The organism is Facklamia hominis CCUG 36813 (genome assembly GCF_000301035.1).
In the GTDB taxonomy this organism is placed as follows: domain Bacteria; phylum Bacillota; class Bacilli; order Lactobacillales; family Aerococcaceae; genus Facklamia; species Facklamia hominis.
Genome location: NZ_JH932292.1, coordinates 1 through 57,671, shown reverse-complemented (window position 1 = coordinate 57,671; position 57,671 = coordinate 1). Strand labels below are relative to the sequence as shown.

Genomic DNA, 57,671 nt, shown 5'->3' with positions numbered 1-57,671 from the left:
TAACACTGCTGTTCAAGGTGGCTTTAATTTATTATTCGGAATTGGATATAAACTCCAACCAGCTATCGATGAAGCTGCTGGACAACATCCTGAAACGAACTTTGTAATTGTCGACTCCATTGTCGAAAAAGACAACGTTGCTTCAATTACTTTTAAAGATAACGAAGCCGCATTCCTAGCAGGTGTCGCTGCTGCTATGACCACAAAAACTAAACATGTTGGCTTTATAGGTGGTGTTGAATCCGAAGTTATTGACCGTTTTGAGGCTGGTTTTGTAGCCGGTGTGAAAGCTGTAGATCCAGAAATTGAAATCTCAGTTGAATATGCTGGTCACTTTGCCGATGCTCCTAAAGGTAAACAGCTAGCTGCTGCTATGTATTCGGACAACGTGGATATTATTTATCACGCTTCAGGTGGTACTGGACAAGGTGTCTTCTCCGAAGCAAAAGACCGTGTATCAAACGATCCTTCTCTTGAATTATATGTGATTGGGGTCGACCTAGATCAAGATGCTGAAGGATTAGTAGAAATTGATGGTGAAGAACGTCACTTAACATTAGCCTCTACCCTTAAACAGGTTGGTGAATCAGTTAAGAAATTTACGGAAGAAACAGCTGCTAATGGATTTAAAGCAGGAACTCAAACTCTTGGATTAGCAGACGGAGGTGTTGACTTAACCACTGATCAATTGAGTGATGAAGTCAAGAAAGCCGTTGAAGAATATCGCCAAAAAATTATTGATGGTGAAATCGAAGTGCCAGAAAAACCTGAATAAGCCATCTTCTATTCCAGCAGACACTGTCTGCTGGCTTTTTTTATGGAATCATGTAATATTTATTTGGTCTTATCTAGCTTTTACTTTATAATAAAGCTAATTATCTTAGGAGGAATTTGTCTATGAAAAGAGCCAGTGGCATTTTATTACCCATCTTCTCACTTCCATCCAACTATGGCATTGGAACTTTTGGACGATCGGCTTACGATTTCATCGATTTTTTAGTGGAGACGGGCCAATCATATTGGCAGATCCTCCCCTTAACACCAACGAGTTACGGTGACTCTCCCTATCAATCTTTCTCTGCCCAAGCGGGAAATCCTTACTTTATTGATTTTGACCAACTTGCTTTTGAAGGCTATCTTAATTTAGAAGACTATCAATCCTACGCCTGTGATCCGTCCAATGATTCCATTGATTACCATATGCTTTATCAGACACGTCCTCAAATACTTAAGATAGCTGTCAATAATTTTTTAAAGAAGCCCGATTCGGATTATGATCTTTTTATTGAGAAATCAGAGTGGCTTGAAGACTATAGTTTATTTATGGCACTTAAAGAAGCATTTCAGGGACAGTCATGGCAGAATTGGCCCGAAGCAATTCGTGTTCGCCAACCGAACACACTCAATGAATACCGTAAAAAACTAACGGCTAATATCAATTACCACAAAGTCTGCCAATACTTCTTCTTCAAACAATGGCAACAAGTAAAAAATTATGCCAATAAGAAGCATATTCAAATAATTGGTGATATTCCATTATATGTAGCCGAAGACTCGGTTGATGTATGGACAATTCCTCAACTTTTTCAACTAAATGATCAAAAGAAACTCCAATATATTGCAGGAACACCACCTGACTATTTTTCAGAATTAGGACAAATTTGGGGAAATCCAGTTTACAATTGGGATTACCATCAAAAGACAGGATACCAATGGTGGTTTGACCGGCTTCGCTTTTCACTAGAACTCTATGATTATTTAAGAATTGATCATTTTAGAGGATTTGAGGCATACTGGCGAATCCCTTACCAAGGCACCGAGTCTGATGCTAGACTCGGCCAATGGATAAAAGGGCCAGGATGGGACTTTTTTAATCACCTTAAAAAAGAGCTAGGTCCTTGCCCTATCATTGCAGAAAATTTAGGTGTCCAAAGCGCACAACTTCAGAGACTCATTCAAAAAACAAACTTTCCTATTATGTATGTCTTACAATTTGCTTTTTCAGGTCAAGCTGATAATGATCATTTACCTCATGCTTATCAAGCGAATTCTGTTGCTTATGTAGGTACCCATGATAATGAAACAGCACTCGGTTGGGCTCAAAATCCAACTAACTATTTTCACAGTCTGCAAGCAAGCTCCTATCTCAACAAAGGGCCAGATGAATCAATCTCCTGGGCTATGAACCGGGGAATTGCAGCTTCACCAAGCAAGCTTGCTATTTATTCCATGGCTGATTTATTAGAATTAAGCAATGAGGCTCGCATCAATACGCCATCAACACTTGGAAATAACTGGCGTTGGCGTATCACTGATGCAAGAGTCTATGAATCTATTAAAAAACCTCTCATTGATTTAACCGCCACCTATTTCCGCTATAATGAAAAAAATAACCCATAAAGGAGCTACCTATGACTTCATTAGAAGCTTATACAAAAACTCGTTTTAGAAAAAAAGTTAGCGATTGTTCAGATAGAGAAATCTATGATGTACTATTTAACATGGTCAAAGAAAAAAGTCATAATTTACCAACAAATGATCACGATCAACAAAAAAAGCTCTATTACTTCTCAGCTGAATTCTTAATCGGAAAGCTCTTATCCAATAATCTTTTAAATTTAGGAATACATAAACAAACCCGAGATGAACTAATTGCCAACGGAAAAGACTTGATGGCGATTGAATCTTACGAAAATGAGCCCTCACTCGGTAATGGTGGCTTAGGGCGTCTAGCGGCTTGCCTCCTTGACTCAATGACTAAACTAGGAATTAACGCCGATGGAATCGGTCTTAACTACCATTTTGGATTATTTCGTCAAAAGTTTATCAATAATCAACAAGTATCTCTTCCTGATCAATGGCTTGAAGGCCAATCTTGGTTAAATGCTGGTGAACTTCGTTTCGATGTCCCCTTTAAAGATTTCACTCTTAAATCAACACTTTATGAAATTGATATATTAGGTTACCAACAAAATACACGCAACCGGCTTCGACTATTCGATCTAGACTCTGTTGAATCAGATATCATTAAGGAAAACTCGATCGATTTCGATAAAACGGATATCAAGCGCAATCTCACTCTCTTTCTATATCCAGATGATTCAACCCATGAAGGTCGTCTTTTACGCGTCTATCAACAATATTTTATGGTGTCCAATGGCGCCCAACTCATTATTCACGAAGCTAAACAAAAAGGGTCTAACTTACACGACTTAATGGATTATGCCTTAATCCATATCAATGATACCCATCCCGCTTTTGTTATTCCTGAACTAATGCGTCTATTAATGATAGAAGGGGTGGACTTCTCCGAGTCCATCAATATTGTTACTCAGATCGTCGCCTTTACCAATCATACTATTTTAACTGAAGCCTTAGAAACTTGGCCAATGTCAGATTTGGATCAGGTCATCCCAGAGATTGCTCAAATTATTCGCCAACTCCATAACTATATTTGCCAAAAATATCCAGCAAGTCCATCAACCTGGATTATTGACGACTACGACCAAGTTCATATGGCACATCTAGCACTTCACTTTGGCTATTCAGTTAATGGTGTTGCCCAATTACATACAGATATTCTTAAAAACACGACTTTATCTGATTTTTACGAAATATATCCGAATAAATTTCATAATATTACAAACGGTATTACCTTCCGACGTTGGCTGATGGATATTAATCAAAGTCTAGCCAGTTTTCTTGATGTGAAGATTGGGACAGATTGGAAGGATACTGCAGATCTTTCTAACTTCCTTGCATATAAAGACGAGGCCCGTACGCGAAATAAGTTAAGAGCCATTAAATTCCTAAATAAAGTCAAGCTAAAACGATATCTAATGGAAATCATGGATATCACTATTGATGAACACTCGATAATGGATGTTCAAATTAAACGAATTCATGAATATAAACGTCAACAACTGAACGCACTATGGGTCATTCATAAATATTTAGAAATTAAAGCAGGAAATATACCGGCGACTCCAATCACTGTGCTCTTCGGGGGAAAGGCAGCTCCTGCATATACAATTGCCCAAGATATTATTCATCTTATTTTGACACTCTCCCAGTTAATTCGATTAGATGACGAGGTATCTCCTCATCTCAAAGTAGTTATGATTGAAAACTATAATGTTACCAGCGCTTCGTATTTGATTCCAGCAGCAGATATCTCGGAGCAAATTTCACTCGCCTCTAAAGAAGCTTCCGGTACTGGAAATATGAAACTCATGGTCAATGGCGCCCTCACATTGGGTACCTCGGATGGCGCTAATGTTGAAATTGCGGACTTGGTTGGATCCGAAAATATCTATTTGTTTGGCAAACATAGTCAAGATGTGATAGAGCTTTATAATAAAAATGCCTATCATGCAGAAGACTATTATCAAAAAGAAAACATTCGTCCACTAGTTGATTTTATTGTATCCCATGGCATGATGTATTTTGGCAATGCAGAGCGTCTCGAAAGACTTCATCATGAGCTTATCCATAAAGATTATTTTATGACACTTTTAGATTTAGAAGATTATATTAAAGTCAAAGAACAGATGCTATCTGACTACGAAGATTTTGAATCGTGGTACAGTAAAACCATTGTTAATATCTCCAAATCTGGCTTCTTCTCATCTGATCGTACTGTGGCAGATTATAATCGTGAGATATGGAAACTCAATCATTAATATTTAGAAAAAAAGCTTCCAATAAAGGCATCACTTTTAGATCCTTTATTGGAAGTTTTTAGTACTCCATTTAAACTAATCCTGATAAAGAGCCGTCCCTATACGGACATAGCTAGCGCCTTCCTCTAAGGCAATCAAATAATCACGTGACATTCCCATACTCAATTCGTGACAAGGTGCTTGCTTTAATTCTAATGATTCAATCTTTTCTTGTAATAACCTTAATTCCTTAAAATAATCATGTAGTTCATAATCCGTCGCATCAATCGGAGCCATCGTCATTAAACCAACGATAATAATCTTATCATAATTGGCCAAATTATTAATCACATCCAAAACCTGATCCGGTTGAAAGCCTCCTTTGCTAGCTTCCCCTGAAACATTTACTTGTAGAAAACACTTCAAAGGACATATTGCTCTTTTTTGAATCTCCTTGGCAAGTGAAACACGATCTAAAGAATGAAGGTAATCGATATTATGAATAACCTTTTTAACTTGACGCGTCTGTAAATGACCAATAAAGTGCCAAGTAATCTGATCTTTAATATCCGACAGTTCTTCTAATTTTTTTAGAAAAGGTTCTGGACGATTCTCCGCCATCTCCCTAACTCCTAATTCGAAAAGAGCACGCGTAACATCCTTATCAACGAACTTGGTCACAGCTAATAAATGACCAGAATATTTTGAGACCTGGTCACTGACTCTTTGAAGATTATTTGCTAGTACAGTCTGATTCATTTGATAATCTCCCTCCTTGTTGCAATAAAAAAAGCCAGGCATTCCTGGCTTGATAAATCATTGAATTATTCTACAACAGAAACGTTCGAAGCTTGAAGACCACGATCGCCTTCTTCAACGTCAAAAGTAACTTTTTGACCTTCTTCTAAGGTCTTAAAGCCATCTGCATTAATTGCTGAGAAATGTACAAAAACATCATCACCAGATTCTTGAGCAATAAAGCCAAAACCTTTTTCTGCATTAAACCATTTAACTGTTCCATTATTCATAATGAAATCCTCCTTACGCGATTACGCTAAAATATTGCAGATAAAACTTAAAATAAAAAAAGGATTCATTCAAAATGATACTCTTTAAATATTTAAACTTTCTACCCTTATATAGTACCCTCAAAATGGTTAAAAGTCAACTCTTTTAGTCGACTTAATAATGGATTCCATAGAGGCATGTTTTCGAACCGCTTGCATAAAGTAATCAATATTCTCCACCGGTGCTAAGTATGGCATATCGCAGCCAAAAGCAAGACGTAATTTCCTAGGATTCGACTTACTAGCATCTACACATTGTTTTACCGATTGATCAATCATTTCAGCCGTCCCCTCATACATCACATCAACGGGTGGAACATTTCCGGTAATCGAAAATTCTTCTCTAAAAAAATCGATGGCCTCTTCCATACTCGAAGCATTATCAATGGAGAAAGTATCTAAAGGAAGCTCCTTAATCTCCGGCCATACTTTTTCCATTTTACCACACATATGAAGCAAAGGACCATGACCAGATTTTTGCTTAATATAATGACACAGTTCTATCAAACAAGGCATTGCAAATTCTTTAAAAAACCTTGGTGACATAAGAGACCCCGAAGCAACCGGATCTGCAATCGCAAAACGAATACCTGGAATTTCACAATAACTATCTACAATCAACTTTTGACTTTTCAACACCCTTTGCAATAATTCCTGAACTTGCTCTTTATTTTTTCGCATATCTTTAAGTAGGACCTCAATCCCTCTTAAGTAGGATGCCACTGTCACTGTTCCGCCTAAGTATGAATAAAATGGCACAACCCCACTGGCTCTTGACCCGATATCCTTAAGAACCTCTTTAAAGAATAATATTCGTTCACAAGAGAGAACTTTTTCAGCTTCGACTTGATTCAAATCATCATATGAACTTAAAGGGTAGTGGGTAATTTGTGGCAAAGTATCCAAAGGGTAATCAATTTTGGTACCAAATGCAGTCGCAATTCCTTTAGAGTTAGGCCCTAAAAATATAGCATCACTTCCAAACCGGTCATAAGCCGCTTGTTCTGCCTGAATGATTTTTTCTTTATCAAAATACAAATCTCTAATACTACAATTAATTAATTTTGCTTTCAAATCTGGGATGAAGAGCACCGCTGGCAAACGATCAAATTCTTGACCAGCATTAATCGCAGTCAAACGCTCAACCGGCGTCATTTTATCATAGTAATGTTTTTTTAACTTTTCCATATTATTCCCCTTTTACTTAAATAGAGTCGCTTTCGCAAAAAGTCGATCATAACCAGGTAACAAAGACAACTCGACATGTTGAATTTCTGCTACCATTTGATTGACACGATGATAAAAATGATGATTTAAAGCAAACATTCTACAACCAGCTTGAGAAGTATTACCAACATACTCAATTTTATCCTTGAGTGATTTAGGAACTAAACCTACTACTGTGAGTGACTCTGCCGTAACATAGGTACCAAATTGTCCGGCAATTAAGACTCGATCAATATTCTCAGCATCAATACCTGCTTGAGCCATCAGTGCTTGTATTCCCGACAAAATGGCACCTTTGGCCAATTGAATTTGGCGAATATCTCCTTGAGAAATAAAAATATTTCTGCGTCGATCAATCCAAATCTTTTTAGCTTTATTATCAATATAGGTTTGTAATCTTGGACTTAAGGTTTCAGCTTTGGCAATATTTCCCCGCGGAATGATCAATTCTTCATTTAAAAATTCACGTATTAAGGCCAAAATACCCGATCCACAAATTCCAACTGCCTTTTTTTTAGCAATCGTTTTATATCTTAAAGAGGCTCGCGAGAAAGTTGCTTCTTCAATAGCACCAGGTTGAGCTGTCATTCCACAAGTAATATTCATCCCTTCTAAGGCGGGGCCTGCCGCACAAGATGCTGAATACATTTTTCCTTTATGAACTAAGACAATCTCACCATTCGTTCCAATATCTACAAAAAGACAAGTTTGTTGTTGACGATAAAGAGCAGTTGCGAGAATTCCTGCAACGATATCGCCTCCAACGAATGCTGAAACATTAGGAAGCGTCGCTAATATTCCCTCTCCAAAACAATCAAAACCCATTTCATGAAAATTTCGTTCCTGAAGATCTTTTATGACCAACTGGTATGGAGCCACTCCTAAGGGTTCTGGGGATACACCTAGAAGTATATGATTCATAACAGCATTTCCTGCAATAAAAATTCCAAAAACTTGCTCGAATTCAATCTCATGATTCAAACACATTTGTAACAGTATGTCACGTATCTCAGATAGGACAGCACCTTGCATTTCAGTAAGATTTTCTGGATCTTTTTGTACAGAAGAAATCCGAGACATCACATCTTGACCGAATCTTCTTTGTGGATTTAAGCAGGTCTCGGACGTAATTTCTTGACCACTTTGACCAGCTAATAATGACACTACAATTGTCGTTGAACCAATATCTACAGTTGCAATATAAAAGCTCTTTGATTCCTGCCAATTAGCCAATGGCCGATCAAGATAATAAATCTTTTTTTCTTCTTGATTATAATAAATAACAGGATCAATCACAAAGGGGGCCAAATGACCAGTCCTAAGAATTTGTACACCCTGTGAAGCAGCCATGCTCTGATCTGGTACATATGCGCGCACACAATTATCACCCTTTAAATGGCAAGCCAACCGATAACCCTCAGAAATCGCTTGTTTTGATATAAGGAGTCGATCGGCTTGAGTAATCGGTACAGAGTTTTTTGATTCAATTTTTACTCGACATTTTCCACAGGTTCCTCCCCCGCCACAGGGAAATACCATTTGGTAGTCTCTGGTCATTTTTTGAAAAATATCTTTGCTTTTTCCCTCAATTATCAAACAATTCCTCCTATTCAGGACAGAAGGCTGTGACAATATGTCACAGCCCTAAACCCTAAAAATTCTGTGGCTATACTTTAACTAATTCTTTGATCTAACAACTTTATCGCTTAATCGAACTAGCCATTTGTCTTAGCGTATGATTTAAACCCCTAATTGCAAGCGACAATTCAAAAATATTTTCACTAGGTGCGATTCCCCCTGTTCCCGAAGAGCCAATATGGTGAATATCCGCACCAATTTCTTTATTTATTATAGCAAATTGTCGGATAGTTTCTCTAGATGAATAATCTTGAGAAGCCCCATTAACGGCCAATGTTATTTTACCCCTTTGATGACAAAATCGAGTCAATTCGATCGCTTCTTCCCGTGTAAACCCAGGCAAAGAACCAGGGGTTGGGATTAAAATAACATCCGCCCCAGCATCAATAAATGCCAACACCGTTTTGGAATCGATCACAGGTTCATCAACACCAGCTGAGTGCATTTTTCCAACCATAATAATTCCTGAAAAAACATCTCTAGCTACTCTTACCGCTTCAACAAGAGCACTCAAACTTACTCCTGTCTTAGGATTACCCGTTAAACAAATAAAATCGAAGCCCATTCTTTCAGCTAAGCTAAAGTTATCATAACTAGCGATCCGTCCCGTCGGCAATGTTAAAAGCGGTTCTAAACTCTTTTCATGATGATGCGATACCGCTTCAAGATTAACCCCAATTGGACGCATAACCAGCTTTTTTAAATCAGCAATTGGCTTAGAACTATTAGCCAATGCAGGTATTTTTGGATCTTGTAGATCCAATTTATTCAAAAGTATCAAATCTGCACCGCTCGCTCTTGCCAGTTCACTATTTGTCACACCAATGACAGTTGGTCCTCTGGTAACATCATTTTCAGAAAGAACCACTCTTCCTTCACAAGCTTGAATAGCCGTTAATAAATCCTCTTTATTTAACTCCACCATTTCGTTGGCAGTTAAATCAAAAAAACGTTTCACCATCTTGTTTAAAGCTCACTCCTCCTTAATTGAGTATCCTGATCAAACCAGTGCAATTTATCTGGATTTAATGATAAGCCATATTTCCCATTGGTTGGATAATCCCTATCTGACCGTATGACAACTTCCTTACCTTGATAATTCACGAAAATTAAATATTCATTCCCTAAATTTTCAGTATATAAAATTGGTTGTTCACCATCAGAAGTTAATGTAACGTCTTCTGGACGAATTCCTAAATAAATAGAGGAATTATCATAAGTGAATGGTAATTTAAAAGTTTGATTCAATAATTGAACTTGTTGGTTTTCCACTGGTAGTGAGAGAATATTCATAGCGGGTGAACCAATGAATTCAGCCGTAAACAAGTTAGCTGGTTCATGATAAAGCTTTTCAGGGCGATCAAATTGTTGTATTTCTCCTTGATTCAATAATAAAATTCGATCCGCCATCGTCATTGCTTCTGTTTGATCATGCGTCACATAGATGATTGTTTCATCTAATTGTTTATGTAACTGAATAATTTCAGACCGCATTTTTACTCTTAGTTTGGCATCCAAATTCGATAAAGGTTCATCCATCAAAAATAGTTTTGGACTATTAACCAAGGCACGCCCTAGTGCAACCCGCTGTCTTTGACCACCGGATAGAGCTTTGGGTTTTCTTTGTAAAAATGGCGTTAATCCAAGCATTTCAGCAACTTGTTCAATCCTCTTTTGCCGCGTTTCTTTATCTACCTTACGCATTTTTAAGCCAAACTCTAAATTTCCATAGACTGTCTTATGTGGATAAAGTGCATAGTTTTGAAAAACCATGGCAATCTGACGATCCTTGGGGTCTATGTTAGCAATATTAACCCCATCCATATCAATTTCACCTGATTCAATTTCTTCAAGTCCAGCGATCGATCTCAATAAGGTAGATTTTCCACACCCCGAAGGTCCTAAGATGACAATTAACTCCCCAGTATCAAACGAAACATTAAAATCATCAAATATTTTGTTCCCTTTTGAATAGGATTTATTTAAATTTTTAATAGCAAGTGCAACCATTATTTACCTCCTGCTGTTGCGAGACTACGCCCCAAATATTTTTGTACATAAAGAAATAAAATAAAGATAGGTAATACAGATAAGGTCGATGCAGCCATCTGTAATTCCCAAGAAGTCTTATATAAAGATTCAAAATCCATTAATGCCATTGAAATAGGTCTTAGTTCTTTGGTAAAAATCGCCATTCTAGCAAAAACAACATCTCCCCATGCTGCAATAAAGGCGAATATACCAACTGTGATGACGCCAGGCATTGCCGTTGGTAAGATGATTTTAATTAAACTTTCAAAGCGATTTGCTCCGTCTAAACGAGCTGCCTCTTCAAGATATGACGGTACTTGAGCTAAATACGTATACATCATCCAGATCGACATTGGTAAAGAAGAGGCTGTATTAGCTATAATCAAAGCAAAAAGAGAATCTAATAGTCCAAGACGATTAAATATTGCATATAATGGATTCGCTAATAGAACAGGAGACAACATCTGCATCACCAAAATTGTATAAAGAAGCCATTTTCGGCCTTTAAAGTCAAAATTTGATAAAGCATATGCCGCAAATAAAGCAACTAGTGTACAAATAAGCATCGTAGAAACTGACACAATGATTGAATTTAGCAAAGGCTTAATTACCGAAAAATCTCCATTTAACACTTCTATAAAGTTCCCCCACTGTAATGGCATTCTAAAAAATTGCGGCGGCCATTGCAGCGTTTGTTCATACGTTTGTAAAGAAGTATTCAACATAATCAGAATGGGAACATTTAGAAGGATGACAAAAGAAAAAATTAAAAGTGTTTTTACCCATTTACGTGATTTTTTCAATATTACTCCTCCTTCGTCAATTGGCGAATGTATAAAGAAATAAATGCCAACATAAACAATATGATTAATACGCTCAATGCTGAAGACATGCCAAAATCAAATTTCTTAAAGGCCTCATTATAGACACGCATCATTAAGGTCTCGGTTGATCTTAAAGGGCCCCCTTGAGTCATCACAAAAATAACATTAAAGGAATTAAAGGTCCAAATTGAAACGAGCGTAAAGGTAATCGTCAAAACGGGGGCGAGTTCTGGCAAAGTTATATGCCAAAATTGTTTCCAAGTATTTGCCCCATCCAATCTCCCCGCTTCATAAAGGCTCTTAGGAATCGCCTCTAAACCTGCTAAAATCATCATGGTAATTAATGGCCAGCCCATCCATGCATCAACAATAGAAACAGCATAGAGGGTAACATCCTTATCTGCCAGCCAAGCAATATTTCCTTGCACCCAATTAACGGCATCTAAAAAATAATTCAAATAACCATATCTTGTATCATAAATCCATTTCCAAATAATCGAAACAGCTACTTGAGGAATTGCCCATGGAATCAACATAATAAACCGTGCCAATTTCTTTCCATAAATATCAGAATTAATCAGCAAGGCAATCATTAAGCCACCTAACATTTTGATAGCTATGGTTACAAAAGAATAAAGCAAGGTAATTCTTAAATTATGATAAATTCCTTTATCCTTTAATAATCTTATATAATTATCGAAGGCAACAAATTTAGATTGATCACCAAACAATTCAACTTTCTGAAAAGATTGAACGAGAAGTAAAAACATAGGGTAAGCATATAAAATAGTTAGTAGAATCATTGCCGGTAATAAAAAATAAATCGCTTGAAAATTTTTCTTTTGAATCATAACGGCCCTCCTTTTTAAAAGAATATAAAGAAAGCTGGGTAAAACCCAGCTTTCTTTACCCTAAATAGGCTGATTTTATTCTTGTGTTAATGCCTTTTGAGCATCATCTAAAGCTTCTTGAGCTGTCTTTTCACCGGTTAAAGCTTCTTGAATCGCTAAATTAAAGTGACGGTGGAAAGTATCCCAATTAGAAGTATGCGGATCAGGTTGTCCAAATTCAATGATTTCACTAAATGGTTTCATAAAATCAGTTTGGAAACGTTCATCAGACTGTTCTGCTTTTAAGATTGGGAACCAGTCAAAGGCTTCAGAAATAGGACGTTGGTATTCTTCTTGACCCATAAAATCAATAAATTTCCATGCCAAGTCAGGATTTTTAGCACCCTTAGGAATTACATAAGAGTCAGTTGCAATATTAACAGCTTCTACTTTTCCTTTTGGTAATTTTGCTGTTAAATAAGGTGCTTTATCAGAAGCCTTATCTAATTCTTCTTTTTCCCATGGACCAGACATAAACATAGCTAAATCACCATTAATGAACATTTTAGCAGCTTCATTTCTAGGAGAGTCAAGTGGGCTAGGTACCAAATCTTCTTGTACAAATTGAGCTAAATATTCAAGCGTTTCAACATTAGCTGCATTATTAACTTCATACTCACCTTTATCATTAAAGATATATCCTTCATTTTGATAGAAGAAGGACATCAATTCGATAGAAGTACCAGGTCCATCAACTGGTAAGTAGAAAGCATACATATCTGGATTATCTTTTTTGATTTGACGAGCTGTTTCTAATAATTCATCCCAATTAGTTGGAGCTTTTTCAACTAAATCAGAACGATAGAATAGACCACGGCTAGAAAAAGCAAATGGAATTCCATATTGTTTGCCATCAATATTTGCTGCATGTAATACAGATTCAACCCGTGGTTCAGTAAATTCAGGGGTAATATAGTCATCTAGCGGTTGAATAATTCCTTCTTCCGCAAATTGTTTTAATGAACGAGTACCAATCATCATGATATCTGGTGCTTGGTTAGCTGAAGCAAGTTGAACAATTTTAGAGTTTAAATCATCCCAGTCAACATTAATAATATTAACCTTAGCGCCAGTAGCCTCTTCAAATCCAGCAACACCCTTATCCAATTCTTCTTTAAGGTATCCACCATCATAACCAGGAGCCAAAATAGAAATTTCATTGTTATCTTCTGCATGAACTAAAGGACTTAGTCCTAATAAACTGCTAGCCGATAGAACAAATGCTGTCGCTTTTAATAAAAACTTCTTCATCATTATCCTCTTTCCCTTTTGAATTTATATCCTTATTATCTCATTGACATAATATTTAATCAATATCAACAGATAGTTATTTGATATTTAAATATATCGCTAATATTTATTATAAAATTACATAAATAAAACAAATAAAAGCCCCTGCATTAGCAAGGGCTTAAGTTTCTTTATAAATTAGTCTTCAAAGACTGTTTGTCCAGAAACTTCAGTTGTTAAAGCCTTAAGAGCTTTATCAACTAAGTGTGTACGTAATTTGAATTCTTCCTCATGATCTAATGCTGGATTTCCTAATGGGTGAGGAATAGCAATCGTAGGAATGATACGGTTAGCACCTACAGTAAGAGAAATAGGTGTAACTGTACACATATGAACTACAGGAATACCAGTTTTTTCGATACCTTTAACCATTGTTGCTCCGCAACGTGTACAGGTACCTCAAGTAGAGGTAAGAATAACAGCATCGACATTATTTTCCAATAATTCCTTAGCGATAGCTTCAGAGTATGCTTTTGCAGAAGCAACAGCAGTACCATTACCAACTGTAGAGTAGAAATAGTGGAATAATTCTCCAATTTCTCCGTCTTTTTCCTTTTGACGTAATACGTCTACTGGGATAACACGGTCAGAGTCTTCGTTGGCATAAGTTGGGTCATAACCACCGTGAGCTGTTTCCCATTCACCCTCTTTAAGATCATCAACACCAGCAATGTCATAACGACCATATTTAGAAGCTGATGAAGATTCAATGTGATCTGGGTTACCATGAGGTACGATACCACCAGAAGTAACGATCGCAATCTTAGCTTTCGATAAATCTTTAATAGCAGCACCTGGTTCCACATTGTCGAAGTCAGGCATTGGATATTCTGTTACGAATTCTTCGCCATTTAACTTCTTAACTAACATATCAACCGCACGGAATGATCCACGTTCTTCGGTAAAGAAGTTCTTACGGTGACGTTCGAAGTAACCGTCTTCTTTAGGAGATAATTCTTTACCTTCTAAAATTTTGTTTACTACGTTTGCAATAGCAGGCAATGCTTTACGCATGGTTGCAGCAGAGTTACCTGTTTGAACAATGTAAGGAACTTTCTTATACATATCCACACCAGGGTTTTCTTCGTACATACCAGTTACAGCTGGAATACCTAGACGTTCAACCACAGCTGTTGCAACCGCACCAGATGCAACCCCATAACGACCAGCGTTAAATGCAGGTCCCGCGATCACTAGATCTGGTTCAAATGATTTGATCATTTCAATAACTTCATCGATTGCTTCTGGATTTTCGTTAAAGTAAGAGTCACCACAGACTACTGTACCAACGATTTCACCATTATCTTTAATTAAACCATTAAGACCAACACCAGGTCCTTTAACGCCATCTTCTTTAAAAGGCTTTGTATCAGCTTTTTCTTCCCCACCGATACCAGCGTAGAATTGGTTAATATAGTGTACTACACGTTTTTTACTCATCATTTAACCTCCCTTATAATCCTTGATTAAACTCCACGAGCCGTGCGTTTATTGAAGCCCATTTCATTGGTTGCACCAGTGATAGCTTGAATTTCAACTTCAATTTCGCCATTTTCGCGTAAGCTTCCGTCAAATCCACCAGCAACTGTATCAACATAATCTAATGTACCGATAATACGATCCATTGGAGGTAATACAATCACTTCGTTAGCGTTTCCGCCAGTAACTACGGCATCTGCAGATGGATCCGCATCAGCTAGAGATTGGGAAGCACCGTCACGTCCAGCATATTCGTCTGTAACGATAACCGTCTTAACACCTTGTCCAGCAATTTTCTTAGCGTTCATAATCAAGTCAGTATCTGGGTTACCAAATCCTTCTTGAGTAACAATAGCGCCATCCAAACCTAAATAACGGCATAATTTAGCTGTCCAGTCAGATGAACGTTTCTTATCATTCAAGTAAACCGCTTCGTTAGTGATGATAACACCGACAAAGTTGATATCTTTTCCATGACGTGCGTATAAATCTTCGATAACTGGATTATTTAAGTGGTGGTATGTTGTATTCTTATCACAAGCAGACACACAGTTACCAGAAACAATGGCTCCGTCCATTACTTCCGTTGGGTAAAGAATTGAAGGAACGATATGTTTAGCATCTGTTCCGTATACATAAGTATCGTGTAACAAACCTTGAGTTTGTAACATGTATACATAACCAACTTTTGGTAATTCAGGATACTCTGCAATTTGATCCAATAATGGTTTTGTTTCATAAGTAACTACTTCATCAGGTTCAACTTCTTTACCTAATTTACCTAAGTATAAAGCAACCTTAAATCCTGCTTCACGAACTGCTTGTTCATATTGATGAGGTTTAATACCTTCAGCTGGTTCTACTACTAAGCAAATGTTGATTAATTTTGAAAATGGTGTTAATTCTGCACCAGGTCCTTGCATATCAACAATACCTTCTTGGAAACCAACAATCTTACCAACAGTAGCCACTGCACAACCTTTAAGTGCGTGAGTACGTCCTTCACCAACGCGATCTACTTTGGAGATAACACCTGGGAAGATTTCGCAGTCGCCTTCTACTTTACAACGTGGTTCAATCACGTCTTTGATAGGTGTAATACGGGTTGATTCACCTGGTTTAGCAATTTCAACTTCACATTTAACAATGTGATCATCTGCTAAAACGATCTCTTTAATTTCTTCTTCATTGATGTACAAAGTACCGTTTTCAACTTTTGATTCGGATGCTTTTTGAACATCTTTAATTTGAATTTTTCCTAATTCAAGTTTCATTTAATCACCTCTGTTAATATTTCTAAATACGCAAGTTACTTGAATCGTAACTCAGGGGAGAAACGAATGCGAGATAAAGCATTTTCAATCAAGTCAAGATCAATATCCGCAAAATCCTCAAGAATTTGAGGGGTCCATTGTGGAGTCTTACGGTTTTTATTGAACTTTTCGTAGACATCCAATGCATTATCAATAAGATCAAGACTTTCCATATCAATCTGTTGTAGTTGTGTAGTAGTGATAAGGATTGATTTATAGTAGGTCTCGTTAGGTTTAATTGAACCAGACAATGGATGTGTTAAAATAACCAAACGCTCTTCAACAACTAATCGCTTAGTTTCTTTGAAGACATCCGCATATGTCCCATCGATAAATTCAACAGGACAGGACTTGATTTTTTCTTTAACCATCGGATTGTTTGTGATGATTTGCATTCCTTCACCTCTCGACACTAGTGCTGGATCATCTACGCTAATAAATGACCTAAAGAACAAAACCGTGGTGGTTGCACTAGTCCTTGTTCTTGTGAATATTATAACTAAAATCAATAAGTTTTACAAGTCTATTGTTGTTTTATTTTAAATTTCAAGTTGTCGCATAAACTTTTTTATTAGAAGAAGCTATATTATCACTTTTTTTATATAAATTCTCACTTCTTTTATTAAAATAAAGTTTATTAGAAAAATAAATAAATGCTTCTAAAGACTGGTTTTGGCATACAAATAGGCCCCTAATAAGTTCGCCCCGTTTTTAAAATGACAGGTTGTTAAAGGAGCAGGTTCAAAAATCTCTTCCCTAAAGACAAAGGAGGGATGATTCTCATAAAGTGCATGATAGGCTTTTCTTATTCCCTCGATCATCAGAGGTTCGTTTGAAATTCCTCCACCGATAGCAATTCGCTCAACATCAAAAACAAGGTGAAGGTTATAAATAAGTGTAGCAATGACTTGACAATAGTCATTAAATAAATCGATCACCGGTTGATGATTAGCCCGTATCGCTTTAAATACATTTTCCGCATCATTCTCATCCTTACAATCTAACAAATGATTGGCTGGACGCACAAAGTTAAACACTCCCCCTTGTCTTACTAAAGGATTAGCAAAATATTCAGGCAAAATAAATGAAACCTCTCCGGCCACATTATGACTACCTTTATACAATTTATGATCGATAATAATTCCTAAGGCAAGTCCAGTTCCTAAGGTTAACGCAAGACCATTAGCAACACCTTTTAAGGCTCCCAACTGATGTTCTGCGATCACAGCAGCCTGCCCATCATTGATAAGATTAATTTTTTTCTGATATTGTTGCTGTAGTTTTTCTCGATAAGGATATCCTTTTAGAAAAGGTAAAGATCCGTTAAAAACTAATACGCCTCGATCATCATCCACAATCCCAGTATGACTAATCGCAATTCCCTTGTCTTTTTCATCCAGCGAAGAAAGGACCTTTTCAAGTGCCTCCTCAAATGCCGATAAATTTAACGGTGTTTTTACTGAAGGAAAAGTTTCTATTAGATCCCCCTGATCATTGACCCGACCCGACTTAATGTAGTTTCCTCCTACATCCATTACAAAATACATCATCTCACTCCTTTGAAATATTATTGTTTAACAGATCTAATAACGTTTGACTAAATAGATCGTATCCTTTTTTTGAAAGATGAATGCCATCTATAGTATATTCGGGTTGAATTTCACCTTGATCTCGATAGAATGCCTGCCAATCTAAAATTAATGTTGAATATTCTTTAGCTAATTTATCTATTTCCAAATTTACAGATTCAATACGATCAGGCTTCAAACGGTTCGTTTCAGCTGTCTGAATGACATGGCATAAGATAATTGGAATCTCTTGTTTTTGCTCTCGAATAAATTTAATCATTTTCTTTAGATTAGTAATAATAGATTCAATCTTCATTTGATAATAAAGTTCATTAATACCGAACATAATCAAGACAGCGTCTTTGCCATTTAACAATTCTGGCTCGCTAAGTAAACGTTGATAACCCTCCTTAGCTATAACTCCTTGCTTTGATACATTGGTGATTTCCCAGCTTCCTAAACGATCTTGTTTATAAAAGGCAAGAATCGAATGGCCGAGCATTAATAAATTCATATATATCTACCACCCTCTTATTTGTTAGACAATCTGTATTTGAAAGTTACAATCAATTTGACTATAATTATTCTAACATAGTTTTTAAAAAATCGACGAACATTATCATCTGTCAATACTAACTTTCAAGCTTTAGATGACTTTTATATCAAGGAGTTTAGGATTATGTCTAAAAAAGAATACTTATATATTACTTTTCATAATACGCTAGATGCAATGACTGCTGAAAATCTCTATAAGACCCATCAAATTCCGGGAAGACTCGTCGCTATTCCAAGCGAGCTTTCAGCAGGATGCGGCATGGCCTGGCGCAGTGAGCCTAATGAACAAACCCACATCGAAGAAATCTCTAAGCAGGCCCAACTGTCACTCAATCAAATTGCTATTTTATAAGTATGGACTACCCTTAAGTATTTAAAATCAGAATAAATCTGTTATACTTATAAGAGAATCTTTATAAAAGGAGACTTTATATGCTTGAAAATGTAAAAATTAACTTTGAAACCATTGAATTAATGGATTTTTTCTGGCAAACAGCCGCTAGAAAAGAAAAGCTTGCCGATTCTTACCTACTCGACATCGCAAATCGACCTGAGATGGAAGCAGTATATACGGATGATTTTAATAGTAACTCTGTCCGCAAAGTGTTATCAGCGGTTATCAATTATGAACCTGTCAATGAAGCCACTTCTAAAGAATTAGAATTCTATCAGTCAAATAAGTTCTTTGCTGATGATCCTGGAAATGTCGAATTGACCCTACCTACAATTAAAACACTTAATGTGAATAATTTAAAAGAAAAGTTTTCAGGAGACACTAAGTATGACAGCGTTCAAATTAACTTTGTTCCTGCCTACGACCTCACCGATAAAATTGAAGATAATATCTTAACGATTAACTTCTTTAAATTAAAGATAGATTTCACCGATTTCGAAACTGTTCTTGTCAACGATCAAAAATTAGTTGACTATATCGAAAGCAAACTCGAAACCATCCTCAAATAAGAAAATAAAAGCATCCTATCATCATTAAAATGAATAGGATGCTTTTTACTTTTATATTGAAAAAGATTCTTCACTATGCACATCAAAATATTTTATATTTGATGGTACAATGCTAAAGGAATACACTTCTCCCTCATGATATGGATTTAATCCATAATCCCTCATTAGAATTAATTGATCATTAACGATTAAGTTCACATAATTTTCGGCCCCTAATTTTTCAATATGATCAATTTTTGCGGTAAAGGTATATAAATCCTCCTCGCTTCTAGCAGGAACAATGTGCTCCGGTCGAACACCTAAATAAAATGGACCATTTTGTTCAATAGACCAACTCAAATCATTCAGAGTAATTTTCGACTCATCAAAATATAAAAAGTTCATAGCAGGACTTCCAATAAAGGACGCCACAAATCGATTTTTGGGATGATGATAGATTTCTTCTGGCTTTCCGACTTGTTGAATAACCCCCTTATTCATTACCACAATCCGATCCCCCATCGTCATTGCTTCAATCTGATCGTGGGTAACATAGATAAAAGTTCCTTGAATTTTCTTTTGCAAATTAACAATTTCAGATCGCATACTCACTCTCAATTTGGCATCTAGATTAGATAAGGGTTCATCCATTAAAAAAGCTTGTGGCGACCGAACAAGACACCTTCCCAACGCCACCCGTTGCCGTTGACCTCCCGATAGTTGACGTGGCTTTCTATCTAATAAATCATCAATTTCAATCAGCTTTGCCGTATGTTTAACCTTACTGTCTATCTCTTCTTTACTAAGCCCTTGAATCTTTAAAGGATAGGCTAAATTTTGAAAAACTGTTTTATGAGGATATAGAGCATAAGATTGAAAAACCATGGCTAAATCACGATCTTGAGGTCGCAAATCATTAGCTAGTTGGTCATTAATCCATAATTCTCCCTCACTGATTGACTCCAGACCTGCAATCATTCTTAATGTTGTTGATTTTCCACAACCAGATGGACCTACAAATACAACAAATTCCCCATCATGAATATCTAAATTAAAATTTTCTACCGCCATTACCTCATCATCATATTTTTTACAAACATTCTGTAGTTTAACGCTTCCCATTACTTATCTTCTCCTTCTTAGAAGTACCTTACTCTTTTATTGGAACAACACCTAGACCTACCCCTAAATATTCTGGATGAGCTCTCGCCATCTTTTGCAAACTTGTCATTGGTCTATTCTTATAATATTCTGTTTCAAAAATTGAATATAAAGGATAGTCTTTATATTTAGCTGAAGCTAATAATTCAAATTGTGAAGCAAATTGAAGAATACGAGATCCGCTCGAGAGCAAAAATTCATTATCGGGATTCAACAGCCATGAACAACAATAAAAATAATTGATTCCCGCATCCCTAAAAAAGCTTCGCGCTTGACAAAGAGAGTGATCTACTGACTCTTGATCCAGTGATACCCCTGCCATTATATGTATACTTAGCACTTCTTGCCCTTGGAGCATTCTTTCCTTGCTAGCTTCTTTCCATGTTAATTCAAAAGGAAGCAAGTTAAAATCTAACTTCAACCGCTCATATTGCAAGGAGCCGAGACGAAAAATATTTAAGAAAAAGACTCTTAACAACCAGTGCCCGTCATCTTCAGTAAGTCCCAAACAATGATGGCGATTAGAATAGAGATTTAATCGATACACCAAATCACTCAATGTATCCCAAAAAATTGATTCCGAATAATTTCTTTCTTGATAGATTTGCTTTAAAGCGGGTAAGAGATGAATTAATACCTGTGCCCTTTCAGCGTCATTTATTTTAACTATCATACGTGTTGAATCAAATGCCATCCCCTGATAACCCGAGTCAAGTACGTCAAAAATTAACGACGGTTCGGGCAACATCCTACTAAAATGACTAAAATCAAAACCCAACTGTCGTAGTATCTGCTCCAAAGCGTGCTCATGCTCGTCAACCGAAAATGTCTTAAAGTATTCGGTATAAAATTCTATCATCTCTTCTATCCTTTCGTTGCTCCACCAGTCAATCCACTAATTAAGAATTTTCTAAAGGTCGTTGCTAAAACAGCTGGGGGAAGTATGGCTAATAAACCAGAAGCAGCGATCAAACCATAGGAGGCAGTATAACGTCCTTTAAAATCCTGAATCACGAGTGTAATTACTTTATTAGCCTGGCTTGTAGTTAAAATCATAGGAATTTGGAATTGACTCCAAGCGGTTAAAAAAACAACTAACAAACTAGTAATAAGGATTGGCCAAGACAAAGGCAATATCGTTTCAAAAAACACTCGCCATTCACCTGCCCCATCCATCATCGCTGCCTCTATAACTTCATAGGGTAAGTCCTTAAAGTGATTATAGATTAACCAAGTATTTAAAGGGATAAAGGCCGAAACATAGATAATAGCTATCCAAAATAATTGATCTAAGAGATCGTTTTGGGCAAACATAGCATATATCGGAATAATCGTCGTAAACACCGGAATAACCATGGTTAAAGTAATCAATAAAAATACTGGTTTTTTCCCTTTGAAATTATAACGGTAAAAGGCATATGCCGTCATCAAAGAAATAGGAACAGTTAATAAAACACTGATCGCAGACATCTTCACTGAATTGATAATCGCTGGAATTATCAAACGATAAGCAGAAGTTGTCGGATCCATTAACTGCTTGAAATTATCAAAGGTAATATGTGACGCAATAATCTGACTAGAAGCTTTAGTAATTTCCCCCTCAGGTGTTAAGGCAATATTTAAAGCCCATAAAATGGGTCCTAAGGTAAATATTAAAAAGACAAGTACCGCTAGAAAGTAGGCAGCATTTGCTAAAAATGATTTTTTCATAAATGACCTCCTACATATCCTTCGCAATATTGCGAACATATAAATATCCAAATATTCCCGTTAGTAGCATCACTACATAGGTAATCGCCGAACCATAACCAAAATCCAAAAATGAAAAAGTATTTTGATAATTATAAATCAACAAGGTTTGAGCATCTTTACGATAGTCCACTAAGGCGACAATCTCATCAAAAATATTTACAGCTGATAAAGATGCCTGAGTTAAACAAATCAACAAAGAGGGTAATAATAATGGCAGAGTCACAGAAAAAAAGGTTTGAGAACTATTCGCTCCATCCATCGCTGAAGCTTCATAAATGTCTTGAGGAATACTTTGCAAATTCGCTAGCAAAACAATGGCACAGAAAGGAACGACCTGCCATGATACAATTAAAGAGACAATGAACATCAACCAACCTGTATTTGCAGTCCATGCAATAGGGGCTTGAATGATACCAGAAGATATTAATAATTTATTCAACATGCCATAAGAAGGATGAAAAATAAAGGACCACAAAACCCCATTCACTAGAGGTGGTAAAGCCCATGGTAAAATCGCTATTGCAGTCAATAGCGGTGTTAATTTCCGTTTCTGATTCAATAATAGTGCAACAAATAAGGAAGAAATCATCACGAACAAAATAACATAAGCCAAAACAGAGAGCGAATTAATTAAGGCATTATGAAAATTCTTATCTTGTAAAACAGACATATAGTTCCTAAGACCAATCATTTCGATTTGATCAGGCCTTGTTAATTTAAAACGATGCAGACTATAATAGAATGTTTTTACGATCGGATAAAAAACAAATATTCCCATAATCAATATACTTGGTAATAATAAAAACCAAGGCGATTTATTATTTTTAATCATATCATTCATTCTTTCTAAAAAAGCTGCCGATAGGAAAATAAACCATCGGCAGCTATCTTATTTTTTAAGATTATTTTTGAGCTAAAGCATTGACCGCTGATTCGATTTGTTCAACCGCTTGTTCAACGGTTAATTGGCCAGTCGCTAATTGGTTAATACCATTAAAGATTTCACTAGACATTTCTGCGTAATAATCTGGCACACCATTAGGGAATGGATTTTCAACAATTCCAGCAACATCGTAGAAAACATCACCATGTTGAATTTGTCCAGCTTCAAATAATTTTTCAAGAACTGATAAACGGGTTGGAGTGGCTGAAATTTCAGCATTTAATTGTTCTTGAATTTCAGGAGAAGTATACCATTTAACAAATTCCAAGGCTTCTTCTGGGTGTTCAGTATATGCTGATATACCAATCGCTTCATTGAATGGTACTGTCTTATCTGCATAATCTCCATCTTTAGAAAGTGGGCGACTTGGTTGAACTTGGCCAACAACTTTTGATTCAGATTCATCTTCAATTCGAGTTACAAATGAAGAAGGTCCAGTCATATTTGCCGTGTCACCCGTTGCAATTTGACCGTATGCTTCCATACCAGAAAGTGTTGTGTTAGCTGGATTAACAAGTTCATCTTTCACCAAACTGTCAATCAAAGTTAAAGTATCTACTAAGGCATCGTGATTTAAAGTATTATCATCATTAAATACGATACCATTACGCGTATAAGCCAACCATAAGAAGGTTGTTGTCGAATTTTCTTCGGCTAACAGTGGAATTGAAATCGGATAGTCCACAACACCCGCTTCTTTAATCTTTTTAGCATCTTCAATCAATTGATTCCAGTTAGTTGGTAATTCTTCAATACCAGCTTTTTTGAACATCTCTTGATTAGAATAAGCAATTCGGAAGTCATTAGCATAAGGAACAGCATAATATTGATCTTCCACCTTAAATGTTTCCAGGTTTGGCATATCCTTTAGAGTATCCTCATCAATCTCAATTGGAGCTAACCAATTAGCTGAGACAAATTCACCGGTCCAGGACCAGTCAACTTCTATTACATCCGCTGCCGCTTTTTTACCTACTGAAGCTGTAGCAACTTTATCACGAATATCATCCCAAGCTGTTGGAATCACATTTACTTTAATGTTTGTCTTTTCTTGGAAATCCTTCAACATATCATCTGTTGGAACTCCCCAATCAGGAATCATTAAACTGATTTCAACAGGTTCTTCTTCAGCAAAAACTGGAGTAGTTAAACTTGACGTAATTAATGACGACAACGATAATGCCGCTGCTAAACAGCCTTTTAGAAATTTTTTCATAAAAATCTCCTCCTTGTTAGATTAATTTAATTTTACCATCTTATTCATCAGATAGCTATTTTTTATATATAGAATTATATAATAATTAACTTTATTTTTTAATGGTATCCACTCTAAAAGTTGAACCCTCAGCCATTTATAGAACTTTTAAAAAATTATAAATTAAATCATATACTTTTTAAAAGTTTACATTTAACAAGTTCATACAAAAAAGCCCAACCAAGGGTTGGGCTTAAATTAACACTTAAGGCATTCTACATATAGCCAGCTTCTGTAACGACTTCTTTTGCTTTTTCAGCATTAGCATCAGATACCATAACAATTGGACCTGAGCAACCCATACCGGATTCAGCATAAATGCCAGCTTTCCAAAGTGCCTTAACAGCATCTTCTAAGTCTAATACATCAATTCCTGATAAGGAGGAAGTAACAATCTCTTTTTCCGGAGCTTTAACTTCTTCTTCAACAGCTGCTGCTTTTGGTTGTAAACCTTCAACAACATCTTTAAGGCCAGCATGTTTAGCAGATTGATATTCAGCCTTTGCTACTTCTACTAATTTTCCTTTAGCCATTTGATAAGCATATTTTAAAGCATTAGCAATAACCGGTGCACCCGAAGCACGAGAAACGATGTTGATAATTCGATCGTAACCATCGCCAACCCCTGGTCCATATCCGAAACCAGTCGTTTCATAAGTTCCGCCAGATGTATAGGATCCAAATAATTTCATTAAAATATTACCCGTTAATGAATCACAAACCATAACATCAGTAGATCCAAGGAGCAGGTCATTACCACGTAAAGCTACACCACCATCAGCACGTGCAGATTGACCAAAAGTAATATGATATCCTTTATCTTTTAATTGGTTTAATGCTCTCTCAACAGTGTGTGCTGAATCAACATTAACAATACCAACAGTTGGATTTTCAATTCCTTTTGCTTTAGCTACAGCAATACCATTGATTGCATTTAAAACCATCGCTTCTGCACGAACAGTTGCTGTTGTTCCAGTAGTAGTTGCAATGAACACTTCTTTACCTAAGGCAGGAGTAATCACGCGTCCTACAGTAGAAACACCGATTGGGAAAGTATGATGTAATGTCACAGCCCCATCAATCGTTCCATCTTCCAATAACTTATCAAGAGTAGTTTCTACTTCCTGTTCATTATTAGCTTCATAATGTTCGTAATCGCTAGTCCAATCTTGGCTTTCACCGATTAATACGACTTCGAATAATCCTTCTGCTTTGGCAATAGCAGCTGCTTCACGCATCACATCAAAGCCTAATTCAGAGCCATTAATTGTCAAACCAATTTTAATAGATGGGCCTACTTGTCCACTCTCTAGAGTATGAGCTAGTTCATTGAAAACATCTTTAATTGCTTGATTTACTTGGTTAGTCATGCGTTCGCTTCACTCCTATTCTTCTTCTGAACCTGAGAAGTTTTCAGCGAATTGGCGTAATGCCTTAGCAACTTCAGACTTCACAGTTTCTTTCAAGTCAGAAGATCCAGCTGTTTCAACTTCTCCACTGTTACGTTCGATAATTACGGATACACCGTCGAACAAGTTTGTCATACGACCTAAGAATAATGATCCTTTACCAACGATCATTGCACGGTTAACATCTGAATCGCTTGTCATATCATCCACAGCAAATCCTAAGTAAGGAACACCAGAAGGAATATGACCTTGAGTTGGAGCCCATCCAGGTACACCCTTTTCAGAAACGAAGTTAGGTAATTCTTTACGTTCGATTTCTTTACGTAATACCCCAACAGCAGCAATCATCTTCAAGTTAGCTGTTGGAACATCCCCTGCTCCCGCTGGCTTGGTAATATCTGGATTTTGCATTTCAACAGAATATACATCAACATCTGGAACACCTAAACCAGCTTTATCAAGTGGGTCACCTACTAAAGCTGTCATAACTGCTTGTGGAGATGAACCTGAAGACACCGTGTGGCGTCCAGCAAAATCTGTACGAATAACTGGGCTCTTACCATCATTTTGAGTAACTAAGAAAGCCATACCTGCAACGCAATCTTCTAATAATGGCATATCTTTTTCATAGTGAGACTTACCGTTCATACCTAATTTAGCAGTAGATCCCCCAGCAACTACAGCGACTGCCTTATAAGTACCAGCTTGGACTAATGATGCTGCTGTGATTAATGAGTGAGAAGGTGCACCACAGAATGCACGAATATCTGCTCCAGAGGCATTTGCTAAACCACATTGTTCAGCAATCGCCTTAGCCATGTTACCACCACCACGTTGGTTAACATCACCAATAGCTTCTTCTGAGCACTCAATGACGTACTCGATATCTTCAGCATTGATATCTCCTGAGTCACGTAATAAGTGACGTAAGGTAATCACACCAGAAGCTTTATTAACTAAGTTTTCTAACATAGTATGAGCAGACAAGTTAGGGTCGATATCATGGGCACGTTCTACTAAACCAACAAGGTTTCCTTGATAGTAGATACCTTCTGCGCCATTGTTATCAACTTGATCTTGAATCCATTCAGCTGTTTCAACTTTATGGATCTTGTTAACATCATCTTTGAACATATCATTTTGGGACAAGGCTTCTTTTACTTGTTCTGTAAATTTCTCTTCTAAGTAAACTAAGTCAAAAACGTCAACAATTGATAAAACACCATAAAATTCTAATTCAGGCATAATTTCGCCACGTTTTGAATAGCGTTTAGCTTCTACTAACTTATTATAGCGTGGTTCTTCAATCTTCTTTAATTCAGAATAATGCAGATTATTGATATATGCTTGGTTAGCAGGATCGCCACAAACTTCTTCATAAGAACGTAAATGTGAGCTTAAGTTCTTAAGATACTCAGAATCAGGATTGGTTACCTTTTCTGTCGTTTGAGTTGAACCATTATGCACCAACATATTTGGAACGTGAGCTAGCGTATAAGCAGCAGCTTTGATAACTGGAAAAGTCATTAACATTTCTCCTTTTACTTATAAGATTTTGTACCTCTATTATTTCACAGATCGCCTTAAATAGCAAGTGATGCGTCATATATGAAAAGACAGCACCTAAGTGCTGTCTTTTTGAGGCATATTAAATATTATGCTGTGTATTTAGAAAATTGATCGCGAATTGATTTCATTTCTTCGGCGATTGAATCTACATCTAATACCATTTCCATCATTCCGACTTGTTCGTCATAAATGTCTGGATCTGCATATTCTTTAAATTCTGGTTCAGTTGCATGGTAAACAGCTAATCCCAATGGAGTAGCAGTTAATGGACCAGCATAAGTTGGGTCACCATTAGTTACTGTTTCAGCAGCAAGTCCTGCAGATTCAGCTTCGGCACCACCTAAGATTACGACTAGATTCTCTGCACCATATTTTTCAGCGGCTTCTTTGATACGACGTTGGTTTTCCAAATCCATGGCACCTGCGGCCGTTCAAACGAAACATTCTGTAGATGAGAAGAGAACCTCTACTGGTTTACCTTCTAAACATGCTTCAATGGCTTGTCCAGGAATACCGTCCCGGTCACCAATGATAAGAAACTTTTTGTTATCAAAAAATGACATACATTTACCTCCTAAAAATATTGAAATAAAACATTTCGCTTACAACATTATCACTACTACACTTGTTATTATATGATCAAACTTTGAAAATGTCAAATGTTTTTATAAATAACTTTTATTTTAACGTTTTCATTATTTTCTTTGTTTGAAAACCGCTCTGTGTCAAGGTTATTTCATTTATTTGTTTTACTAATAAATCACAAGTTTGCTTGGTAGGCGTTTTCATTTTATTTAGAAATCTTTATAATACATGTTAAATATAAAAAAGGAGTGATTCATTGAAAATTCTACATGTTATCGCCCAACTTCCAGAAAGAACGGGTTCAGGAGTTTACTACCGTAACCTCGTTCATTCTCTAACTGAATTGGGCCATCAAAATGCACTTGTTTACGCCATCCAGGAGCCATTTAACCATGATATTCAAAAGGATTTTGTTTTTCCTGTTCAATTTTTAAGTGAGGATATTCCCTTTCCAATTGCTGGAATGTCTGATGTCATGCCTTATCCAAATACGATATATTCTGAAATGACTGAAAGCCAAATAACCATTTGGTCCAACGCTTTTAAGAAACAATTGAATGATGCTAAAAAGACATTTAAGCCTGATTTAGTAATTTGTCACCATCTTTGGTATTTATGCCAAATTACTTTAGATATATTTTCAGACTGTCCTGTAATAGCAATCAGCCATTCAACCGACATCCGTCAAGCCAAACGTTTCCCACATCTTAAAGATCGCTATGTGCCAGACTTATCTAGTTTATCAGCTGTATTTGCCCTTTCCTATGAAAATATGGCAGATATTCAAGAAGTTTATCAGATTGATCCTAAAAAAATAAAAGTTATGGGTAATGGCTATAATCCAGAGATATTTTATACACATAAAAAAAAGACACACTCTCAACAGGATCCAATTAAACTAATTTATGCGGGTAAATTGGTCCATTCCAAAGGAGTCTTCCAGCTAGCTCAAATCTACCCATCCCTTAAAAAAAAATATCCCCAAATTGAACTTCATATGATAGGCATGGGAGAAAAGGCCGCCAAATCACAATTACATGAACTCGCTTGTTCCGGTGATATTGAAGGTTTCTTTCAATATGATCCAATGCCTCTCCAGGAAGATCTAGCTGATTTTATGCGACAAGCTGATATCTTTATTCTCCCTTCTTTCTACGAAGGTTTGCCAACCATTGTATTAGAAGCGATGGCCTGTGGATTAAGAACAGTTGTCAGTCAATTGCCTGCCCTGCATGGTCTTTTAGAGTCCTCTCTAAATTCAACAGGTATGATTGAATATGTTCCACTTCCTCAATTAATTAACCAAGACCAACCCGTTGAGGCAGATTTACCACAATTTAATCAACAACTCCAATTAGCCATTGAAAAGCAGATCCAACGGGTTCAATCAAACAACCCTATTGCATCATCTACTTGGGAAGCAATTCAAGCATTTTCCTGGCCTCAGCTCGTTCAAAAAGAAGCCAAAGTCCTAGAAGAAATTCTTTCTTATAGATAGGCATAATATTGAAAGTATGTTATCCTTAAATTAACTAATAAATGAAAGGAAGTTCCCATGAATAAAAAATTATTAATGGCAAGTACAGCTGTTTTATCTTTTGCAAGTCTCATTAGTACTCAATTTTCTCCCGTCTTTGCAGAAGATACAAAGAAAGTCGTGGTCTACTCTAACACATTAAATGATGAAAGTCGTTTAGCAAAAGTAGAAGAATTAGCTAAAGAAGCTGGTTTTGAATTAGAAGTTGTGGTCGCTGGTTCTGGAGATATCTACAATCGTGTTTTAGCTGAAAAGGCCGACCCTCAAGCTGATGTAGTCATTGGCCTTGATGAAGCCAACTGGTTAAACCTTCAAGATGAAGTAAAACTTCACGACTTTGAACCTGTTTGGGCTAACGAGATTGACAGTGAAGCTATTCTAGGTGCAAAAGCCTTTTATCCTTTTGCAGAATCCTATATCTTCGGACTATATAATCCAGATAATGTAACTGAAGACCAGGTTCCTAAACGATTAGAAGAATTAGGTGAAGATCCTGCCCTTTCTGGAAAATACCGTATTCCAGAAAACCTTGGAGGATCAACCCACCAAAAAATTATTTTATCCATTTTAATGCAATACCCCGATGAAAACGGAGAACTTGGAATTTCAGAAGAAGGTTGGGATAAAGTCGCTAAATTCATAGAAAATGGTTATCAAACAAGAGAAGATGAAGATCATTGGCAACTCATCAAAGATGGAGACTTACTCTTTGATTATTTCCATGCTTCTGGTACTGCAACGGCTATGGATAAAGATCCGGAGCTTAATGTTAAACCAATCAATCCTGAATACGGTGTATTTACAATGCGTGAACAAATCGGAATTCTAGATAAAGGCGAAGATAATGACTATGCCAATGCAGAAGAATTTGTTAATTGGTTTGGTTCCGATGAGGTTCAAAAGACATTAGCTGAAGAATTCGGCTTTATTCCCTTAACATCTGGAGCTAAAGATGGCCTTAATGAAACAATGAAATCCCTTATCGATCAAGTAACATCAATGAATGTCGATTGGGACCTTTATCGTGATAATGTAGATGCCTGGGTTGAAAAGCTTGAACTCGACTATATGCCGTAAATAACAAACACTATATAGATAAATGAAGAGGCTGTGGCCTAAGCCCACAGTCTCTTTTTTTTAAGGAGAATATCATGATCGAATTACAAAATGTTCAAATTAAATATGATGATTTTGTCGCTGTAGACCAAGTTAATTTAAAAATAAACAAGGGAGAATTCTTTACCTTTCTTGGACCTTCAGGTTGTGGTAAAACAACAACACTAAGGGCTATCGCAGGCTTAACTCAACCTAGCCAAGGAAAGATCTTTATCAACGGACAAGACATTACCCCTCTTCCAGCTGAAAAACGGAAAATTGGTATGGTCTTTCAATCTTATGCTCTATTCCCTACCATGACCGTTTTTGACAATATAGCCTATGGTCTAAGAGTAGACCGTCTTCCAGAAAAGACCATTCAAGAAAAAGTCTACCAACAAGCAGCCATTGTTGACTTATCCCCAGAAGATTTAGTAAAAAATGTTTCCCAACTATCTGGAGGACAACAGCAACGGGTTGCCATTGCTCGAACTCTCATTAAAGAACCACAATTGATTCTCTTTGACGAACCCCTTTCCAATCTTGACGCTAAATTGCGTCAACAATTAAGAGTGGAGTTAAAGCAAATCCAGGCCAAAACAAATTTAACGGCTATATATGTTACTCATGATCAAGAAGAAGCCTTAGAGCTTTCAGATAGAATTGCGGTCTTTAACCAGGGGCATATTGAACAAATAGCGGATCCCATTGAACTATATAATCATTCTGCTAATGAATTTGTCTGCAATTTTATCGGACGTGTTAACCAATTTGAAAGTGAAACAATGGAACACTTAAATCAAGACAATTCTTATCAACTAGACTCTCAAAAAAAGACGTATATTCGTTATGAAGCCCTGCATGATCAACGTCAAAGTAATGAAGATATACTAATTAGTGGGACAATTTGTCATCGAAGCTTTCATGGATCCCAATTCTTATATGGTATCAAAGTTAAAAACCAGGTTATCTATTTTATAATCCTCAATCAACAAGAGCCACATTATCAAATGGGGGATTCCATTCAAATTTACTTTAATCCAAAGCAACTTTTAACTTACACCAAAGAGGAGGAATAAAATGTCTCGAACAAATATCCTCCAAAAAACCATCAAATGGCTTTTTTATATCATTCTGGCTTGGTTTATATTGGCTGTCATCATCAATCCCATTTTCTCAGTCATTCAAACCAGTTTATGGCCTCAAGGGGCACTTAATCTTCGCGCTGTTGAAAAAGTATTCAAATCCCAACGAGCGATGCAATCTATTCGAAATTCATTCTTATTAGCAGTTTGTCTGACATTTAGCTGCAATATTTTAGGCCTATTCATGGTCTTAGTGACTGACTACTTTGAGATCAAGGGAGCAAATCTTTTAAGATTGATTTATATGACGACCCTATTAATGGGTGGTATGGTCATGAACTTTGGTTACTTACTTGTCTATGGAAAAAATGGCTTTATCACCCAATTATTAGCACTAATCTTTCCCAAGATGAATATCTATTGGTTTGAAGGATTTGGACCTGTGCTTTTTATTATGACCTTAGGCTGTACACATATTCATATGCTATTCTTAAGAAATGCCATTCGCTCAATCGATTTTCATCTCTTAGAAGCGGCTCGTTTACTAGGGTCTAATCCAATGCAAGTCCTAAGAAAAGTTGCTTTGCCTACGATCCTTCCCGTGATGCTAACCCTTATTATCATGACCTTCCAAACTGGGCTTGGTGCCTTTTCAGCTCCCGTTATGGTTGGTGGGAAGGATTTTCAAACGATCTCACCTTTAATCTTGACTTTTGCTAATCGACCACGTTCCCGTGATATCGCAGCTGTTTTATCTGTGTTTTTAGGTTTATGTCAAATTCTACTGCTCTTTTTGATTACCCGTAATGAAAGAAAGTCAAACTTCCTATCAGTCTCAAAAACACAAGCAAAATTACATAAACAAAAAATTAATCTTCCTTGGTTAAATGCTTTGATTCATACATTAGCATACGCCTTAGCTGCTTTATTCTTACTTCCTTTTGCAGCCATTATTGTTGCCTCTTTTACCCAAGGTGCCGCATTAAGGCAGTCAACGCTCTCACTCAATCACTTAACTTTGGCAAATTACTATAAAGTTTTCAGCCGATTGGACCACCTCCAACCTATCATAACATCCATTTGTTATTCTGCGATTGCTGCAGTGGGTGCTGTACTGTTAATTACGCTAGTAGGTCGAATCTTACAAAAATCAAAGCATGATTGGAAGGCAAATATTCTTGAATATAGTTTCTATATTCCCTGGTTAGTTCCTTCACTTATGCTTGCCTTGGGTTATCTCATGGCCTATGATCAGCCAAGTCGTCTATTGTTGGGGCGTAGTGTGATTGGATCCTGGTGGATTCTTCCCTTAGCTTATCTTGTTATTTCCTTACCAAATAGTTTGCGATATATTAAAGCGGCTTATTTTGGATTAAGCCCTCAATTAGAAGAAGCTTCTCAACTACTCGGAGCCTCAAAGATTCGAACATTTATTAAGGTGTTACTACCTATTCTCCTCCCCACTATTTTAGCTCTGATTGCCATTCAGTTTAATCAGTTAATTGATGATTATGACTTATCCGTTTTCCTCTATCAACCGTCTAATCCTACTTTGGGGATTGAGATTCGACAAAATGCAAACCCAGATACCAATATTGATGCTCAAGCAATCAATGCCGTATACTCCGTTGTCTTAATGATAATTAAAGGGGCAGCTTTATATTTTATTTATGGTTCTTCAGATAGAAAAAATAAAATTAATTAATAAAAAGAAGATTGTGTCTAATAAAACACAATCTTCTTTTCTTTTATAGTCCACCCATTATCATTGATCTAACTGTTGTATCTCCTGATCAGTCAATTTACGGTAAGTACCTTCAAGAAGCGACTCTTCCAAATATAAAGGCCCCATACAAAGGCGCTTTAACTTTAATACTTCTAAATCACAAGCCTTAAACATCCGTTTTACTTGATGAAATTTTCCTTCATGGATTGTCACTTGAACATGACTCATATCTTGAAGCTCATCAATAGATATAACATTCAAGTAAGCTGGTCGTGTCACAAAATCACCCAGATCAAGGCCCTGACCAAATAAATCCACCGTATTTTGATCAGCAATCCCTTCTATGACCGCTTCATAAACTTTGTCCACTTGATGCTTAGGTGAAGTAAGTCGGTGTCCCAATTGACCGTCATTAGTGATCAAAAGAAGACCTGTTGTATCAATATCTAACCGACCAACCGGAAATAGTCCCGGCCGCTGGTCTTCTTCTCGAATCAAATCGATAACTGTTTGATAACTTTGATCTTCTGTAGCTGATATAAAGCCAGCTGGCTTATTGAGTAAGTAATAGACATATTTTTGATAATCAATTATCTTACTATTCAATTTTACTTGATCCTTTATCGGATCCACTTGAAATTTCGCTTGTTTAATGACTTGATCATTGACACTCACCTTACCTTGTGCCAGAATTTTTTTTACGTCTTTACGACTCCCATATCCTTGATGACTTAAAAATTTATCTAAACGCATCATTTGTGAAAAGTCATCCTTTTTTGTAAATCAGATCGATAATCACCAATGACGATAGATAACATGCCAAATAACGCCATAATCGATGCATATATAATAATTGCCATAATTACTACAATCAAAATTTGCAAGAAAGTCAATCCACGACCTACCGGATCCATCAAAGCATTCAAGGCTCGGTTCCACCCCTTAGCCCCGATAGCCATTACAAGGGTTGCTATCACGATACGTATTAAATCTCCCACAAAATACCGATCACGAATTTTAATAATTCGCCAGATCTTCATCCACATGGTAATTGATGTAACCGTAAAGGCAATAGCTGTCGCTGACATGGCTCCATTAGCTTGGAACAAAGCCACCATTGGGAACTGTAAGATCAACTTAATTAAAATCCCAATAAACAACATGGATACCGCATAACGGCGGTAATTCATCGACTGTAAAATTGTCGCTAAAACTGTATAAGCTCCTAAAGCGATCGCCATAAAGGATCCTGTGACCAATAGACTTGGCCCTTGTTCAATCCCTGTTGGATAGAAAAATGGGTATAAATTATCAGCAACCATGGCCATTCCTACAGAAGCAGGTAACATCACAAAACTAAAGACCAGAACAATATTCTTAACCAATTCACCGGTCTTATTTACGTCGCCCTTAGCATACTTAGCAGAAACGGCTGGGATCGTTGATGATGCCATAGCAACCGCTAAAGAAACAACGATCATAACCAGTTTATTAACATCCAGATTCATTGCACCAAATAATTGTGAGATCTCACTATTTAATAAAATGCTGGTACGAACAAGAATTTGTTTGAAGGTGTAGGTATCCACAATCTGAGCCAGAATAATTCCAGATCCAAGTAAAATAAATGGAATAGAGTCTTTAATTATCAAAACCATACTTTCTTGGAAGTCGACCTGAACTTGATCTTTAGAAACAGCCTTTAATTTTTCCATTGTAGGTTGATGACGCCAATACTTAAAGAGTAGGTACATCAATGCAACAAGTGCTCCCACAAAGGCTGCAAAAGTCGAATGAGCAACTGCTGACGTCACAGATCCATGATAAGTCTGCGTTATAAGGAAGGTAGCAACTAATAAATAACAAACCCGAATAATCTGCTCGATAACCTCTGATAAAGCGAAAGGAGCCAGATTATTAAATCCTTGGAAATAGCCCCGAATTAAAGACATTGTCGGCAAGATTAACAAGGCGGGAGCTAAAGAACGAATCACTATCACAGCCGCTTTAGGATCATCGGTTGATGAATGGCCTGCAAGCGCAGGAGCTGCAAAGAAGAAAATAGCCGAAGCGAGTATCCCTGAAATCAGCATAATGATCAATGCATATTTAAAAATTTGATCCGATACTTTAAATTCTTTTTTGGAATTATAATAAGCAATTTGCTTAGCCACAGCCCCAGGAAAACCTGCTGTTGCGATCGCTAAAAAGAAGGCATAAGGCGTATAACCTACCGCATACAAGGCATTCGCATGAGTATAATCTTGACCTAACCAGGTCGCCCAGGGGATGACGTAAAGCGCTCCGATAATTCGCGAAAACATCTTTCCAAATGTCATCCAGGTAACACCAGAAACAAAACGACGACTATCTTCTTGGTCTGAATGTTCCTCAAATTGATTCACTTCAGTCATCGACAAACCTTCGTCAAGAATTTGATCCGATAGGAGCGGCTCTTGATAAGAAGCTGTGGCTTGCGATACTTTTTCAGCTAAATCATACGCGTCGGATTGGTTATCACTTTGATCAGGCATCAAAGAAGAGACTTCCTCTGGATGTTCAAGATTCATTTCTTCCTGAGTCAAAAGAATTTCAGGCTCGGATTCGTCAGAATCTTCTACATCTTCGACTTCGTTGATAACTTCTTCTCGAAATTCCATCTCTTTTGAAGGATTATCAAGAGGAATTTGTTTAGAGGAATGGTACTTATTGGATTTAATCTCTTCTTTATCATCCGAAAAAATAGGTATTTCTTCGATCTTATCTTTCGCTTTTACAAGTGCTTCCTGAGACTTAAAGCGCAATTGATCCATTTCCTGGTAAAGACGGGCTTTTAATTTTTCAGCTAAAGTCGTCTTCGGTAAGTCATCTTCGATTTCAGAAAAATCGGGTAAATCTTTTGCAATCCGCTCTAAATCCTCATCACTATACATCTGATTATCTAACTCTGATGATTCATCTGCTAAATAAATCTCAGAATCGGTAGGGACCTTCAATTCAATCCCTTCCTCACTCGTTGATAATTCCGCAGGGACCTTATCTACTTCATCTTCTAGAGAATTTTCATTAACTATAATCTGATCTGAATTAATTTCTTCAGTTTCTTCTTTTTTTTCATTCTCTGAAACCAACTCTTCGTCGCTTTCCGAACCAGTGACCATTGAGTCGTCTAACTGCTCCCTATTAGAATCAACAGATTCTTGAACATCTTCCGTCTTAGAATCAGTCGCTTCTTTCTCCGATTCCTGATCCAACAGTACCGGATCTTCGCCTTCAACTTCCCACGATAGACTATCCTCTTCCCAGTCATCGTAGTCCTCACCATCATTCATTTCTTCACGCCGAATGAAAATGGTCTGAAGCAATTTTTGAAAGAATCCAGGTTGGTTATGCTGCTGACGATGCTGGATACTTTCTTCTCTTAACTGACTTGTTATCGACTGATATTCAAACGGATTTTGATCTGTGGAATCACTCACATCATTTTCCTCAAAATGATGTCGCTGATATAGCTCATCATCAATATCCAGTTCAAGGGAGTCTTCTAATTCATTAGCAAGAGCTACTAGGTCTTTCTCTTCCCTTGCTTCTAGATTATGTTCCTCATCATTTGATTTAGATACCTCTTTAGCCTCTTCCTCTTGAAATGTAAGGTGGTCAGATTCTTCATCGTGACAAGAAGTTTCACTTGATTTTTGGGAAAAGTATTTATGATACTGTTCTTCCATTAATGAAGAAGATGAAGATCGGTCTTCTTGAAAAGCCATAGAACTCTCATCAAGTTGACCATCTTGCTCCTTCTTTGTCTCTTCCTCCCAATCATGTGAAAAATAATCTTGATCTAAGGGTTGTGGATTAGGACGTCTGATTCGTTTTAGATCCTCTGAAGTAAATTCAATTGTGGCATAGCGATCGTATTTGGGGTTTAAGTACGAGTCCTTCAAATTTTGATTCTCGTTACTATTTTCATTGTTTTGACCTTCAGTCACGCTTAACACCTCTTTACATACTTTTCTTTATTATAATAAATTGGTCCTAGGGACTCAACTTAAAGCTAATTAGCAACAATATTAACCAATCGATTAGGGATTGCGATGACCTTTTTGATCGTCTTGTCAGCGAGTTCCTTTTGAATAAGATCATGATTCAAAGCATTGTCTTCCATTTGTTTAACCGCTAAATCCTTTTCGATCATCATTTTTGCTTTCACTTTACCGTTAATCTGAACAACAATCTCTACTTGATCATCGACTGTTAATTCTGGATCAAAACTTGGCCACTCTGTTAAGGAAATAGACTGCTCGTTCCCCATCATTTGCCAAATTTCTTCACATAAGTGAGGAGCAATCGGTGCTAATAGCTTTAAGAAGCCTTCAGCATATTCCTTTGGAAAGATCGTCTCATTTCTTACAGCATTTAAAAAGATCATCATTTGAGAAATTGCTGTATTGAAATGTAAGTTGTCATAATCATTTGTCACTTTTTCAACGGTTTGATGATAGACTTGTGTCAAATTCTGGTTATCCATTGTTTGAATACTATCTTTAATATGCTGTCTTTCTTCATCCACATACAAGCGCCAAACTCTTTCCAAGAACCTTCGTGATCCTTCTAGGCCATTTTCTGACCAAGCGGTTGAAGCATCAAGTGGACCCATGAACATTTCATACACTCTAAGTGTATCTGCTCCAAACTCATTAACCACGTCATCTGGATTTACAACGTTCCCCTTAGATTTTGACATCTTTTCATTATTTTCACCTAAAATCATCCCTTGATTAAATAGCTTTTGGAAAGGTTCCTTAGTTGGGACAATGCCTAAGTCATATAAAAACTTATGCCAGAAACGAGCATATAATAAATGTAAGACGGCGTGCTCTGCCCCTCCTATATAAAGATCCACATTTTGCCACTTATCTAAGGCTTCCTTTGATGCAATGGCTTGGTCATTGTGAGGATCCATATAACGCAAGAAGTACCAAGAGGACCCTGCCCATTGGGGCATCGTGTTTGTTTCTCGTCGCCCTTTAAGGCCGGTCTTAGGATCCACTACCTCTAACCAATCTGTCAAATTAGCTAATGGAGATTCTCCGGTACCTGAACTACGAATTTTATCAGTCTTAGGTAATATCACTGGCAGTTGATCTTCAGGGACAATGGTCGTTGTTTGATCTTCCCAATGTATAACCGGAATAGGCTCTCCCCAATATCTTTGACGTGAAAAGATCCAATCACGCAATCTAAAGTTTACTTGTCTTTTTCCCTTATGATGTTCTTCTAACCAATCGATCATTTTATTGATGGCTTGGTTATTATTCAAACCATTTAGAAACTCTGAATTAATATGACTACCATCGCCCACAAAGGCTTGATTAGCAACTCCTTCTTCAGAATTAATAACTTCCTTCACAGGTAAATGATATTTTTTAGCAAATTCATAATCACGCTCATCATGCGCTGGGACAGCCATCACAGCACCAGTACCATATGAATTTAAGACATAATCTCCAATCCAAACAGGTACCTCTTGTCCAGTGACAGGATGCACAGCATAGGCACCTGTGAAGACCCCCGTTTTTTCCTTGGCTAACTGTGTCCGATCAAGATCAGACTTAGTGGCTGCAGATTGCACATATTGGTCAACTTCTTCTTGATGATCCGATTGAGTAATTTTAGCAACAAGATCATGCTCTGGAGCTAACACCAAGTAGGATAATCCAAATAAAGTGTCAGGTCTGGTTGTGTATACTTGAATATTCTCATCCAAATCTTTGAGTCTGAAATCAATAATAGCTCCCTCTGAGCGACCAATCCAATTACGTTGCATTTCTTTAACAGATTCTGGCCAATCAAGCTCTTCAAGGTCATCTAATAGTCTTTGAGCATAAGCCGTAATTTTTAATACCCACTGCTTCATCGGACGACGAACAACGGGATGGCCACCTCGTTCCGAAACCCCATCAATAACCTCTTCATTTGCTAGAACAGTTCCCAAGACTTCACACCAATTAACCATGATATCCGCTTCATAAGCGAGTCCTTTTTCATAAAGCTTCGTAAAAATCCACTGGGTCCACTTGTAATAATTAGGATCTGTGGTGGATATTTCTCGATCCCAATCATAAGAGAAGCCTAAAGATTTAATTTGGCGTTTAAAATTAGCCACGTTCTTCTTAGTAAACTCCGCTGGATCATGACCCGTATCTAGAGCGTACTGTTCAGCAGGTAGGCCAAAAGCATCCCAACCCATTGGATGCAGCACATCATATCCTTGAGCGCGTTTCATCCTTGCCATAATATCGGTTGCCGTATATCCTTCCGGATGTCCGACGTGAAGCCCTTGACCTGATGGATAAGGGAACATATCTAAAACATAATACTTTTTGTGACCAGGTCGATCTAATGTTTTAAATGTGTGATGTTGATCCCAATATTCTTGCCATTTTTTTTCGATAGTGTGATGATTATATGTCATACAAATTCTCCTTAAAAATTATTCATAATAATAAAAACGCCCTACAAAGTCCCTCAAGGACCTTATAGGGCGCTATAGCGCGGTACCACCTAGTTTTTAAAGCAAATAGCTTCCTCAAAGCAATAACGCTGCTAGCGTCTTAAGTTACACACTCAAATGAGCTTGGCTTAAGCAAAATTAAGATGAGTTCAATCGAACTTATTTACTCATTTCCACCTAACATGAGCTCTCTATAAAATAAAGACGACCTACTACTTCTTATTATTTATTGATTAAAAATTTAATACCTGACCAGGATGAATCATCATGCCCTTATTCTTAGCAATCAAATCATTCACATCCAGACCATATTGTTTGGCAATGGCATATAAACTATCCCCTGCTTGAACAACATGGGTAATTCCTGCGCTTGTCTGATTAGTTGGTGCTTGAGATGCTTGCTCTTGCACTGAATGATTAATAGTTTGATTGCTTGTCGATGCGGTCGCATTAGCACTAACCGTTGTTGATTGCGCAATGGATGAAGCCATTGGTCGAGCTTGAACATACAATTTTTGTCCTGGGAAGATCGGTGTATTGACCGAAATGCCATTGGCTTGAAGTAATTGATTAAGCGTCATCCCATTATTGATCGCGATACGATATAAAGAATCTCCCGCTTGAATCGTATAATTACCTTGAGTTGTTTTTGAAGAAGGAGATCCTCCTGATTCTTTATTCGATGAAGCGCTAGTATTCATCGAAGACAAGTTTTTAGCAGGTGCCACTTGACTAACCGAGCGGTTACTTATCGTTTTATTAGAGTTAGATTGACTAGTTGATCCAGGTATAATTAAGCTTTGATTTGGATGAATAAGTGAATTCATCGTTAAACCATTTGCGGCCAGTAAAGCAGTCACAGATACTCCATTAACTTGTGCAATCCGATAGAATCCGTCTCCTGGTTGTACGGTGTAAGTTGCCGATGATGCGTTAGTCGGCTTACTTGCTATACTTGGTCTTACATTAGGAACTGTCGTTGATTTTTCCACTCTTGTATTCACACTATTTGATGATTGTGAAGCAGATGCTGCAGTCGATCCACCGCCATTAGGGATAACTAATTGTTGATTTGGATGAATCATTGAGTTCAAACTTAAACCATTCACCGCTAATAAGTCGTTAACAGACACTCCATTCGCTTGAGCTATACGGTAGAAGCCATCTCCTGGTTGTACTGTATATGTAGATCCACTATTGCTTGTTAGTGCCGAGCGGGTCTTCGATTGAGCAGAAACCGTTGGAGCACTTGATTGAGCTGATCTTGTTGGCAAGGATCCAGGAGTATCATATTGTGTTAAATTATAAGTTTCAATAATACTATTTAATTTACTGCCATAACGCGTATCCGTTGCATAGCGTCCTGTTAAATGCTGAGTGGCATCCTTATAAGAAGTCGTATTTGACTTCAAGGCACCTGAATAAAAGTTTTTTCTCCAAGTGGAATTTTCCCCAGTTAACACTTTAGCATAATCCAATAAAGAATCATGATAAGAGTTATAACGTCTAAACTTATCTTTGATCTGATAATACTCACCGGTACCATCATCCTCTAAGGTGTTCATTTCAGCGGATTGACCATTAAAAGAACCCTTAATACCAAAAAGATTATAATTAGGTGCTTTGGCTAAGGTCGAATTACCCCAACCAGACTCAAGTCCTGCTTGAGCAATCATTACAGATGCATACAAATTATTGCGACCGGCAATTTGTTTAGCAGAATTTGCAATATTTCGAATAAATTGAACCGGTGTCGTACGACTGGTTGACTCTTGGGCATGGACCATACCAGAGTAAGTCTTCACTTGATCTAAAACAGAGCAAGTCGAAAATAAAACAATCGCAGCATTCGCTTGCGTTAGCATTTTCTTATATTGTCTGCGTCGTTTTGCTTTTTGCATTTGGCGCATTCTATGATTACGCTGTTGTATCATGCTTTTACCTCCAAAATTCAGTCTGTTGACTCAACAGTTATTATATCGCTTTTAACTTGGGATGGGGAGTGATAATAGGACATTTATTCGAAGCTTAACATATGTAATCTTTTTGAAATATTATACAACCCGAACTTTAAAGCACCGCTTTACTAACGTATAATGGTAAAAACAGCAAAGGAGAATGCCAATGAAGAATGCCCTATCCCTCAGCCATGACCATCTCGACCAACTAATAGAACGCTTCCCTAGCGGAGTGTTTATAGACGGTACACTGGGAAATGGTCATGATAGCCATTATATCCTTTCCCACCATCAATTTAAGGGATTAGTTGTTGGTTTTGATATCCAAGAAGAGGCTATCATCCAAAGCAAACAGCGCCTAGAATCTTTTGCGTCTCACCAGTATCTATTATTCCATGCTAGTCACGATTTACTTGATCAAAAATTAGATAAAGATAAATTTCCCTTTATTCACGGCGCAATTTTTAATCTGGGGTACCTTCCCGGTGGAAACCATCAGATAACTACCCACTATGATTCAACTTATCGTGCCATTCAACAAATAGCTACTCGATTAGTTCCAAAAGGCCAAATTATTCTAGTGATTTATTCTGGACATAGGCAGGGAGCTGATGAAAAGCATTTTCTTTTAGATCAATTAAGCACTTGGTCACAGGGAATCTTCCATATTGCTTATACTGATTATCTTAATCAAAAAAACAATCCCCCCTGTCTCATCATCATTGAAAAAAGAAAATAAATAGCTATAAATACTGTTTTCTATAAACTGAGTCTATCATTTGATTGTTTCAATTAAAATAATCACAAAATTATCAGAGTCTCAAAAAAACGAATCGCCTATCAAAAATAAAGAGAGGCTGTGACATAAGTCCACCAAAAAACCGGCTGAATCGTTGTAATATCAACGATTCAGCCGGTTTTTATGTTATAATTAAGTTAATCAATAAAAAAACAGAGGACCTCACCCCTCTGTTTCCATTTCAATCCTAGAAAGGACCAAAAAATGCATACTCATTATAACCTAAATCAACTTTATTTGGAAGTCTCTTATCAATACCGCCCTCAAGAAGATCACATCAGCTACTATATTCATCAATTTGTGGACTCTCTAGAGATTCATTATCCCTATCTCTTTGGTCGTCCTCGTAAATATGACTTCTCGATGTTACTCAAGTTATTATTATATGCTTATTCTCGCGGTGTCTTCACCAGTCGCTCGATGGAACAATTGGCTCGCGAAAATCTGCCCGCTATCTGGTTGTGTCAAAATGAAGTACCTTCTTACCGTACAATTTGTCGATTTAGACAGTCCGATGAATTAGCTGACATTCTTAAACAAAGTTATGATGAATTTGTGCGGTATTTAAGACAACAACGACTTATCGATGATCATCTCTTTATTGATGGGACAAAAATCTTAGCGGATGCCAATAAGTACAGCTTTGTCTGGAAAAAGAACACGATCCGCTTTGAAGCAATGAATCGACAAAAGATGACCGAACTCGTCAATGAAATGCGTCAGTATTATCAAATGGGGTTGATTCCAGAAGAGACCCCACTAACGCTTGAAGGGCTTGAAGAAACCATTACCCAGCTTGAAGTTCGCTTAGAAGACTTAGAGGAAACCATCGAAGAGTCTCCTCGGTTGTCACCGAATCCTCACAAAAAGGAGCGGCGAAAAGTCAAGAGTCAATTGAGGCGCATGAAACATTGTCATTCCAAGCATCAACACTATCAAACGCAACGAGCCATCTTAGGTGAACGTCATTCGTATTCAAAAACGGACCCCGATGCGACCTTTATGCGAATGAAAGAAGATCCCATGAAGAATGGTCAGTTGAAACCGGGCTATAATTTACAGATTGCCACCTCTCATCAGTTTGTTTTAGCTTATGAACTTTTTTCAAACCCGACAGATACGCGGACATTAAGACCTTTCTTTGAGAGTCATCAAGCACTGTTTCGCTCCTTTTCAGTGGTGAGTATGGATGCAGGATATGGCTCTGAAAGTAACTATACTTATCTTGAAGAAAGCTTTCCCGAAATCACCGCATTAATTCCTTATGGCACGTATCTTAAAGAACAGAGTCGAAAATGGCGAAGTGACGACTCAAAAGTCATGAATTGGGACTATGATGAAAAAGAAGACTGTTACGTCGATCCTCAAGGGGTACGATTTAATTTCTTCGCTTATCGCACCCGAACGGATAAGTATGGTTTTGAAAGAAATTTTAAAGAGTATCAAGCAGAACGGATCGATGAGAATCAACAAGAAATTGAAGCAGCCCTTACTCAGAAAGGATATGTCCGAAAAATTACGGTTAATCCTTCGTATGACTACTTCAAAGCCAAGCAAAGGGGGCTCTTAAAAGATCCGAAATATCGTCCAATTTATAGCCAGCGGAAGATCGATGTTGAACCAACATTTGGTCATCTGAAGGCTTGTTTGGGATTCACTCGATTTCATGTTCGAGGGAAACAGGCCGTGAATAATGAGATGGGATTAGCTCTAATGGCAACTAACCTAAGAAAATTGCGATTAAGAAAGACAGAAAAAGAAAGAACCCAGAAATTTTACTCCTATTGGATAAAATTTCTGGGTATTTTTGAGACTTGTGTCACAGCCTCTCTAGAAACTTTTATACCATTAAATTCACTTCGGGTCTGCTCTAAAAATCAATCAATTCAAGCGGTGGCTGTCCCATCGGATTTCCACGCTGAATGGGGAATCGTTTTGGGTTTTCTAAATGAGCTTGATACCATTTAAACCACGATCCGTCAAACATGGCTAAGTGCTTATAACCTAACTGCTTCATCACAAAAAAGGCTGTTGAAGATCGCCATGAGGTTCCACAATATAAAACAATTTCCTGATCTCTGGTTAAACCCCATTGTTCCCATTGAGGCTGATAAACATCTGAATTAGCAATATAACCCTGTATATTTGCTAAACGTTCATCTCCCAAATATCGCGCACCTGCAATTTCTCCAACTCCTTTGTTCCAAGCGTGCCCCTCATTAACACCCAAGTATTCCTTCCAAGTCCGAACTGAGGCTAATATTGCTTTAGGGTGTTCTTCTCGATAGTTTAATAAATCTTCTGGCCTTTTGATATAAATTTCAGGTCTTTTTGGTACATCACAGCCAAAATCCTGAGCTGATTTATCCGATTTTTCACCATATTCCAATTCGAATCCAGCTCTTTGCCATGCTTGTAAGCCTCCATCAAGAATTTTTACTTGATCAACACCTAGGTAGTAAGCAGCAAATGCCACACGCGAGGCAATATAGAGAATATCTCGAGCATAAATTGAATACACCACTAAAAGTGTATCCTTGGTAATACCCTTAGCTAAAAATCGTTCTTTTAATAAATCAGGCTCAAGTAAGTAATCTTTAAATTCACCTAGTTCATCCGTATTAAAGTGCGTCGCACCAGGAATATGTCCTTTAGCATAGTCGCTCGCTACTCTAGTTTGATCAAGCTGATAATTTCCCTTACCGCGCGTCACGTCTAAAACTACTAGCGAATCCATTTTTTGATCTAACGCTTTTTTTAATGTATGAGCACTGATAAAGAAATGGTCTGGCCTAAGTGGTTCATGATCTCTCATTAAACGTGAATCAATACCAGCTTGTTCAATTTGATAATTACTAGCCATTAAAGCTTCATGTTCTGACGCCATAAATAAAATCCCCTTTAGATTGATTTCAAAGCGCTAATCAAACGATTTATTGAAGCTTCTACTACTTCTTGTGGTAAAGCCAAGTGAATTCGAATAAAGTTAGTACAATGTTGACTGAACACTTGACCATTAGTCACAAATAGATCGTATTCATGTAATAAAGCATTCAAACTTGCTTCATCTAAATTAAAGCTAGATAAATCTAGCCATAAAAGATAGGAGGCTTCCATTTTAGTGACAATAACTTGTGGGAGTGCTTCTTCAAGCATGGACTTCGCTAAATGATAATTAGATTCAATTAAAGATACAAACTCTTTTTTCCAGCCTGCACAATCCTCATAAGCGATTTGACATGCCAGTATACCCAATGCGGGAACGGTTAATAAATTGAGCTTTTCAGCCATATTACGATAAATTTCTCGCATCTTGGGATTTGGAATAAAAATATTAGAAGTCATTAAACCTGCAATATTAAAAGTCTTCGATGGTGCTGTTGCTAAAACCACATTTTCAGCAGCAGCTTCTGATACCTTTTCAAATGGAATATGTAGATAGTCAGAATGAGTGAGATCCGAATGAATCTCATCACAAAAGATTGTAATCTCGTATTTTGCGCAGATTTCGGCTAATTGTTTTAATTCATCTTGGTGCCAAACACGTCCTACTGGATTATGAGGACTACAGAAAATCAAAGCCTTAGTATCATTCTGAGCTGCAACTTTCTCGAACTTTTTAAAATCAATCGTGTAATACCCCTCACGATTAATTAAATCCACACTTTCCACTTTCCGGTTATTTTTTTCAATACTCACTCTAAAAGGATTATAAACTGGTTCAAAAATAATAACCCCGTCACCCTCATTGGTAAATGCTTGAATAAAAACAGAGATTGCAGGAACCACTCCAGGAGCGGTCACCAACCATTCTGGATCAATCTCCCAATTATGCTGTTCTTTCATCCATTTTTGAACAGCTTGGTAATACCGTTTAGTGGGTACCGTATAGCCCATAATAAAATGATCTAATTCTTTCTTTAAACCTTCAATTAATTCTGGAGCCATGGGAAAGTCTAGATCTGCAACTGAGAGTGGAGCCACTCCATCAGCAATCGATGTCTTTTCTTCCCGCATCAATAGCCACTTTTTTGATCCTTGTTCCGTTCGGTCTACAAGCGTTTGAAAGTCATACTTCATCCTAAATAGCCTCCTTGGTTTATTACTAAACAATCTTATCATACACAATCAAAGCGTTTTCTTCAATGGCTTGCTGCTAATCTATTCGATAAATTAAAAATAGGGGACGAAGCAAATCATCCCCTATTTATCTAAGATATATCTTTTATTCTCTTGATTAAAACAATAACTTATCAGCTCCACCTACAGTATTTCCTAGGGCTTCTATCGCTAATACATTAAGATAATGCCAAGGCCGATCATAATTAGGTTGGAAGAAGAAATCAAGTAATGCTAATTGCTCCAAGGTATAACCGGCGTTAATCAAACTTGAAAGCACATTGATAGAATCTGCAACATCAAATGTAGACATTAGCTGTCCTCCCAAAATAACATGAGTTTCCTTATCGAAAAGAATATTCATATAGACCGAACCTTCTTTACGCATAAAGTCAGGATAAACACGTTCTTCAACATATTTAGATTCAACAATGCCATCATATGTATCTAGATTACTATGAGATAAACCAGTCGACACCAATGTATAGTCAAATACCTTTAAAGCAGAGGTCCCAGAAACCGGTGGCATTTTAACTTTTTTCCCTACCGCATTCAAAGCAGCCACGATTCCCTGACGCCGAGCAATCGTTGCTAAAGCTACAGATGCTGATTTACCTGTTGGTGCATATGGGACATAGGTAGCATCTCCCCCTGCATAAACATCCTCAGCTGATGTTTGTAAAAAGTCATCCACTAAAATAAATCCTCGATCATCCATCGATAATATATCTTTTAACCAATCAGTTCCAGGTTTTACACCAACTGCAACTAACACACGATCAGCTGGATACTCTCCCTGATCGGTCACAACTGCAGATACACTTCCCGCTTTCCCTTTTAATTGCTTAACCGTCTCATTTCCTTTGAAACGAATGCCTTTATCTAATAAATATTTTTCTAGGCGGTCAGCCATTTGGTTACATAGATAGCTTGGTAAAACATGTTCTTGTTGATCAATCACCAATACATCAATACCTGCTTGAGCATAAGCAGTTGCCACTTCGATGCCAATATATCCTGAGCCAATAACTACTAAATGCTTGGTATCAGCCATACCAGCTTTGAAAGCGGCGGTATCTTCAGGCCCTCTGAAAGTATCAACATTATGAAGATCAATCCCTTCAAAAGGCGGTTTAGGTGCGTAGCCCCCTGGGCTTAATAACAATTTATCATAATCATGTTTTTCTTCACCATGATCAGTTTTGACGGTCAACTCCTTCTTATCTGGGTCCAGTGCTATAACTTGGCTCGATGAATGCATCTGGATTCCTTGACTACTATAAGAAGCATTATTAGCAAAATGAATTTCATCTAAACTTTTAGATATACCTTCCAGGTAGGATTGAGCTCCTCACCCCATAAAGGAAGACTCAGCTCCCGCCTCATATAAATGAATTTCAGCATTTGGATCTTGCTTTAATAAAGTTTGAACTGCTTCATAACCAAAATGAGAAGTTCCAACCACTGCATATTTCATGCTATTACCTCCTAAAATGATAATTATTCTAATTAATATATTAGCATATCAAATAAAAGGAAGCAATTAATAAAGAAAACTAATCTTTAAAATAAGTTTGAATGGCTTCAACCTTATCTAATCTTTCCCAAGTAAATCCTGGTTCTTGTCGGCCAAAGTGTCCATAAGCTGCTGTTTGACTATAGATAGGCTGTCTTAGTTCAAGCATCTTAATAATACCGCTTGGCGTTAACTGAAAGAGCTCACGAATAGCTGCTTCAATCTGATGATTAGAGTACTCAGAGGTCCCAAAAGTATTCACCGATACGGAAACCGGTTGGGCAACACCAATCGCATAAGCCAATTGAATTTCGATCTTTTTAGCAATGTCTGCTGCAACTAAATTTTTTGCAATATATCTAGCAGCATAAGATGCTGAGCGATCAACTTTGGTTGCATCCTTACCAGAAAAAGCACCCCCACCATGTCGACTATATCCCCCATAAGTATCTACGATAATTTTACGACCTGTTAATCCAGAGTCCCCCTTAGGTCCTCCAATCGTAAAACGGCCTGTAGGATTAATATATATTTTAGTTTGTTCATCCATTAGTTGTTGAGGAATCGTCTGTAAGATTACTTGCTGATGAATATCCTGACGCAATTGGTCCAATGATATTTCTTCACTATGTTGGGTAGATACTACAACTGTATCCACTCGTTCAGGAATACCTTCATCATTATATTCAATTGTTACCTGAGTCTTACCGTCGGGTCTTAAATAATCTAATAGGCCTTCTTTTCTCACTTGAGTCAAGCGTTTTGCTAATCGATGCGCCAAAGCGATAGGAAGTGGCATAAGTTCAGGCGTTTCATCACATGCAAAACCAAACATTAAGCCCTGATCACCAGCTCCATTATCAGCTTGATCCGCTAATCCTTCCTTGCTTTCTAATGAATGATCCACACCTAACGCAATATCGGGTGATTGCTCATCAATTGAAACTAAAACCGCCAGATTCTCAGCATCAAAGCCGTATTTTCCTCGATCATAGCCGATTGATTTTACTTTATCACGGACAATTTTTTGGATATCAACATAAGCAGAAGTGGTTATTTCTCCAAAAACTACCACTAATCCTGTATTAACAGCAGTTTCACACGCAACGCGCGCTAATGGATCTTGTTCTAAAATTGCATCTAATATTGCATCAGATATCTGATCAGCGATTTTGTCCGGATGCCCTTCCGTCACAGATTCTGATGTAAATAAATTCTTTTCTACCATATTTTTCCCCCATTTAAAATTATTGGTTACAAGGCATATTCATTTAAAAATGAACCCCATCGGGAATTGAATTGTAACAGTAGAATTATACCATGAAGCTAGGAATAAATGCGATTAAATTTTTTAAGGATCATTCAAATCTTTCTATTAAAATTGCGAATTCGCTTGCAGACAAAGCCATTAAACGGTACACTTTATACAATACAGAAGGATACTATCCTATTTTTAAAATCTAAATCAATTAAAAGAAGGAAACGGCCATGAAACAATTTATCTCTTACTTGCAGCATCCCATAGTAAAAATATTTATTAGTCCTTTAGCTTCCGTTATATTCGGTCTGATTCTGGGATTTCAGGTCACAAAAACACCTAATTTCTTAATTGCTGCTGCACTATATGGTCTCGTCATATTCACTCAGCTCATCGAGCATTTTCAATATCAGCGATACATTGCTGCCAATCAAAAACAGACTCCTATGAGTATTTATTATGCCTGCCTCGTTATTTGCATTATCCTAGCACTCGTATTTGTTCTTACACAACATTGGGCTATATCCATACTGATTATCCTATATCTACTATTTATCTTTTTACAGTACTATCCCTTCTATTTAGTAGGAACATTTAATTACATTTTTTTAAGTACATTTTTTAACGGGTTCATTTTAAATATCGTTGCATACTATTCTCAAAGTCATCAATTGAGCAATAAATTCTTACTGGATCTTATTCCAATTGTTATCTATTGTATGGCATCTAATCTAATCACTAATGACCTTAAAAATACCTTGCCAACTCTTCCCAAATTTAAAATCCTTAGCCAAAATATAAAAAAAATAGCTTTTGCAATGATGATAATTGCACTGCTTCTAGGAATATACTTTAGTCTACCCACCCATTCATATCTGCTAGGACAAATATTCATGTTAACCTTTGTACCCCTTGTATCCATACCAAATCTTATTTCGGTCAAAACCATGGATAAGATTCAAAATAAGATCAATTTTAATGCCAGTATGATGCTTTGCTTTAACTTACTATATTTAATTGCATATATATTTTAAGGTTTCATAGAACACAAAAGCTGATCACTTATGATATTAACCATAAGTGATCAGCTTTTTATTGTAAGTTCATTAACCTCGAGTAATCATAAAATCATTCGATGAATGAATCGTAATCAGGGAATCATAAAATTCTAGTAATGCTTGAATAGCATAAAGAGTATCTTTCACGCCTGCAGTTTCAAAAGAAGAATGCATAGCTAACTGGGCTAAACCAATATCTATAGCATGAACACTCACTTGTGTATTAGATAAATTACCAAGTGTCGAGCCCCCTTGCATATTTGATCGGTTGGCAAAATGTTGAATCGGTACCGATGCATTCTCACAAATCATTTTAAAAACAGCTTGAGAGAAAGCATCGGTTGTATATTTTTGATTAGCTGCTTCCTTAATAACAATCCCCTTATTCATATAACTGCAATTAAGATCATCTGTTAATTCACCATGATTAGGATGGACAGCATGACCATTATCACATGATACCAAGAATGATTTTGAAATGGCTTGATAATATGCTTCTTCACTATAGCCGAGGCCAAAATTAATCCTTCTCAAACAGTCATGTAAGAAGGTAGACATAGCACCTTGTTTAGTATTCGACCCTACTTCCTCATTGTCAAAGCAAGCGTATACATTAATTGTTTTACGATTATTTGAACGAATCAAAGCTTCCAATGATGCAAAGGCACATTGTAAGTCATCTAATTTTGGAGAAGAAACAAATTCATCCGCCCACCCCCAAATTGAAGGTGCTTGATGATTGACAATAAACAAATCTTGACTAACAATGGCATCAGGATCTACATTTAAACTATCCGCAATCATTTGATTAAAATCGCTGACTTTCAACTTACCTGATGAAAAAAGAGGGCAAAGATCAACTTGACGATTATAATCATAGCCAGAATTAATGGTCCGATTCAAATGAATCGCTACATTTGGGATAATTAGCACATCTTTCTCAATATGTAATAATCTAGACGAAATTTTATCATGATCCTTAACAAGCACACGACCAGCAATCCCTAAAGGACGGTCAAACCAGGTTGAGTCAATCATCCCACCATAACCTTCTACATTCAAACGAATGTATTGGTCAGGTCCTTCTAAGGTAGGTACGGTTTTAATTTTAAAGGTAGGCGAATCACTGTGTGAAGCAGTAATTTGAAAATGATAATCTTCCAAATCTTCTCCAATCGTAAAAGCAATAAGTGATGAGCCATTTCTTGTCGTATAATACTTACCGCCTGGCTTAAGATTCCAAACATGACCTTCCTCTAAGCATTTAAAGCCATTGTGATCTAATTTTTTTGAAATAGTTGAACAGGTATGAAACATACTGGGCGATTTTTGAATAAAATTGACTAATTTTTTTGAAATATTCAGAAAATCCATAATAAACTTCCTCCATTATTGATCTAGTCATTAGATTATATCATAAACAATCTAGAACAAAATAAAAAAGCCCTAAAGGGCTTAAAAACATTAAGCGGGTGAGGAGAATCGAACTCCCGACATCAGCTTGGAAGGCTGAGGTTTTACCACTAAACTACACCCGCATACGGTCCGGACGGGATTTGAACCCGCGATCTCCTGCGTGACAGGCAAGCATGTTAACCCCTACACCACCGGACCAATTAAGTTATAATATTATAAAATGCTAATTGCGGGGGTAGGATTCGAACCTACGACCTTCGGGTTATGAGCCCGACGAGATGCCAACTTCTCCACCCCGCGATTATATTCTACCTATATAAAAGGTAAAAAGGAGGATGTGGGATTCGAACCCACGCGCGCTTTTACACGCCTGACGGTTTTCAAGACCGTTCCCTTCAGCCGGACTTGGGTAATCCTCCAAAAAAAATAATGACCCGTACGGGATTCGAACCCATGTTACCGCCGTGAAAGGGCGGTGTCTTAACCACTTGACCAACGGGCCGTGTCATTATTATTTAAAAATATTAAACGGAGAAGGAGGGATTTGAACCCTCGCGCCGGTAGACCCGACCTACACCCTTAGCAGGGGCGCCTCTTCAGCCACTTGAGTACTTCCCCATGTGCCAATTTAAATATTAATTATTAAACTGAATGGGCCTGAGTGGACTCGAACCACCGACCTCACCCTTATCAGGGGTGCGCTCTAACCAGCTGAGCTACAGGCCCAAAATCAAAAGCGGGTGAGGAGAATCGAACTCCCGACATCAGCTTGGAAGGCTGAGGTTTTACCACTAAACTACACCCGCATTAGGAACGAAACTAAGAACAATTGCGGGGGTAGGATTCGAACCTACGACCTTCGGGTTATGAGCCCGACGAGATGCCAACTTCTCCACCCCGCGATAATGCGCAAAGGAGGATGTGGGATTCGAACCCACGCACGCTGTTACACGCCTGACGGTTTTCAAGACCGTTCCCTTCAGCCGGGCTTGGGTAATCCTCCACAATCAATATTTCAAAATCCAATTAAATGGACCTTGTAGGACTCGAACCTACGACCGCCCCGTTATGAGCGGGGAGCTCTAACCACCTGAGCTAAAGGTCCGTCCTATTATAGCGGCGAGGGGGATCGAACCCATGACCTCCCGGGTATGAACCGGACGCTCTAGCCAGCTGAGCTACACCGCCAAAAATGGAGAATAGCGGGATCGAACCGCTGACCTCCTGCGTGCAAAGCAGGCGCTCTCCCAGCTGAGCTAATCCCCCATTATATATAACAATCGGGAAGACAGGATTCGAACCTGCGACCCCTTGGTCCCAAACCAAGTGCTCTACCAAGCTGAGCTACTTCCCGTTGATAATACACCCGGCAGGATTCGAACCTGCAACCGCCTGATTCGTAGTCAGGTACTCTATCCAGTTGAGCCACGGGTGCAAAATATTTACATAACAAATCTGATAGAATGTATCACAGTAAGTATTATGTAATACACCCAGCAGGATTCGAACCTGCAACCGCCTGATTCGTAGTCAGGTACTCTATCCAGTTGAGCCATGGGTGCAAGTATTAATTTATATTCACTTTTGTGAATGCCGAGGGCCGGAGTCGAACCGGCACGGTGATCACTCACCGCAGGATTTTAAGTCCTGTGCGTCTGCCTATTCCGCCACCCCGGCTCTTTAAGCCTTTGGTTTTTAGGCAAAGCGGAAGACGGGATTCGAACCCGCGACCCCCACCTTGGCAAGGTGGTGTTCTACCACTGAACTACTTCCGCATTAATGCCGGCTAAAGGACTTGAACCCTCGACCCTCTGATTACAAATCAGATGCTCTACCAACTGAGCTAAGCCGGCTAATCAATTGTTATAAGTGCGGGTGAAGGGACTTGAACCCCCACGCCGTTAGGCGCTAGATCCTAAATCTAGTGCGTCTGCCAGTTCCGCCACACCCGCGATATTATAAATCCAAACGGCGTTGCCGTCCTGGCTAGATGTTTAATCAACTAGCAATGACCCGTACAGGATTCGAACCTGTGACCCTCTGATTAAAAGTCAGATGCTCTACCTACTGAGCTAACGAGTCAATATTTAAATGGGGGATAACGGGTTCGAACCGCTGACATCCTGCTTGTAAGGCAGACGCTCTCCCAGCTGAGCTAATCCCCCGTTAGATGAACGAGCACGCGTGGCAACGACCTACTCTCACAGGAACAAAGTCCCCACTACCATCGGCGCTAAGAAGCTTAACTTCTGTGTTCGGCATGGTTACAGGTGTATCCTTCTTGCCCTCATCACCACACTGTGCCCTCTTTCACCTTGAGCGATTCTTCATCACTCAAAACTAAATAACACCCTACTTCCCTTGAAATTGTCTTGGTTAAGTCCTCGACCGATTAGTACTAGTCCGCTCCATTCATCACTGAACTTCCACTCCTAGCCTATCTACCTGATCGTCTCTCAGGGGTCTTAAATCTTGCGATTGGGAAATCTCATCTCGAAGCTGGCTTCCCGCTTAGATGCTTTCAGCGGTTATCCATCCCACACATAGCTACCCAGCGATGCTCCTGGCGGAACAACTGGTACACCAGCGGTGTGTCCATCCCGGTCCTCTCGTACTAAGGACAGCTCTTCTCAAATTTCCTACGCCCGCGACGGATAGGGACCGAACTGTCTCACGACGTTCTGAACCCAGCTCGCGTACCGCTTTAATGGGCGAACAGCCCAACCCTTGGGACCGACTTCAGCCCCAGGATGCGATGAGCCGACATCGAGGTGCCAAACCTCCCCGTCGATGTGAACTCTTGGGGGAGATAAGCCTGTTATCCCCAGGGTAGCTTTTATCCGTTGAGCGATGGCCCTTCCATGCGGTACCACCGGATCACTAAGCCCGACTTTCGTCCCTGCTCGACTTGTTGGTCTCGCAGTCAAGCTCCCTTCTGCCTTTGCACTCTTTGAATGATTTCCAACCATTCTGAGGGAACCTTTGGGCGCCTCCGTTACTCTTTAGGAGGCGACCGCCCCAGTCAAACTGCCCACCTGACACTGTCTTCCGTGTTCTTCACGCGAGTTAGAGGGTTCATATCACAAGGGTAGTATCCCACCAACGCCTCCTTGCATACTGGCGTACACAATTCTTAAGCTCCTACCTATCCTGTACATGTCACACAAACACTCAATATCAAGCTACAGTCAAGCTCCATGGGGTCTTTCCGTCCTGTCGCGGGTAACCGGCATCTTCACCGGTACTATAATTTCACCGAGTCTCTCGTTGAGACAGTGCCCAGATCGTTACGCCTTTCGTGCGGGTCGGAACTTACCCGACAAGGAATTTCGCTACCTTAGGACCGTTATAGTTACGGCCGCCGTTTACTGGGGCTTCAATTCGTACCTTCGCCGAAGCTAAGCACTCCTCTTAACCTTCCAGCACCGGGCAGGCGTCAGCTCCTATACATCATCTTTCGATTTAGCAGAAACCTGTGTTTTTGATAAACAGTCGCCTGGGCCTATTCACTGCGGCACACTTGCGTGTGCACCCCTTCTCCCGAAGTTACGGGGTCATTTTGCCGAGTTCCTTAACGAGAGTTCTCTCGCTCACCTCAGTATTCTCTACTTGACTACCTGTGTCGGTTTGCGGTACGGGTTGGTTCGACTCGCTAGAAGCTTTTCTCGACAGTTTGATGATCCACCTTCGCTACTTTTACTTCGCTCCAGGTCACAGCTCATGCTTTCTGCGACTAAGCATTTGACTCACTCGCACACTCACTGCTTCTACAGGCTCTTCCATCCGCCTGCGTGGACTTACCTCCTGTGTCCCTCCATTGCTCAAACGTCTTCCCAAGTACAGGAATCTCTACCTGTTATCCATCGCATACGCCGTTCGGCTTTTGCTTAGGTCCCGACTAACCCAGGACGGACGAGCCTTCCCCTGGAAACCTTAGTCTATCGGTGGATGGGATTCTCACCCATCTTTCGCTACTCATACCGGCATTCTCACTTCTATGCGCTCCAAGGCTCCTTACGGTACCCCTTCGCCGCACATAGAACGCTCTCCTACCACTTACTCTAAAGTAAATCCACAGCTTCGGTGTCTTGTTTAGCCCCGGTACATTTTCGGCGCAGGGTCACTCGACTAGTGAGCTATTACGCACTCTTTCAATGATGGCTGCTTCTAAGCCAACATCCTAGCTGTCTATGCAACCCCACATCCTTTTCCACTTAACAAGTACTTTGGGACCTTAGCTGGTGGGCTGGGCTGTTTCCCTTTCGACGACGGATCTTATCACTCGCCGTCTGACTCCCAGAGTTAACAAGTTGGCATTCGGAGTTTATCTAGATTCAGTAACCCGTGTGGGCCCCTAGTCCAAACAGTGCTCTACCTCCATCTCTCATCCTCTGAGGCTATACCTAAATATATTTCGGAGAGAACCAGCTATCTCCAAGTTCGATTGGAATTTCTCCGCTACCCACACGTCATCTAAACATTTTTCAACATGTCCTAGTTCGGTCCTCCAGTGTGTCTTACCACACCTTCAACCTGCACATGGGTAGGTCACCTGGTTTCGGGTCGACGACCTTTGACTCTCGCCCTATTCAGACTCGCTTTCGCTTCGGCTCCGTTTCTTCAACTTAACCTCGCCACAAATCGTCACTCGCCGGTTCATTCTACAAAAGGCACGCCATCACCCCTTAACGGGCTCTGACTACTTGTAAGCACACGGTTTCAGGTACTCTTTCACTCCCCTCCCGGGGTGCTTTTCACCTTTCCCTCACGGTACTGGTTCACTATCGGTCACTAGGGAGTATTTAGCCTTACCAGATGGTCCTGGTGGATTCCGACGGGATTTCTCGTGTCCCGCCGTACTCAGGATACTCCTAAGCTGTCTCACTTTTCGTCTAAGGGGGTCTCACCCGCTTCGCCGCCCCTTCCCATGGGCTTCGACTAAGTGTTTCAGTCTTTCCTGGAGTCCTTCAACCCCAACGTGCATGCACGTTGGTTTGGGCTCTTCCCCGTTCGCTCGCCGCTACTTAGGGAATCATTCTTATTTTCTTTTCCTGCAGGTACTTAGATGTTTCAGTTCTCTGCGTCTACCTCTCTTTCGAGTGATACGGGTCTATCCGTATCGGGTTCCCCCATTCGGAAATCTCCGGTTCTTAGCGTACTTACCGCTCCCCGAAGCATATCGCTGTTCGTCGCGTCCTTCATCGGCTCCTAGTGCCAAGGCATTCACCGTGCGCCCTTCATTGCTTAACCACAATATTTTCGCTTATTTTTTATTCTATAACTTTCGTTATAGACTCGGTCAATTTCTCGGTTCATTATATCTTTTTAGAAATAATGGATTGTCATTGCTCGCATCCGAGTCAATGATCAATCTTGTTTGGTGTTATTCAGTTTTCAATGATCAAGTTGAGTTCGCTTTAAAGCTCACTCA

43 protein-coding genes, 22 tRNA genes, 2 rRNA genes, 1 pseudogene, 1 riboswitch and 1 other annotated feature (1 of these 70 running past the window's edge) are annotated in these 57,671 nt (G+C 38.3%); of the genes and pseudogenes, 12 read left to right on the top strand and 56 right to left on the bottom strand.

What is annotated here, in order from left to right; all coding sequences use genetic code 11:
- The 3 genes from HMPREF9706_RS00350 to glgP all read left to right on the top strand — a co-directional run.
- Positions 1 to 775: the 3' portion of a BMP family lipoprotein gene (locus HMPREF9706_RS00350; protein WP_006907345.1), read on the top strand. 254 nt of this gene lie to the left of the window's left edge; the window shows 775 of its 1,029 coding nt (coding positions 255-1,029); its start codon lies off the left edge, out of view; it ends in the stop codon at positions 773 to 775.
- Between the two features lie 116 nt (positions 776 to 891).
- Positions 892 to 2,400 (top strand): 4-alpha-glucanotransferase, encoded by a 1,509-nt coding sequence (gene malQ, locus HMPREF9706_RS00345; protein WP_269208120.1) that lies wholly within the window; start codon positions 892 to 894, stop codon positions 2,398 to 2,400.
- 11 nt (positions 2,401 to 2,411) lie between these two features.
- Positions 2,412 to 4,682, top strand: coding sequence for a glycogen/starch/alpha-glucan family phosphorylase (gene glgP / locus HMPREF9706_RS00340; RefSeq protein ID WP_006907343.1), 2,271 nt, complete (start codon positions 2,412 to 2,414; stop codon positions 4,680 to 4,682).
- A gap of 75 nt (positions 4,683 to 4,757) precedes the next feature.
- Here the strand turns inward: glgP and HMPREF9706_RS00335 are convergent, their stop codons facing one another.
- The 14 genes from HMPREF9706_RS00335 to HMPREF9706_RS00265 all read right to left on the bottom strand — a co-directional run bounded on the left by HMPREF9706_RS00335 (position 4,758) and on the right by HMPREF9706_RS00265 (position 18,502).
- Positions 4,758 to 5,420: a YggS family pyridoxal phosphate-dependent enzyme gene (locus HMPREF9706_RS00335; protein ID WP_006907342.1), complete on the bottom strand. Its 663-nt coding sequence runs from the start codon at positions 5,418 to 5,420 to the stop codon at positions 4,758 to 4,760.
- A 65-nt stretch (positions 5,421 to 5,485) separates the two neighbouring features.
- The gene (locus HMPREF9706_RS00330; RefSeq protein ID WP_006907341.1) at positions 5,486 to 5,689 is read right to left on the bottom strand and encodes a cold-shock protein; all 204 of its coding nucleotides are present in this window, start codon (positions 5,687 to 5,689) and stop codon (positions 5,486 to 5,488) included.
- Between the two features lie 129 nt (positions 5,690 to 5,818).
- Positions 5,819 to 6,916 carry a uroporphyrinogen decarboxylase family protein gene (locus HMPREF9706_RS00325; protein ID WP_006907340.1) on the bottom strand — a complete coding sequence of 366 codons (1,098 nt, stop codon included), beginning with the start codon at positions 6,914 to 6,916 and terminating at the stop codon, positions 5,819 to 5,821.
- Between the two features lie 12 nt (positions 6,917 to 6,928).
- The gene (locus tag HMPREF9706_RS00320) at positions 6,929 to 8,551 is read right to left on the bottom strand and encodes an ASKHA domain-containing protein (protein ID WP_006907339.1); all 1,623 of its coding nucleotides are present in this window, start codon (positions 8,549 to 8,551) and stop codon (positions 6,929 to 6,931) included.
- A gap of 103 nt (positions 8,552 to 8,654) precedes the next feature.
- Positions 8,655 to 9,554 carry a DUF7916 family protein gene (locus tag HMPREF9706_RS00315; RefSeq protein ID WP_006907338.1) on the bottom strand — a complete coding sequence of 300 codons (900 nt, stop codon included), beginning with the start codon at positions 9,552 to 9,554 and terminating at the stop codon, positions 8,655 to 8,657.
- Positions 9,555 to 9,559: 5 nt separating this feature from the next.
- The gene (locus tag HMPREF9706_RS00310; protein WP_006907337.1) at positions 9,560 to 10,603 is read right to left on the bottom strand and encodes an ABC transporter ATP-binding protein; all 1,044 of its coding nucleotides are present in this window, start codon (positions 10,601 to 10,603) and stop codon (positions 9,560 to 9,562) included.
- Positions 10,603 to 11,427 (bottom strand): carbohydrate ABC transporter permease, encoded by an 825-nt coding sequence (locus HMPREF9706_RS00305; protein WP_006907336.1) that lies wholly within the window; start codon positions 11,425 to 11,427, stop codon positions 10,603 to 10,605. The genes HMPREF9706_RS00310 and HMPREF9706_RS00305 overlap by 1 nt, the downstream gene beginning before the upstream one ends.
- 2 nt (positions 11,428 to 11,429) lie before the next feature.
- Positions 11,430 to 12,299 carry a carbohydrate ABC transporter permease gene (locus HMPREF9706_RS00300; protein WP_006907335.1) on the bottom strand — a complete coding sequence of 290 codons (870 nt, stop codon included), beginning with the start codon at positions 12,297 to 12,299 and terminating at the stop codon, positions 11,430 to 11,432.
- 75 nt (positions 12,300 to 12,374) lie between these two features.
- Positions 12,375 to 13,589 carry an ABC transporter substrate-binding protein gene (locus HMPREF9706_RS00295; RefSeq protein WP_006907334.1) on the bottom strand — a complete coding sequence of 405 codons (1,215 nt, stop codon included), beginning with the start codon at positions 13,587 to 13,589 and terminating at the stop codon, positions 12,375 to 12,377.
- Between the two features lie 177 nt (positions 13,590 to 13,766).
- Complete coding sequence (gene grdB / locus HMPREF9706_RS00285; protein WP_081580733.1) at positions 13,767 to 15,068, bottom strand: glycine reductase complex selenoprotein B; 1,302 nt, start codon at positions 15,066 to 15,068, stop codon at positions 13,767 to 13,769.
- Positions 15,069 to 15,094: 26 nt separating this feature from the next.
- Positions 15,095 to 16,381: a glycine/sarcosine/betaine reductase component B subunit gene (locus HMPREF9706_RS00280; protein ID WP_006907331.1), complete on the bottom strand. Its 1,287-nt coding sequence runs from the start codon at positions 16,379 to 16,381 to the stop codon at positions 15,095 to 15,097.
- A gap of 35 nt (positions 16,382 to 16,416) precedes the next feature.
- Positions 16,417 to 16,815 (bottom strand): GrdX family protein, encoded by a 399-nt coding sequence (locus tag HMPREF9706_RS00275; protein WP_006907330.1) that lies wholly within the window; start codon positions 16,813 to 16,815, stop codon positions 16,417 to 16,419.
- A 264-nt stretch (positions 16,816 to 17,079) separates the two neighbouring features.
- Positions 17,080 to 17,967, bottom strand: a complete 888-nt coding sequence (locus HMPREF9706_RS00270) for an ROK family protein (protein WP_006907329.1) — start codon at positions 17,965 to 17,967, stop codon at positions 17,080 to 17,082.
- Positions 17,968 to 17,971: 4 nt separating this feature from the next.
- Positions 17,972 to 18,502: an SGNH/GDSL hydrolase family protein gene (locus HMPREF9706_RS00265; protein ID WP_006907328.1), complete on the bottom strand. Its 531-nt coding sequence runs from the start codon at positions 18,500 to 18,502 to the stop codon at positions 17,972 to 17,974.
- A 165-nt stretch (positions 18,503 to 18,667) separates the two neighbouring features.
- Between HMPREF9706_RS00265 and HMPREF9706_RS00260 the strand changes: the two genes are divergently transcribed.
- On the top strand, positions 18,668 to 18,895 hold the full coding sequence (locus HMPREF9706_RS00260) for a DUF3343 domain-containing protein (protein ID WP_006907327.1): 228 nt from the start codon (positions 18,668 to 18,670) through the stop codon (positions 18,893 to 18,895).
- Positions 18,896 to 18,975: 80 nt separating this feature from the next.
- Positions 18,976 to 19,506 carry a TDE2712 family protein gene (locus HMPREF9706_RS00255; protein ID WP_006907326.1) on the top strand — a complete coding sequence of 177 codons (531 nt, stop codon included), beginning with the start codon at positions 18,976 to 18,978 and terminating at the stop codon, positions 19,504 to 19,506.
- 51 nt (positions 19,507 to 19,557) lie between these two features.
- Here the strand turns inward: HMPREF9706_RS00255 and HMPREF9706_RS00250 are convergent, their stop codons facing one another.
- From HMPREF9706_RS00250 to grdA, 8 genes are all read right to left on the bottom strand, one after another.
- Positions 19,558 to 20,607 carry an ABC transporter ATP-binding protein gene (locus HMPREF9706_RS00250; protein ID WP_006907325.1) on the bottom strand — a complete coding sequence of 350 codons (1,050 nt, stop codon included), beginning with the start codon at positions 20,605 to 20,607 and terminating at the stop codon, positions 19,558 to 19,560.
- A 28-nt stretch (positions 20,608 to 20,635) separates the two neighbouring features.
- On the bottom strand, positions 20,636 to 21,505 hold the full coding sequence (locus tag HMPREF9706_RS00245) for an acyltransferase domain-containing protein (RefSeq protein ID WP_006907324.1): 870 nt from the start codon (positions 21,503 to 21,505) through the stop codon (positions 20,636 to 20,638).
- 5 nt (positions 21,506 to 21,510) lie between these two features.
- Complete coding sequence (locus tag HMPREF9706_RS00240; protein WP_006907323.1) at positions 21,511 to 22,356, bottom strand: carbohydrate ABC transporter permease; 846 nt, start codon at positions 22,354 to 22,356, stop codon at positions 21,511 to 21,513.
- A gap of 10 nt (positions 22,357 to 22,366) precedes the next feature.
- Positions 22,367 to 23,230, bottom strand: a complete 864-nt coding sequence (locus HMPREF9706_RS00235; RefSeq protein ID WP_231285819.1) for a carbohydrate ABC transporter permease — start codon at positions 23,228 to 23,230, stop codon at positions 22,367 to 22,369.
- 70 nt (positions 23,231 to 23,300) lie between these two features.
- Positions 23,301 to 24,557 (bottom strand): ABC transporter substrate-binding protein, encoded by a 1,257-nt coding sequence (locus HMPREF9706_RS00230; RefSeq protein WP_006907321.1) that lies wholly within the window; start codon positions 24,555 to 24,557, stop codon positions 23,301 to 23,303.
- A 254-nt stretch (positions 24,558 to 24,811) separates the two neighbouring features.
- Entirely contained in the window at positions 24,812 to 25,966 is a 1,155-nt protein-coding gene (gene grdD / locus HMPREF9706_RS00225) for a glycine/sarcosine/betaine reductase complex component C subunit alpha (protein ID WP_006907320.1), read from the bottom strand.
- A 15-nt stretch (positions 25,967 to 25,981) separates the two neighbouring features.
- Positions 25,982 to 27,532, bottom strand: a complete 1,551-nt coding sequence (grdC, locus tag HMPREF9706_RS00220) for a glycine/sarcosine/betaine reductase complex component C subunit beta (protein WP_006907319.1) — start codon at positions 27,530 to 27,532, stop codon at positions 25,982 to 25,984.
- 128 nt (positions 27,533 to 27,660) lie between these two features.
- A complete protein-coding gene (grdA, locus tag HMPREF9706_RS00215; RefSeq protein ID WP_081580732.1) occupies positions 27,661 to 28,137 on the bottom strand; it encodes a glycine/sarcosine/betaine reductase complex selenoprotein A in 477 nt (158 codons plus the stop codon).
- Positions 28,138 to 28,415: 278 nt separating this feature from the next.
- Here grdA and HMPREF9706_RS00205 point away from each other — a divergent pair, with 278 nt between their 5' ends.
- From HMPREF9706_RS00205 to HMPREF9706_RS00190, 4 genes are all read left to right on the top strand, one after another.
- Positions 28,416 to 29,657 (top strand): glycosyltransferase family 4 protein, encoded by a 1,242-nt coding sequence (locus tag HMPREF9706_RS00205; RefSeq protein ID WP_006907316.1) that lies wholly within the window; start codon positions 28,416 to 28,418, stop codon positions 29,655 to 29,657.
- A 57-nt stretch (positions 29,658 to 29,714) separates the two neighbouring features.
- Positions 29,715 to 30,773 (top strand): extracellular solute-binding protein, encoded by a 1,059-nt coding sequence (locus HMPREF9706_RS00200; protein WP_006907315.1) that lies wholly within the window; start codon positions 29,715 to 29,717, stop codon positions 30,771 to 30,773.
- Between the two features lie 74 nt (positions 30,774 to 30,847).
- Positions 30,848 to 31,870: an ABC transporter ATP-binding protein gene (locus HMPREF9706_RS00195; RefSeq protein ID WP_006907314.1), complete on the top strand. Its 1,023-nt coding sequence runs from the start codon at positions 30,848 to 30,850 to the stop codon at positions 31,868 to 31,870.
- Between the two features lies 1 nt (position 31,871).
- Positions 31,872 to 33,581, top strand: coding sequence for an ABC transporter permease (locus tag HMPREF9706_RS00190; protein WP_006907313.1), 1,710 nt, complete (start codon positions 31,872 to 31,874; stop codon positions 33,579 to 33,581).
- Between the two features lie 60 nt (positions 33,582 to 33,641).
- On the opposite strand, the gene HMPREF9706_RS00185 is transcribed toward HMPREF9706_RS00190, so the two are convergent.
- The 4 genes from HMPREF9706_RS00185 to HMPREF9706_RS00170 form a co-directional block, all read right to left on the bottom strand.
- The gene (locus tag HMPREF9706_RS00185) at positions 33,642 to 34,355 is read right to left on the bottom strand and encodes a pseudouridine synthase (protein WP_040444681.1); all 714 of its coding nucleotides are present in this window, start codon (positions 34,353 to 34,355) and stop codon (positions 33,642 to 33,644) included.
- Complete coding sequence (locus HMPREF9706_RS08825; protein ID WP_006907311.1) at positions 34,355 to 37,591, bottom strand: polysaccharide biosynthesis protein; 3,237 nt, start codon at positions 37,589 to 37,591, stop codon at positions 34,355 to 34,357. The genes HMPREF9706_RS00185 and HMPREF9706_RS08825 overlap by 1 nt, the downstream gene beginning before the upstream one ends.
- A 65-nt stretch (positions 37,592 to 37,656) precedes the next feature.
- Positions 37,657 to 40,077: a leucine--tRNA ligase gene (gene leuS / locus HMPREF9706_RS00175; protein WP_006907310.1), complete on the bottom strand. Its 2,421-nt coding sequence runs from the start codon at positions 40,075 to 40,077 to the stop codon at positions 37,657 to 37,659.
- Between the two features lie 62 nt (positions 40,078 to 40,139).
- Positions 40,140 to 40,351, bottom strand: a binding site (T-box leader).
- A complete protein-coding gene (locus HMPREF9706_RS00170) occupies positions 40,350 to 42,050 on the bottom strand; it encodes a LysM peptidoglycan-binding domain-containing protein (RefSeq protein ID WP_006907309.1) in 1,701 nt (566 codons plus the stop codon). (Overlaps the previous feature by 2 nt.)
- A 190-nt stretch (positions 42,051 to 42,240) precedes the next feature.
- Between HMPREF9706_RS00170 and HMPREF9706_RS00165 the strand changes: the two genes are divergently transcribed.
- Complete coding sequence (locus HMPREF9706_RS00165) at positions 42,241 to 42,813, top strand: tRNA (mnm(5)s(2)U34)-methyltransferase (RefSeq protein WP_006907308.1); 573 nt, start codon at positions 42,241 to 42,243, stop codon at positions 42,811 to 42,813.
- Positions 42,814 to 43,077: 264 nt separating this feature from the next.
- A pseudogene (locus HMPREF9706_RS00160) lies at positions 43,078 to 44,706 on the top strand (IS1182 family transposase); the annotation flags it as partial.
- A gap of 37 nt (positions 44,707 to 44,743) precedes the next feature.
- On the opposite strand, the gene HMPREF9706_RS00155 reads toward HMPREF9706_RS00160, so the two are convergent.
- From HMPREF9706_RS00155 to metK, 5 genes are all read right to left on the bottom strand, one after another.
- Positions 44,744 to 45,760 (bottom strand): sulfurtransferase, encoded by a 1,017-nt coding sequence (locus HMPREF9706_RS00155; RefSeq protein WP_006907306.1) that lies wholly within the window; start codon positions 45,758 to 45,760, stop codon positions 44,744 to 44,746.
- A gap of 14 nt (positions 45,761 to 45,774) precedes the next feature.
- Entirely contained in the window at positions 45,775 to 46,953 is a 1,179-nt protein-coding gene (locus HMPREF9706_RS00150) for a MalY/PatB family protein (protein ID WP_006907305.1), read from the bottom strand.
- 157 nt (positions 46,954 to 47,110) lie between these two features.
- Positions 47,111 to 48,298 carry an FAD-dependent oxidoreductase gene (locus tag HMPREF9706_RS00145; protein ID WP_269208129.1) on the bottom strand — a complete coding sequence of 396 codons (1,188 nt, stop codon included), beginning with the start codon at positions 48,296 to 48,298 and terminating at the stop codon, positions 47,111 to 47,113.
- Between the two features lie 45 nt (positions 48,299 to 48,343).
- Positions 48,344 to 48,469, bottom strand: a complete 126-nt coding sequence (locus HMPREF9706_RS09005; RefSeq protein WP_006907303.1) for a hypothetical protein — start codon at positions 48,467 to 48,469, stop codon at positions 48,344 to 48,346.
- A 79-nt stretch (positions 48,470 to 48,548) separates the two neighbouring features.
- Positions 48,549 to 49,736, bottom strand: a complete 1,188-nt coding sequence (gene metK, locus HMPREF9706_RS00135) for a methionine adenosyltransferase (RefSeq protein ID WP_006907302.1) — start codon at positions 49,734 to 49,736, stop codon at positions 48,549 to 48,551.
- A riboswitch (SMK box riboswitch) is annotated at positions 49,734 to 49,818 on the bottom strand. (Overlaps the previous gene by 3 nt.)
- A gap of 178 nt (positions 49,819 to 49,996) precedes the next feature.
- Between metK and HMPREF9706_RS00130 the strand changes: the two genes are divergently transcribed.
- The gene (locus HMPREF9706_RS00130) at positions 49,997 to 50,800 is read left to right on the top strand and encodes a hypothetical protein (RefSeq protein WP_006907301.1); all 804 of its coding nucleotides are present in this window, start codon (positions 49,997 to 49,999) and stop codon (positions 50,798 to 50,800) included.
- Positions 50,801 to 50,872: 72 nt separating this feature from the next.
- On the opposite strand, the gene HMPREF9706_RS00125 is transcribed toward HMPREF9706_RS00130, so the two are convergent.
- The 25 genes from HMPREF9706_RS00125 to HMPREF9706_RS00005 form a co-directional block, all read right to left on the bottom strand.
- Positions 50,873 to 52,198 (bottom strand): M18 family aminopeptidase, encoded by a 1,326-nt coding sequence (locus HMPREF9706_RS00125; protein ID WP_006907300.1) that lies wholly within the window; start codon positions 52,196 to 52,198, stop codon positions 50,873 to 50,875.
- A gap of 93 nt (positions 52,199 to 52,291) precedes the next feature.
- A tRNA-Gly gene (locus tag HMPREF9706_RS00120) sits at positions 52,292 to 52,362 on the bottom strand.
- 3 nt (positions 52,363 to 52,365) lie between these two features.
- A tRNA-Asp gene (locus HMPREF9706_RS00115) sits at positions 52,366 to 52,438 on the bottom strand.
- Between the two features lie 29 nt (positions 52,439 to 52,467).
- Positions 52,468 to 52,540 (bottom strand) — tRNA-Met (locus HMPREF9706_RS00110).
- 29 nt (positions 52,541 to 52,569) lie between these two features.
- Positions 52,570 to 52,659, bottom strand: a tRNA-Ser gene (locus HMPREF9706_RS00105).
- 11 nt (positions 52,660 to 52,670) lie between these two features.
- Positions 52,671 to 52,742, bottom strand: a tRNA-Glu gene (locus tag HMPREF9706_RS00100).
- Between the two features lie 27 nt (positions 52,743 to 52,769).
- A tRNA-Ser gene (locus HMPREF9706_RS00095) sits at positions 52,770 to 52,858 on the bottom strand.
- Between the two features lie 34 nt (positions 52,859 to 52,892).
- Positions 52,893 to 52,966: transfer RNA gene (locus HMPREF9706_RS00090), tRNA-Ile, on the bottom strand.
- A gap of 9 nt (positions 52,967 to 52,975) precedes the next feature.
- Positions 52,976 to 53,046, bottom strand: a tRNA-Gly gene (locus HMPREF9706_RS00085).
- A gap of 23 nt (positions 53,047 to 53,069) precedes the next feature.
- A tRNA-Met gene (locus HMPREF9706_RS00080) sits at positions 53,070 to 53,142 on the bottom strand.
- Positions 53,143 to 53,153: 11 nt separating this feature from the next.
- Positions 53,154 to 53,243 (bottom strand) — tRNA-Ser (locus HMPREF9706_RS00075).
- A gap of 28 nt (positions 53,244 to 53,271) precedes the next feature.
- Positions 53,272 to 53,345, bottom strand: a tRNA-Ile gene (locus HMPREF9706_RS00070).
- Positions 53,346 to 53,354: 9 nt separating this feature from the next.
- Positions 53,355 to 53,428, bottom strand: a tRNA-Met gene (locus HMPREF9706_RS00065).
- A 5-nt stretch (positions 53,429 to 53,433) separates the two neighbouring features.
- Positions 53,434 to 53,506: transfer RNA gene (locus HMPREF9706_RS00060), tRNA-Ala, on the bottom strand.
- A 14-nt stretch (positions 53,507 to 53,520) separates the two neighbouring features.
- A tRNA-Pro gene (locus tag HMPREF9706_RS00055) sits at positions 53,521 to 53,594 on the bottom strand.
- Positions 53,595 to 53,601: 7 nt separating this feature from the next.
- Positions 53,602 to 53,675, bottom strand: a tRNA-Arg gene (locus tag HMPREF9706_RS00050).
- Between the two features lie 53 nt (positions 53,676 to 53,728).
- A tRNA-Arg gene (locus HMPREF9706_RS00045) sits at positions 53,729 to 53,802 on the bottom strand.
- Between the two features lie 29 nt (positions 53,803 to 53,831).
- Positions 53,832 to 53,917, bottom strand: a tRNA-Leu gene (locus tag HMPREF9706_RS00040).
- 26 nt (positions 53,918 to 53,943) lie between these two features.
- Positions 53,944 to 54,015, bottom strand: a tRNA-Gly gene (locus HMPREF9706_RS00035).
- Positions 54,016 to 54,020: 5 nt separating this feature from the next.
- Positions 54,021 to 54,093: transfer RNA gene (locus tag HMPREF9706_RS00030), tRNA-Thr, on the bottom strand.
- A 17-nt stretch (positions 54,094 to 54,110) separates the two neighbouring features.
- Positions 54,111 to 54,192, bottom strand: a tRNA-Leu gene (locus HMPREF9706_RS00025).
- Positions 54,193 to 54,249: 57 nt separating this feature from the next.
- A tRNA-Lys gene (locus HMPREF9706_RS00020) sits at positions 54,250 to 54,322 on the bottom strand.
- 10 nt (positions 54,323 to 54,332) lie between these two features.
- Positions 54,333 to 54,405: transfer RNA gene (locus HMPREF9706_RS00015), tRNA-Val, on the bottom strand.
- Between the two features lie 17 nt (positions 54,406 to 54,422).
- Positions 54,423 to 54,538, bottom strand: a 5S ribosomal RNA gene (gene rrf, locus HMPREF9706_RS00010).
- 74 nt (positions 54,539 to 54,612) lie between these two features.
- Positions 54,613 to 57,490 (bottom strand): 23S ribosomal RNA (locus tag HMPREF9706_RS00005).
- Between the last annotated feature and the right edge of the window lie 181 nt (positions 57,491 to 57,671).

Excerpts from the sequence above, each read along its gene's own strand:
- glgP (WP_006907343.1), top strand. The coding sequence starts at position 2,412 with ATGACTTCATTAGAAGCTTATACAAAAACTCGTTTTAGAAAAAAAGTT.
- HMPREF9706_RS00335 (WP_006907342.1), bottom strand. The coding sequence starts at position 5,420 with ATGAATCAGACTGTACTAGCAAATAATCTTCAAAGAGTCAGTGACCAG.
- HMPREF9706_RS00330 (WP_006907341.1), bottom strand. The coding sequence starts at position 5,689 with ATGAATAATGGAACAGTTAAATGGTTTAATGCAGAAAAAGGTTTTGGC.
- HMPREF9706_RS00325 (WP_006907340.1), bottom strand. The coding sequence starts at position 6,916 with ATGGAAAAGTTAAAAAAACATTACTATGATAAAATGACGCCGGTTGAG.
- HMPREF9706_RS00315 (WP_006907338.1), bottom strand. The coding sequence starts at position 9,554 with ATGGTGAAACGTTTTTTTGATTTAACTGCCAACGAAATGGTGGAGTTA.
- HMPREF9706_RS00310 (WP_006907337.1), bottom strand. The coding sequence starts at position 10,603 with ATGGTTGCACTTGCTATTAAAAATTTAAATAAATCCTATTCAAAAGGG.
- HMPREF9706_RS00300 (WP_006907335.1), bottom strand. The coding sequence starts at position 12,299 with ATGATTCAAAAGAAAAATTTTCAAGCGATTTATTTTTTATTACCGGCA.
- HMPREF9706_RS00295 (WP_006907334.1), bottom strand. The coding sequence starts at position 13,589 with ATGAAGAAGTTTTTATTAAAAGCGACAGCATTTGTTCTATCGGCTAGC.
- HMPREF9706_RS00280 (WP_006907331.1), bottom strand. The coding sequence starts at position 16,381 with ATGAAACTTGAATTAGGAAAAATTCAAATTAAAGATGTTCAAAAAGCA.
- HMPREF9706_RS00275 (WP_006907330.1), bottom strand. The coding sequence starts at position 16,815 with ATGCAAATCATCACAAACAATCCGATGGTTAAAGAAAAAATCAAGTCC.
- HMPREF9706_RS00270 (WP_006907329.1), bottom strand. The coding sequence starts at position 17,967 with ATGTATTTTGTAATGGATGTAGGAGGAAACTACATTAAGTCGGGTCGG.
- HMPREF9706_RS00265 (WP_006907328.1), bottom strand. The coding sequence starts at position 18,502 with ATGAATTTATTAATGCTCGGCCATTCGATTCTTGCCTTTTATAAACAA.
- HMPREF9706_RS00260 (WP_006907327.1), top strand. The coding sequence starts at position 18,668 with ATGTCTAAAAAAGAATACTTATATATTACTTTTCATAATACGCTAGAT.
- HMPREF9706_RS00255 (WP_006907326.1), top strand. The coding sequence starts at position 18,976 with ATGCTTGAAAATGTAAAAATTAACTTTGAAACCATTGAATTAATGGAT.
- HMPREF9706_RS00250 (WP_006907325.1), bottom strand. The coding sequence starts at position 20,607 with ATGGGAAGCGTTAAACTACAGAATGTTTGTAAAAAATATGATGATGAG.
- HMPREF9706_RS00245 (WP_006907324.1), bottom strand. The coding sequence starts at position 21,505 with ATGATAGAATTTTATACCGAATACTTTAAGACATTTTCGGTTGACGAG.
- HMPREF9706_RS00240 (WP_006907323.1), bottom strand. The coding sequence starts at position 22,356 with ATGAAAAAATCATTTTTAGCAAATGCTGCCTACTTTCTAGCGGTACTT.
- HMPREF9706_RS00235 (WP_231285819.1), bottom strand. The coding sequence starts at position 23,230 with ATGATTAAAAATAATAAATCGCCTTGGTTTTTATTATTACCAAGTATA.
- HMPREF9706_RS00230 (WP_006907321.1), bottom strand. The coding sequence starts at position 24,557 with ATGAAAAAATTTCTAAAAGGCTGTTTAGCAGCGGCATTATCGTTGTCG.
- grdD (WP_006907320.1), bottom strand. The coding sequence starts at position 25,966 with ATGACTAACCAAGTAAATCAAGCAATTAAAGATGTTTTCAATGAACTA.
- grdC (WP_006907319.1), bottom strand. The coding sequence starts at position 27,532 with ATGACTTTTCCAGTTATCAAAGCTGCTGCTTATACGCTAGCTCACGTT.
- HMPREF9706_RS00200 (WP_006907315.1), top strand. The coding sequence starts at position 29,715 with ATGAATAAAAAATTATTAATGGCAAGTACAGCTGTTTTATCTTTTGCA.
- HMPREF9706_RS00195 (WP_006907314.1), top strand. The coding sequence starts at position 30,848 with ATGATCGAATTACAAAATGTTCAAATTAAATATGATGATTTTGTCGCT.
- HMPREF9706_RS00190 (WP_006907313.1), top strand. The coding sequence starts at position 31,872 with ATGTCTCGAACAAATATCCTCCAAAAAACCATCAAATGGCTTTTTTAT.
- HMPREF9706_RS00185 (WP_040444681.1), bottom strand. The coding sequence starts at position 34,355 with ATGCGTTTAGATAAATTTTTAAGTCATCAAGGATATGGGAGTCGTAAA.
- leuS (WP_006907310.1), bottom strand. The coding sequence starts at position 40,077 with ATGACATATAATCATCACACTATCGAAAAAAAATGGCAAGAATATTGG.
- HMPREF9706_RS00170 (WP_006907309.1), bottom strand. The coding sequence starts at position 42,050 with ATGATACAACAGCGTAATCATAGAATGCGCCAAATGCAAAAAGCAAAA.
- HMPREF9706_RS00165 (WP_006907308.1), top strand. The coding sequence starts at position 42,241 with ATGAAGAATGCCCTATCCCTCAGCCATGACCATCTCGACCAACTAATA.
- HMPREF9706_RS00155 (WP_006907306.1), bottom strand. The coding sequence starts at position 45,760 with ATGGCGTCAGAACATGAAGCTTTAATGGCTAGTAATTATCAAATTGAA.
- HMPREF9706_RS00150 (WP_006907305.1), bottom strand. The coding sequence starts at position 46,953 with ATGAAGTATGACTTTCAAACGCTTGTAGACCGAACGGAACAAGGATCA.
- HMPREF9706_RS09005 (WP_006907303.1), bottom strand. The coding sequence starts at position 48,469 with ATGAAATATGCAGTGGTTGGAACTTCTCATTTTGGTTATGAAGCAGTT.
- metK (WP_006907302.1), bottom strand. The coding sequence starts at position 49,736 with ATGGTAGAAAAGAATTTATTTACATCAGAATCTGTGACGGAAGGGCAT.
- HMPREF9706_RS00130 (WP_006907301.1), top strand. The coding sequence starts at position 49,997 with ATGAAACAATTTATCTCTTACTTGCAGCATCCCATAGTAAAAATATTT.
- HMPREF9706_RS00125 (WP_006907300.1), bottom strand. The coding sequence starts at position 52,198 with ATGGATTTTCTGAATATTTCAAAAAAATTAGTCAATTTTATTCAAAAA.